Source organism: Collinsella aerofaciens (genome assembly GCF_018785265.1).
In the GTDB taxonomy this organism is placed as follows: domain Bacteria; phylum Actinomycetota; class Coriobacteriia; order Coriobacteriales; family Coriobacteriaceae; genus Collinsella; species Collinsella aerofaciens_AI.
On the sequence record NZ_WQPK01000036.1, the window covers coordinates 57,672 to 114,257 of the forward strand.

Sequence of the window (56,586 nt, forward strand, 5' to 3'; positions counted from 1 at the left end):
TAACTCACGTCGACGATACCCGCGTTATAGAGCTCGCTCTCGGGCTCGAGCAGTGTGCAGAGCACCGCGTACTCACAGCCTTTTTGGCGACGATCGTGATCGAGTTTCTTAAAGAAGTCCTCGTTTTTATGCTTGGTCGCGGTCTCATCGTTCTCGTTTTTCATCTCGAACATAATCGAAATGACCTCGTTGCCGCTCGCGTCGCACTCGCGGAAGATAAAGTCGCCCTTGGTGCCCTCGGACGCATCGTTATCTTTCTCGAAGTACGCATTAGGAAACGCCGTCATGCGCAGACGGTTAAACTCGGTCTCGCAGTGCTGCTCGAGCGACTCGCCCACCATCTTGGTGGACAGGCGGACCTTCATATCCTTAAGGCGCTCAATCTCTTCGTCCTTGTAGCGAATCAACTCGTCGCTCACGCGCTTGGCCTGCGCAAGCTCGAGCTCGTGCGCTGCTCTGGCCTGTTCCTCGCGCGAATCGCGCACCGCCAGCTCGCTCGTCAGTTTGGCACGTGCCTCGTCACGCTCACGCTCTGCCGCGGCGACCGCCTCCGATAGGTTCATTTTGGCCGTCAGCTCCTGTTCGCGCAGCTGCGCACGCAGGCCCTCGGCCTCCTGCTCAGACTGAGCCTTTGCGGCGGAAAACTTCTCTTGTATCTTCGCGCGATAGTCAGCAAGCGTGCGCTCAGCCTCGCCGCGAGCAGCATCGATCTCACGCTGCGACTCGGCCGCAGCGGCGGCAAGCGCCATCTCCTGGGCCTTGTCCGCCGCGGCAAGCCTGGCCTGCAGCTCGGCAATCTGGGCATCACGTGCAGCCAAATCGTTTTGAGCAGCATTGCGCGCCGAAGCCTCGGCAAGCTTGGCTTCGTCATCCTTGCGTCCCAGCTGCGCACGCAAATTGTCAATCTCGCGCTGAAGCTCAGCATTCTCCTTTTGAGCATCGGCACGGGCCTCAACCGCTGCACGCTGGCTTGCACCCTCACGCTCTGCGGCAGCGCCCTCGAGCTTGGCACGCAGCTCAGCAAGCTCAGCATCGCGCTTGGCAACCTCTTGTGCCAACTGCCGAGCTGCAGCATTCTTCTGCTCGACAAGCTGAGCATTGCGCTGAGACTCTGCCTTTTGCAAGGCGGCCGTCGAACGCGAGCGCTCAAGTTCTAGCGCCTGCTCGCCCTCGCGCTGGACTGCCTTCACACGCTCATCCAGGTCGCGCGAGAACTCGGCATCGCGCACTTGCTTGACGATATCCGCATAGCCGGACGCATCGACCTTGAAAACTTCGCCACAATGCGGGCACTTGATCTCATTCATAGCAGCTCCTCGATGGACGCAAATTTCAACCGCCTACACTCTACCGCGCCGCGCGGACAAAAAAGACGCCGCCGCCATAATGGCAACGGCGCCAGAACCACCACAAAGGTGCCTGTCCCCTTTTGTGGCGGTTTGTGTGACGGTTCGAGAATTACAGTCCAAAGAAGCCGAGGATTTGGTCTCGGCTTACGGGCTTGCACTCGTTGGCGTCGAGGCCGACATCGTAGCGAAAGATAGGACGTTCGCGGTCGCGGTTGCGCACGTTGGTCCGGTCTCCCCTGCTGTGGATATGCCCGTGCAGCATGATGGCGCCACGTGCCTTGCCATTCCAGCTAAGCATGGGGTAGTGGCTCATAACCAGACGATGGCCCTTGGCATAGCCGGGGGCAATCTCCAGATAATCACGCACGTCTTCCCAAATTTGCGGTGCATCGGGATCTTCCCAATCGACGTCATGGTTGCCCCGTATGAGCGTCACATTCTTGCATTCGATACGCTCGCGCAGGCGCACAGCATCCGCCAGGGGCAAACGATAGGTAAAGTCACCCAGAATATAGAGGCGGTCATCCGCAGCCACGCACTCATTGATGGCATCGATGACCTTGCGGTTCATCTCCTCGACCGAGCCAAACGGTCGATCCATATCGTGCAGGATATTCGTATCGCCCAGGTGCAGGTCGGCGGTAAACCACATCATCGTCTATACCCTCATTTCGCAACGCGTCTAAGACCTGTTTAGTATACAGACGCAGCGATGCGACGGTTACCCAAAGAGACCACCAAACAGTCCGCGGCGGCGTTTGTCTTTCTTTTTCGAAGCGTCACCCTGAGCGTTCTTATCCTGCCGCTTCTTACGATCCCGCTCCAACTCATTGTCATCGAGTAGCATATCCCACTCAAACGGATCGTCTGTCAAATCGAACTGGTCGTCGTCATCAAACATGGCAGTCTCCCTAACCGATTAGCGAGCATCCACCACGTAGAGTCCAACACGCACCTGATGCCACGGGCTGTGCTCGGGGGCAACCTGCTGCACGCGCGCCTCAAATACACCCTCGTGTCCGTAATACATCATCACGGATAGCGGGCCGACCTCGTTTCCCGGAACATAGCCGAGCTTGGTGTTGCCGTAGTAGATTGCAACCGCCTCGGAATCATGGGGATTATCGCGCTCGGCACGCAGCGTCAGCTTATCGCCCACTTTAAGATCGCCTAGGACCAAAGCGCCGTCGGCATATTGAAATCCTGCGATATGAAATGACAGAAGAACACGTGAAGGCTCGTACATGGCAACTCCTCTAACGGCCGGATAAACCGGCGCTTAACCTTACTGAGAAGTTTACGGGCCCGTGCGGACACGAATTCACCCGCTCGTGCCTTTCACCCAGTTGCCGCAACGCTTGCGCGACGGAACGCTTGCAGATAAGATAGGAGCACGGATGGCACCCGTTGCCGCGGGTCTTGCCAACTCCGATACACGTTTTCATCGTGAGAAGTGGCCGTCTTCGCTTACGCGGGGGCGGCTATTTCATTCGGCCGATAAACAGGCCGAGTTCGATAGCCGCGATTAACAACGCCAATAACGAAATAACATCGCTTACGTTCATACCAAATCCCTTCTAAAGGGAGTTGGCCCATCCGTGCTCCATAGCAGTAGTCTAACGCAAAATGCGGGTAATAGGAACACTTGTTCGTATTACCCGCGCTCTTTTCTAGTGTACAAACATGCGCACGAACTTGTGCTTCCAGCTTGCGTAGGGGGCATAGCGGAATGGCACGTCCAGCCAGGTTGCCTTGTTCACGATGCTCTTCTTGTGGCTAAACGTACCGAAGCTCTCGCGGCCATGGTACTGACCCATACCGCTCGCGCCCATGCCGCCAAAGCCCATATGGCTCGTAGCTAAGTGCATGATCGTGTCGTTAACGCAGCCGCCGCCAAAAGGCACGTAGCGCACAAAGCGCTGCTGAACCGCACGGTCCTGGCTAAAGATATACAGGGCCAGCGGCGTCGGACGATCCGTAATAAACGCTTCGGCCTCGTCTAGGCTCTCAAACGTCAGCACCGGCAAGATGGGGCCGAAAATCTCCTCCTGCATCACGGCGTCCTCAGGCGCCACGCCGTCTAGGATCGTCGGCTCAATCTTGAGCGACGACTCGCGCGCCGTTCCTCCCAGCACAACCTTATCGGGGTCGATCAGCCCGCGTACGCGCGCGAAATGCTTGGCGTTGACAATTTGACCGTAGTCCTCGTTGTCGAGCGGGTGCTCGCCAAACATGCGACGGACCTCCTCCTTGATGAGGCCCAACAGCTCATCGTGCACGCGCGTATCGACCAGCAGGTAGTCGGGCGCCACGCAGGTCTGCCCCACGTTGAGCCATTTACCAAAGGCGATACGTCGTGCCGCGACCTTCAAGTTTGCCGTCGCATCCACGATGCAGGGACTCTTTCCGCCCAGCTCAAGCGTCACGGGCGTGAGGTTTTTGCTCGCGCGCTCCATGACGAGCTTGCCGACCGGAACACTACCGGTAAAGAAGATCTTGTCCCAGCATTCATCGAGCAACGCTTCGTTCTCGGCACGCCCGCCTTCGACGACCGTCACCAGGCGCGGATCAAATGCTTCCTCGCAAATCTGCCTGAGCACCGCGCTCGAAGCCGGCGCATAGGCACTCGGCTTGATGACCACGGTGTTACCCGCGGCAAGGGCGCCGGCGAGCGGCTCGAGTGTTAGCAAAAACGGGTAGTTCCACGGAGCCATAATGAGCGTGACGCCATAGGGCACGGCTTGCGTTTTGCACACACTCACGGCGTTGGCAAGGTCACACGGACGCAGGCGCGGACGACTCCATCGAGCCACATGCGCAATCTGATGTCGAATCTCGGAAAGCGACGTGCCGATCTCGCACATATATGCCTCGTCATGCGACTTTCCCAAATCGGTCTTGAGCGCATGGGCAATATCGGCCTCGTGCGCCCGCACCGCATCGCGCAGGCGCACGAGGGCGCGACGTCGAGCATCGACATCAAACGTGGCGTGCGTCTTAAAATAGGCGCGCTGCTCGCCGACAATGCGCGCGATTTCCTCGGTATTCATGGGCCCTCCTAGTTCTCGCCCTCAAACATACCACCCGCAATGACCTCGTACATACGCTCGAGTTCCAAACGGTCCATCAAAAGTGGAACAGGGTATAGCGGATTGGCCTCGGCATCGGCATGGGCCGCCATTTGCGGAATATCGGAGCGGCGAATACCCGAGACATATTTGGGGATTCCCAGGGCCTCGTTCATGCGGTCGACCCAATCGATAAAGGCCTCGGCCGCAAGACTGTCCTGCGCGGTAGCCGGCGCGATACCGGCCATGCGGGCGAGATCGGCGAGCTTGGGAACAGCAGCTTCGCCATAGGCGCGAAGCATATGCGGCAGGATGATGGCGTTGGCCAAGCCATGCGGAATCCCGTAACGCCCGCCCAAGCTGTGTGCGATGGCATGAACGTATCCAACATAGGAGCGCGTAAAGGCAACACCCGCCTTATACGCCGCCGAAAGCATATTGCGGCGCGCACGCATGTCGTCGCCATGCTCATAGGCCTCGAGCAAATTGTCGCGGATGAGCTGGACCGCCTGACGCGCCATCTTGCGCGTGTAGGGCGTGGTGCTACGGCCGATAAAGGCCTCGACAGCATGCGTCAGGGCATCCATACCCGTCTGCCCCGTAATGGACGCCGGCAACCCGCGCGTAAACTCGGGGTCGTGGACCGCAAAACGCGGAATAAGCACAAAGTCGTTAATGGGGTACTTGTAGTGCGTCTCGTCATCGGTAATTACCGCCGCGAGCGTGACTTCGCTTCCCGTACCGGCGGTAGTGGGAACCGCAATAAGCAGCGGCAGGAGACGGTGGACGCGCAACAGGCCGCGCATCTTGTTGATGGGCTTGTTTGGCTGCGCAATGCGTGCCCCCAAACCCTTGGCGCAGTCCATGGCCGAACCGCCACCAAAGCCGATAATGGCCCGGCAGTCGTTCTCGCGATACAGCGCCGCCGCTTCCTCCACGTTTGAGACCGTGGGGTTCGCACGCGTTTCGGCATAGACCGTAACGCCAATCCCCTGAGCCGTAAGCGCACGCTCGAGTGATGCCGTGAGCCCCAAACGTGCAATACCAGGGTCTGTCACGATAAGGATCTTCTGGATCGAGCGCTTTTGAAGCACCGCGGGCACATCCTCGGCATGCTCCAAAATACGCGACTCGGTATAGGGCAGGATCGGCAATGCAATGCGAAAAACCGTCTGATATGTTCGGCACCAGGCACGACGGGCTAGATGCATAAAGGAAACTCCTTTATTTGTTGATAGGTCAACATTTGCTCGACCGATTGTACTCAGCGGCGGTCAAAGACGGCCTGTCAATCGTTAATCAATCAACATCTTCATATCTCATAATTATTTTATTAAAAATCATTCCTAATAGGCTTCACATTTGGTTGCATTTATGGATAATAGAACTCGTCAAGACGCACGTCCGAAGAGGGCCCTTACGGGACCGGACGAGCGCACAATCGCCATCGATCGAAAGGATCGAATCATGAAGTTTGTTTGCCCCGTTTGCGGTTATGTGGAAGAGTTCGACGGCGACCAGCTGCCCGAGGACTTCAAGTGCCCCCAGTGCGGCGTTCCCGGTTCTCGTTTCCTGAAGCAGGAGGAGGGCCAGCTCGAGTGGGCTGCCGAGCACGTCGTGGGCGTCGCCAAGATGGAGGGCGTCTCCGAGGACATCGTTGCCGACCTGCGCGCCAACTTTGAGGGCGAGTGCTCCGAGGTCGGTATGTACCTGGCCATGGCTCGCGTCGCTCATCGCGAGGGCTACCCCGAGATCGGCCTGTACTGGGAGAAGGCTGCCCACGAGGAGGCCGAGCACGCCGCCAAGTTCGCCGAGCTCCTGGGTGAGGTCGTGACCGACTCCACCAAGAAGAACCTCGAGATGCGTGTTGAGGCCGAGAACGGCGCCACCGCCGGCAAGACCGATCTTGCCAAGCGCGCCAAGGCCGCTGGTCTCGATGCCATCCACGACACCGTGCATGAGATGGCTCGCGACGAGGCTCGCCACGGCAAGGCTTTCGCCGGCCTGCTCAAGCGCTACTTTGGCTAAGCCAGCCGCCTGAGACATAACCTCTAGCTCGATAAGGCCCGGACCGCATGGTTCGGGCCTTTTTGTGTCTCGAGGACTCGTTAACGCCCTGAAATACTCCCTGAAATAGGACCGCCTTCGGCATCGGTTGCTCGTCAAAAACTAAGTGAGTAGACTTTTTGGAACTTGCCGAGCACACCATCCATATTGCTTTATAAAGCCGCAGGTAAATGACTTGTTACCAAACGGCCTGGTCGCCAAAGTGCCAAAAGTCTACTCACTTAGAACCGCAGCCGTCCACGATCGAGCTGTTTTGCGTCTAACGGTCATCTTTCCGTCGATTACTCCCAATTTTGTCCAGTCAACGAATAGTTCAGACCGGAGTAATGTCTCAGCCCTTTGCTCATCTGAGCTTTTATCACGATATTCAGCATCGAGCATTCTGCATACGGCCTTAACGATCGCGCGGAATCTATCCTCATCGGATATCTGCCTGTGTGTCAGGAGAAGTACATCGTAGCCCATGGCCTGAAGGGCTGTCATGCGGTCGGCGTCACGCAAGCCATCCCCTGCGCGTCCGTGCGAGGCCTTTCCCTGACATTCAATGGCCACCTGCCGCTTTCCGTCCGACGAAGAAAGAAGTAGGTCGATATATACACGGGACTTTCCCACAATCGCTCGAGCACTTGTGCTTAGCACCACTTCGACATTGAGCTCTATGTCGCAAAACCCTTCGCCTCCCAGGGCTCGCGGCAGCGCAAGCAACAAATACGCCTCGACCTCAAAAGGCGACGCGGCGCCCAATGGAACAAGTTGCGATACCGCCATAAATCTATTGCCGTAGCGCATCCCGCAAACATCTGAACAAAAACGGTCAAGGTCTCTGCCTAAAACCAAAGCGCCTCGACGCCATAAATTTGAGGCGGTGCCGTCCTCGGACGGGCAGCGCACCCAACCGAACGTTGTCGAAATCGCGCCCGAATCAATTGCACGCGAAAGCTCCGCCTCAAGTGCCGCCGGCAGAGCGCACACCGCAAACAAGCCACACATCTCCGCCAATACCAAAAGAAGCTGGAGATCCGTCAGGTGCCGCGACATGATGAATGCCGTCAGTAGAGGAGACGTAATCAAAAACCCATGCTCCGTTTCCAGCACGGATTCCCTGGGAAGCTCACCAAGAAACAGCCGCTGCCTAATGCTGGCTGGACAAGTCCGTTTGTTTCTCGTCCGAACCAATGTATACAACGGAAAACCGAGTGCGACCGCAGCCGTTGGGTTGCGGGCGAGATCATATCGCTGCCGGTCTTCTTCCGGTCGTGGAAGCGGCGGACACAAAGCGCGGACTTGAGGAGGCAAACGCCAGTACCTAAAAGCCGATATGTCACAAAGAAGATCCTTCATAGGCACAGGAGAACACGAATTTCAACCCAGTCAGTCACGCATTGGCGCGAACGCACCAAAAATGGCGCCGAACGGACTGCCAAGTTTTCAACAGCCCTCCCCAACTGGCCAAAAGCTTGTCGAGAGCTGGACGAAACCCTGTTGAAAACCCCATTTTTTTCTCATGCAGAAGCTTTACGCGGCAAGTGAGTAGACTTTTTTGAACATTCCGAGCAGGCCGGTCTTCCTGCTTTTCAAAACCGCAGGTAGATAACTTGTTACAAAACTGCCTGGTCGCCAAAGTGCTAAAAGTCTACTCACTTAGGTTGCAGAGCACCCCCCATTAGCTGCAATTCCAAGGTATTAAGCATTTTTGGACTCAAATCGTCATACTGGACAAGAATTTGAGTTGAGTTTTTAGGGACAGATGCGCCATCGGCACACCAATAACAGTCACTGATATCGACAAAAGGGATACTCGAGCGCGTGAGGGCCCGCACAAAAGAGCTTCCGCCCGCTCCACGCTCCGCAACCACGATACAGTAAAGGCCCGCGTCTGCATGCTCGATCGAGACCTCTCCTGCCGGAAATACCTTCCGCACAAGCGCCATCAGGCCATCACGCGCCTCGCGAGCACGAACGCGCACGCGGTTCACATGTCGCTCGTAATCACCCGATTCCAGCAAACGCGCCAAAGCGACCTGATCAACAGAGCTCACCGACGAGGCGTAGAAACCAAGGTTGCGCCTAAACCGCTCCATTAACTCATCGGGCAACACCATGTACGCCAAACGCAACGCCGATGAAAGGCTCTTCGAAAACGTGTTGGTGTAGATAACCGACTGGGCGGCATCGATCGACGCGAGCGCGGGAATCGGCTTCCCGGCAAGGCGAAACTCACAATCAAAGTCATCTTCGATGAGGTACCGACCTGGTCGCTCGGCGGCCCAGCTCAGCAGCGCATAGCGACGCGCAATGCTCGTCACAAGACCGGTGGGATACTGATGGGACGGCATAAGGTGAAGGACATCGGTCCCAGTTTTCTGCAGAGCGCTCAGGTCCACGCCGTCGTCATCCAACGGGATATGTCGTACTTGGCAGCCCATAGCCTGATAGATGCGCGTCAGACGCAAATAGCCCGGGTCCTCAACGGCATACACCTTGTCAGCGCCAAGCAACTGAACCAACATGGTATCGAGCAGCTGGGCGCCTGCACCGATAACAATGTTGTTGGGGTCGACATTCATGCCCCTTGTCCCACGCAGATGGTGAGCAATTGCGCGTCGCAGCCGAGCGGTGCCCTGCGCCGGTGCGGGCGAAAAGATTTCGCGCTCATCTTCGGATGCCAACGTCGCCCGTAGTGCGCTTTGCCAAAGCCGCGCCGCCTCCAAAGCGGAAGGAGAAAGTGCATCGAACAGCTCGACCTGTCCGTTGACATCATGCGCGCTGAGGCCCACAGAGACGGTATCTCGGTCGATGCCCTGCGAAGCCAAAGGCAAAACCGGTGCATCCGGAAGCTTGCAAGCGTAGTAGCCACGACGCGGCATTGAGCAAATATAGCCCTCGGCAAGTAACTGGCTATATGCATTCTCGATGGTAATGACACTGATTCCCAGATGACTGGCAAAGGCGCGCTTAGACGGAAGATGCTCCCCCGCCGCAATACGTCCAGCTACGATATCATCTCGAATTTGCTGGTAAACATACTCATAGAGCGATGCTTCGCCGCGTTTTTCCAAATCGTAGTCAAGCATGAGCCTATCACCTGACCTTATTAAGTCATTCAATCTGGTATTAGTCTGACCTTGTAATTATCTCGAAAACTGAGTATTTTGTCATACCCAGCTCCCCGATAGGATGTTCCGTCAAGCAATGCACATGCCAACCAAGGGAGCAACCATGGCAGAACAGAACAGCAAGGCCGACCGCGTCAAACTCAATCGCGAGCTCGCGCAGATGCTCAAGGGCGGCGTCATCATGGACGTTACCACGCCCGAGCAGGCACGCATCGCCGAGGAGGCAGGCGCCTGCGCCGTCATGGCCCTCGAGCGCATCCCGGCCGACATCCGTGCCGCAGGCGGCGTCTCGCGCATGAGCGACCCCAAGATGATCAAGGGCATCCAGGAGGCCGTCTCCATCCCCGTCATGGCCAAGTGCCGCATCGGTCACATCGTCGAGGCGCAGGTCCTGCAGGCCATCGAGATCGACTACATCGATGAGTCCGAGGTTCTCTCCCCTGCCGATGACGTCTATCACATCGACAAGACCCAGTTTGACGTGCCGTTTGTCTGCGGCGCCCGTGATCTGGGCGAGGCGCTGCGCCGTGTTGCCGAAGGCGCCACGATGATTCGCACCAAGGGTGAGCCGGGTACGGGCGACGTCGTTCAGGCCGTGCGTCACATGCGCAAGATCCAAAAGCAGATCCGCGACGTTGTTGCCCTGCGCGACGACGAGCTCTTTGAGGCAGCCAAGCAACTGCAGGTTCCGGTCGAGCTGGTACGCGAGGTCCATGCCACGGGCAAGCTTCCCGTCGTGAACTTTGCCGCCGGCGGCGTAGCGACCCCGGCCGATGCCGCGCTGATGATGCAGCTGGGTGCCGAGGGCGTCTTTGTCGGCTCGGGCATCTTTAAGAGCGGCGACCCCGCCAAGCGCGCCGCTGCCATCGTCAAGGCCGTGGCAAACTTCACCGATGCCAGGCTCATCGCCGAGCTTTCGGAGGACCTGGGCGAGGCCATGGCGGGCATCAACGCCGACGAGATCGAGATCATCATGGAGGAGCGCGGGCGCTAGTCCGATAGAAAGGATCGCACATGAGCGATTACGCAGACCAGACGGTCGCCGTGCTGGCGGTCCAAGGTGCTTTTGCCGAGCACGAGGCGAGGCTATCCGAGCTGGGCGCACGCTGTATTGAGCTGAGGCAGGCGGCTGATTTGAAGCAAGACTTTGACCGTCTGGTACTTCCCGGCGGCGAGTCTACCGTTCAAGGGAAGCTGCTTGATGAGTTGGGCATGCTCGAGGAGCTTCGTGCCCGTATCGTTGAAGGCATGCCCGTCCTGGGCACCTGCGCCGGCCTGATTCTGCTAGCTCACGACCTTGCCGCCCATGACGATAAGGGCACGCCGCGTTTGGCAACCATGGACGTACTTGTCGAGCGCAATGCCTACGGCAGGCAGCTCGGCAGCTTTCGCACTAAGGGGCAGGTCGCCGGCATCGACGGTGAAGTGCCACTGACGTTTATCCGCGCGCCCCGCATCGTCGAGGTCTACGGCGACGCCGAGGCCCTAGCCGAAGTCGACGGCCGTATCGTCGCCGCCCGCCAAGGCAACCAGCTCGGTGTTACCTTCCACCCCGAGCTCGACGACGACACGCGCCTCCACGAACTCTTCCTCCAAATGTAGGCGGAGTAGAAACGAGCGTGGATTTTCGGACACATAACAAATGAGAGTGGATAATCTCCCACTTTGAGCTTGAATGCAGACTCAAACCGGGAGATTATCCACTCTCATGCTATGCAGTCGTTGGGGACGTTCTTAAACGACTAGTCAAACAAGAACGTCCCCAACGACTACATTGCGATAGACGACCACGTTTGCCCAGATAAAACCGACCAAAATAAACCTGTCCCTTTTTGGCAGGTTTGAATCAAGACAACGCCGATGTTTTGGTACCGACAGCGAAAACCCGCCAGAGCGAGGGAGGCCCTTTTGGGGCGAGATGACGTCATAGGTTGAGCATAAGTCAGCGAGCGGGTCGCATTTGAGGCAAGGTGACGTGAAACGAAAGGGCGCTGACCTTCTGGTCGCGCCCTTGAAGTTGAACGTCAGATTGTCCAAATGCGGCCCGCGCAGCGTCGGCCCGTTACGGCGTTTGGTAAAACGCCGTAACTAAAAACGGTTGCCGCGGAAGCCGCCACCGTTGCGGCCGCCACGATCGCCACCGCGACCGCCGCGGTCGTTACCACGGTTGCCGCCGAAGCCGCCACGGTTGCCACCGCGATCGCCATAGCCACCACGGTTGCCGCCAAAGCCGCCGCGACCGCCACGGTCGCCGCCACGGTCACCAAAGCCGCCACGGCCACCGCGATCGCCACCGCGACCGCCACGGTCGCCGCCACGGCCACCGCGATCACCAAAGCCGCCGCGACCGCCACGGTCGCCGCCACGGCCACCGCGATCGTCACGGCCGCCGCGAGGACCGCGGTCCTCGTCCAGGCCCATGGCGACGAGCGGAGCGATAACCTTATCGAGAGCGGCCATCAGCTCGGTGGCCTCCTCGTAAGAAAGCTCGGGCAGGAGCTTCTCCTTCTTGTTGGCAAGCTCGACCAGGCCCTCGGCGGCATCCTCGGCAGCGAAGACGACAATCTTGCGCATATCGCCCTCGGCGTCGTCGATGCGGCCGACCAGATCGGCAGCCTCGGCCTCGGCCATCAGGCCATCGAGCTCACGAAGGCGCATGCCCAGCAGGTCGGACATTTCCTTCTGCTCCATCTTGGGCTTGAGGTCAAGAAGCTTGATGGCGCGCTCGATGTTCGCCATGCGCTCGGCCTTGGCCTCCTCCTCCTTGGAAATAGCAAAGCGACGGCTACGCAGCAGGCGGGCGGCCTTCTGCATTTTGTCCATCAGCTCTTCGTCATCGTAATCAACGGCGGCCTCGACAACCTCGGCCTCCTCCTCGGCGGAAACCTCGTCAGCAGCCTCAACCTCGGCAGCTTCGGTCTCCACGGTCTCGACTGCCTCAACCTCGGCAGCCATGGTCTCGTTCTCGGTCTCGTTCATGATCTCTTCGTTCTCAGACATGAGACTCCTTCTTGGCCCTCTCGGGCATCATCGCCCCATTCGCGGGGCCCGTCGCGCACTCTTTGCGCTTTAAACATTCATGCCTCTCGGCAAAACGTCCATTAGTTTATGGTGTCGCCCGCTAATCTAGCTGCAGAATCTATGTGCACACATTAATGAGACATGTCGCGGTATCATGACCTGAACCAAACGTGTCCACCTTAAGGAGCCCGCCATGATTAAGCCCATCATGAAATCCGAGTTCTTTTTGCGCCTGCCTTCCGAAGACGCGGGACCCGACGATGCCGCGACCGGGCAGGACCTCCTGGATACACTCCACGAGCATGAGCGCGAGTGCGTGGGCGTCGCCGCCAACATGATCGGCGTGCGCAAACGCATCATCTGCGTAAAGGACAGCAACAGGACACTCCTGATGTACAACCCTCAAATTCTTGAGCAGGTCAATGCCTATCAGACGAGCGAAGGATGTCTCTCGCTGATCGGCGAGCGTCCCTGTACCCGCTATCGCCGCATTAAGGTTGAGTATTTGGACGAGAACTTCGTCCACCGCATCAAAAACTTCTCGGGCTACACCGCCGAGATCATCCAGCACGAAATCGACCACTGCAACGGGATCGTTATTTAGTTCCGCCGATTCAAGAAAGCTCCCTGCAGCAAAGCAACTGCAGGGAGCTTTTCATAGTGCGGAACTTCTATCCCACTAGCTCTGGCGGTAATGGTCAAAGAAGTCGGCGAGGTCTTCGAGCGACTCTTTGAGCACTTCCATGCGCGGCAGGTACACGATGCGGAAGTGATCGGGCTCAGCCCAGTTGAAGCCGCCGCCGCGCGTAATCAGGATCTTCTTCTCGTGCAGCAGGTCAAGGGCGAATTGCTCGTCATCGGTGATGTTGAACTTCTTCACATCCATCTTGGGGAAGATGTAGAACGCCGCACGCGGCTTAACCACCGAGATGCCGTCAATCTTGTTGAGCGCCTCATACACAAAGTTGCGCTGCTCGTAGACACGGCCGCCGGGACGGATGTAGTCGTTGACCGACTGATGGCCACCGAGTGCCGTCTGAACGATTGACTGAGCCGGCACGTTGGAGCACAGGCGCATGTTAGAGAGCATGTTGACGCCCATGATGAAGTCGCTCATGCAGCGCTGGTTGCCCGAAAGCACCATCCAGCCAATACGATAGCCCGCAATCATGTGCGACTTGGACAGACCGCTAAAGGTAACGCAGGGCAGGTCGGGGGCGAGCGAGGCAATCGAGACGTGCTCGTAGCCGTCCATGCACAGGCGGTCGTAAATCTCATCGGCAAAGATCATCAGCTGATGCCTGCGTGCAATCTCGACGATGCCCTCGAGCACCTCGCGCGGATAGACAGAACCCGTGGGGTTGTTGGGGTTGATGATGACGAGGGCTTTGGTCGCGCTCGTGATCTTGGACTCCATATCCTCCAGGTCGGGATACCAATCCGCCTGTTCATCGCACAGATAATGTACGGGATGACCGCCAGCAAGGGTTGCGCACGCCGTCCAGAGCGGATAGTCGGGGCTGGGGATCAGAATCTCGTCGCCATTGTCGAGCAGCGCGTTCATCGAAAGCTGAATGAGCTCGGACACGCCGTTGCCCGTGTAGATATGCTCCATCTGAACATTGGGCAGGCCCTTGATCTGCGAATACTGCATGATCGCCTTGCGCGCGGAGAACAGGCCGCGCGAATTGGAATAGCCTTCGCAGTCGGGCAGCTGCTGGCGCATGTCCTTGATGACCTCATCGGGCGTGCGGAAACCGAAGGGCGCCGGGTTACCGATATTGAGCTTGAGGATGCGCTCGCCCTCGTCCTCCATACGGGCGGCCTCGTCGACGACGGGACCGCGCACGTCATACAGGACGTTATCGAGCTTGGTGGATTTAGAAAAAGTACGCATGGTGGTGCTCCTTGCAATTTGAGCTGAGGGATGGGGTTCGGGCTTGGAATCGTTACGGGGTGATGATGCCTCGCCTTGATCGGCGTCGCCGGCAAGCAGCCAGGTAACATCGACCTCCAAAATACGGGCGAGCAGCTCAGCCACATCGCGCCGCGGGATCGTCTTGCCGCTCACATATTGGCTCATCTGACTCTTGCCGAGTTTTTTGCCGAGCATCTCCGATGCGCGGATCACGTCCGACTGGCGAACGTCGCGATTGGACATAGTCTGTCGCAGGCGATCGCAAAACGTCTCTTGGGCCACAGGAACCTCCTTGCTGGCAAAGTTCAATTTATAGAACACGAATTGAACCAAGGTTCAATTTAGCAAGCAGTATAGCGCCGTACCTCATTCGTAAGTTCAATTTCATAAGAAAACGTACCGAACTCCGAGATTTGCCCAAAGCGGACAATGACGTGCACACGTTTAGAGGTATTCAAGGAATCGAGCAGCGGCAAGAGAAACGTCAGCCGTGCGATATATCGCATTGATCTGCCGATGGGGATGTCCCTCGAGTGGTCGCACGGCAACATCGAACTGACAGCGGCGCAAGATGAGCGCGGGAAGAATGCTCACGCCCAGGCCGTCCTCGACCATAGCCATAATCGCATAATCATCCCAGGTCGACAGCTTGGAGCACACCGTCAGCCCCGCCCGACGGAACAGCGGCGTAATCTCGTCATCGGTGCCGCGTTCTAGCAGAATAAACTGCTCGTTGGCTAAATCGGCAAGAGAAACGACCTCCGCCGTGGCAAGCAAAGAATCTGCCGGCACTACCGCCATCAACTCGTCGCGCACCAAAGACCGCGATGCCATGCCGTTTTCTCGTGGCTCACGCGGGATAAAGCCCAGGTCGCAGCGGCCTTCCGCCACCCATTGCTCAATCTCGGAGTAATCACCCATCAGCAGCTCGTAATCGACATCCGGATGATCGGCGCGAAAGCGCGCAATCACCGGCGGCAGCACGTGGGTCGCCACACTCGAAAACGTACCGATGCAGATTTTGCCGCGCATGAGCCCGCGCATCTCATCCACCCGTCGCTGCAAGCGAGTGAATTCCTCGCAGAGCGCCTCGACAGCCGGCATGACCTGCCGCCCGTCGGCAGAAAGCACTACGCCCTCGCGACTGCGGTCGAGCACCTTAAAGCCCCAATCGGCCTCAAGATCGGCCACCATGCGGCTCACGCCCGACTGCGAATAGCTCAGGCGCTCGGCAGCACGCGTAAAGCTTCCGGCGCGCACCGTCTCCAGCAGCGCCTGCATCTTTTGAATATTCGTTTCCACGGCGCCCCTCCACCTTTGCATGAGTTTTTGTCATGTTATCTATGCATTATATTCGCTTTTCTTCTAAAACCAGTTCACCCATAGTGAAGATGCTCAGATATAGAAGGGATGTCAGCGCATGAACAACGGGTTGTTTACGTACTTAGCAGCATTGCTATTGTTTGGCTCCAACGGCATCATCGCCGCTGCCATCGCGCTGCCGAGCTCGGATATCGTGCTACTACGCACGTTTTTGGGCGCACTCTCGCTTGTCACCATTCTCGCCGTCACCCAACGCCATAAGTTGCAGGCGCCATCTCGCCCCCGCGAAGCCGCAGCCCTCCTCCTCTCGGGAGCCGCGCTAGGCGCCAGCTGGATTTTTCTGTTCCGCGCCTACCAGACGATCGGCGTCGGCGTATCCTCGCTGCTGTACTACTGCGGCCCCATCATTGTCATGGCGCTCTCCCCGCTCATCTTTGGCGAAAAGCTGACCGGCGGCAAAATCGCCGGCTTTGTCGCCGTTGCTTGTGGTGCTTTTCTCATTGCAGCGCAAGGTCTAGGCGGCAATATGCCCATTGCGGGTATCGTCTGCGGTATCGCCTCGGCATTTTGCTATGCGCTGATGGTCATCGCTAGCAAGGGTGCGCCACACATCGAAGGCCTCGAGAACTCCACGCTCCAGGTGAGCGCCGCCTTTGCGACCGCGCTGGTCCTCACGCTCATCACGCAGGGCGCTCCCTCATTCCTGTCCGCCGGTGTCGCCGCCAGTATTGATTGGCGCGCCGTCATCATGCTCGGCGTCGTCAACACCGGCATCGGTTGCCTGCTCTATTTTAGTGCTGTCGCCAAGCTGCCCGTTCAGACCGTCGCGGTCGTCGGCTACCTCGAGCCGCTTTCGGCGGTCGTGTTCTCGGCCGTCCTTTTAGGCGAAGCCATAACACCGATCCGCCTGACGGGCGCCGCACTTATCATCGGCGGCGCGATTTTTTGCGAACTCGCCGGCAAACGCGCAAACGCCAAGGCTGGCATCGCCCAGACAGTGCGTGCTTAAAAGCCCCTGCTTTGAATGCTACCTGCGTAGATAAATAATCCCCAGCTGAAGATTATTGTCTAAAATAACCCGATGTGCCAAACTGCTCTTGTATATATAAAGACGGCATAAAGATTATCTGTCCTAGACAGATAACCAGATGTCCAAGGGAGTCCACGTGGCACACAACAAACTGGAGGCAAGCCCCCAAGACCAGCATGGTCAAGGCGGGCACGGAGCCATTCCCCTCTCCGCTGGCATGCTGCTCGTAACGCTCGGCGTCGTCTATGGTGACATCGGCACGAGCCCCATGTACACCATGAAATCAATCGTCGCCAACAACGGCGGCATCGGCACCGTCAGCGAGGACATGATTCTGGGCGCGCTTTCGCTCGTCATCTGGACCATGACGCTCGTGACCACGGTCAAGTACGTGGTAATCGCCATGAAGGCCGATAACCACAACGAAGGCGGCATCTTCGCCCTGTTTAGCCTGGTGCGAAAAGTAGCACCATGGCTGATCCTACCTGCCATGATCGGCGGCGCGGCGCTGCTCGCCGACGGCATCCTCACCCCCGCCGTCACGGTTACCACGGCCATCGAGGGCTTGCGCACTATCGAGTGGGGCCATGCGCTTTTGGGTGACGGCCAGACCAATGTAATCATCATCACCATCATCATTATCTGCGGCCTGTTTGCCATGCAACGCGCCGGTACCTCGTCGATCGGCAAGCTGTTCGGCCCGCTCATGACGCTGTGGTTCCTGTTCTTGGCTGGCGCCGGTCTGTTCAACATGCTCGGCAACCCGTCCATCCTGCGCGCGCTCAACCCCATCCGCGGCATCATGTTCCTGTTCTCGCCCATCAACCACTCGGGCATCATGGTGCTCGGCTTTGTCTTTCTGTCGACAACCGGTGCCGAGGCGCTCTACTCGGACATGGGCCACGTGGGCAAGGCAAACATCTATGCATCCTGGCCGTTTGTTAAAGCGGCCCTCATCCTCAACTATCTGGGTCAAGGCGCTTGGCTGCTCGCCAATAACTCCAACCCCCAGATGCTCGCAATGGATATCGTCAACCCGTTCTATATGATGCTCCCCGAGCCCCTGCGCCCCTTTGCCATCGTGCTTTCGGCCGTGGCGGCCATCATCGCCTCGCAGGCGCTCATCACCGGCTCGTTCTCGCTGGTATCCGAGGCAACGCGCCTCAACCTTATGCCGCACCTGCGCATCCACTACCCCAGCGACACCAAGGGCCAGCTCTATATTCCGCTCGTCAACAACATCATGTGGGTCGGCTGCATCTTCATCGTGCTGCTATTCCAAAACTCTGAGCGCATGGAAAGCGCCTATGGCCTCGCCATCACCGTGACCATGCTCATGACCACCACACTGCTGACGAGCTATATCGCCGGCATCCTCAAGCACAAGCTGGGTGCCTGCGTCTTCGCCCTGCTCTTTGGTGCCATTGAGCTGTGCTTCTTCGCCTCGTGCCTCACTATGTTCTTTGACGGCGGCTACGTCATGATCTTCCTGGCCGCGCTGCTGTTCGGCCTTATGTATGTGTGGCGCCGCGGCACCGCCATCGAGCGCACGCAAACGATCCTGCTGCCCGTCTCCAAGTACATCGATCAGCTCAACCGCCTGCGCAACGACGAGACCTACCCCGTGCTCGCCGACAATCTGGTGTTCCTCACCAACAGCCCCGACCCGCTCACGCTCGACCGCGACGTGCTCTATTCCATCCTGGACAAGCACCCCAAGCGCGCCAAGGCATATTGGTTCATCAACGTACACGTTACCGACGAGCCCTATACGCACGAGTATTCCGTTGAGACCTTTGGCACAGACTTCCTGTTCCGCGTACGCTTGGACCTGGGCTTTAAGGTCAATCAGCGCATCAACGCCTACCTGCGCCAGATCGTTGGCGACCTGATGGCATCGGGTGAGTTGCCGCCGCAACATCACACCTACTCCATCTACGAGACACGCGGCAACGTGGGCGACTTCCGTTTTTGCATGCTGCGCAAGATGCTTGCCCCCGAAACGGACATCAACCGCAATGACCACCGCGTGATGGCCATCAAGTACGCCGTCCGCCGCGCTTGCGGAAGCCCGGCGCGCTGGTACGGTCTCGAGAACTCTGCCATCATCATCGAGTACGTGCCGTTGTTTGCCCGCATGCGCCCGGCCGTTAAGCTCGTGCGCACCCAGGTGCCGCTCGAGGTTCAGATTGAAGAGGCCGAGGAAATGGAAGTCGACATCTTCTCGGACGACCTGGTCAACGGCAACGAGGCCGGCAAGAGCATGAACGTCGATCCCACCGAGCTGCTCGAGAGCGTCGCCGATACGCCCGAGCAACAGCAACTCGACGGACTCGAGAGCACCCAGCTCAACGACGCCAACTTCTAGCGACGTCATAAATCAACGACAGCGGCCCTGCACCTCACGAGAGACGCAGGGCCGCTTTGCATTGCAGTAAAGCTAACGGCTACGAACGACGCGGCTCGGGAACCACGAGCCTATCGGGGCTTGCGCCCTCGGCATCCATCAGGCTCACGTAGCGAATCGACGGATCCCCATACATCGCGTAGTAATAATTGCCCGTGCGCGCGCTAAAGCATCCGGTGTAGATAGTCTTCTCGAACTTGCCATCGCCCATCCTGGACGCTCCCTCGATCATCACCACGCCCTCGAGCGAGCGGAACATGCGAACGACGTTTTCGGTCTCGCTCTCCTTTTGCGGATAATTGGCATTGAGGTACGCCGCCTTTACAAAACGGCTCGGCGAATAGCAGTCACCCGGAATACCGCGCATGCCGGCACCCGCGCCATAGGGCTTGAGCTCGGCGCCACGCCATGTCGCCGTCTGCGGAAAATCGCTTGTGGCGGTGATATAGGTGCGGAGGTTTTCCATGTGCCACGGGAAGGTCGGCTGGTTGGCAAGGGTGTCGACCGGATCGTCGTACACATACAGGCCGTCAGCCATCATCTCGACCACGATGCTGCGCTGGCTGTCGCCGATAATCCAATGGAGCAGCGACACGCCCAGTCCCTCTCCGGCAGATTTGGCAACAATCACCGTGTCGCGCAGCGCGGCCTCGACCTCATCGACCGTCGAGAACGTCGCTGCCACCCACAGGGGAAACTCATAGGCCGCGATATTGGTCTTTCCATCAACCGGCCCCTCGGCATACTCGGCATAACCCGGGAAATTGAGGCCCGCTACGGCGAGACCCGCATCGTTACCGCAATCGAAAAACATGGGATAGTTCTTGTAATCGATGCACATACCGATCACCGCGTGTGCCGCTGTCGCGTCGTCGATAAACGAATACGGAATGTGAAACCCGCGCGGCATCACGCGAACCTGTTGGCCGTAGTCAAAGCTCCAGTCGAGATTGCGGCCCAGATACATGTGGCCAGAATTATCGGTAAATCGAATACTCGTACACATAGCGCCTCCTAGCTTTACGTTCTTGCTAATTTCATTGTCTCCAAACAAAAAGGCGCTAAACACAAAAGCCCGGACATGACAACAATGTCACGCCCGGACTATTCAAGCTGGATAAACTCAACCAAGTTAACCCCGCAGGTCGTCTAAGGGGTCAAAGTGCCGCAGATTGCCACGAAAGAGGAGCGCCGCGTACTAACGGTACGCAAGCGACGATTGAGCGGCAAGGTGCGGTGCTTTGATCCCCTTAGACCAACTTTCCTAGACAGTGGTCGATCATATGCTGGACCATTTGTGCCTCAAAGCCCGCATAGTCGCGGCGGCACTCCTTCATCTTGCCGTCGACGATCTGGTCAAAGGCAACCTTGCACTTGATGTAGCGCGTGGACTTGGTGACCTCCTCGTGCGTCAGGCAGCTCTCCTCCATCTTGCTGGCGCCCAGGCCAAACACCAGACGGGGGTTGTAGAGCACGTGGGGCTCGCCGGCATCGTCCAGGTAGACGCAAACCTTCTTGGTGACGCCAATCTGGTTAGCGGCAAGGCAGCCGGCATCGTCGAGCGACTTGATGGTATCGATCAGATCCTGAGCAACCGACTCGTCCTCGACGGTCGCAACCTCGCAACGCTGGGACAGGATAGCCTCGTCGTGGCAGAGCTCTTTAATCATACATTCCTCCATAGGGGTCGTTGTAACCGCTTAAGTATACGGTACCCACACATTTTCATACGGAAAATACCGCCCGTCCGTTACAAAGCGCCGAACATCAACATGCGAGGAACAACAGCGTCGTAAAGGGGCTATAGTAGTTGAGTTCGTGTCAATCGGCCTAAACTCGGGGCCGAACAAGGAAAGGGTATGCATGGACGAACTTTTTCACGTCAGTGAGCGCAAGTCCACAATCGGGACCGAACTCCGCGCTGGACTGACAACATTCCTGGCGATGGCCTACATCATCGCCGTCAACCCCGCGGTGCTCTCGGGCGCTGGCATCGATGCGGGAGCGCTCGCCTGCGCCACCTGCCTGGGCGCCGGCATCATGACCATCTGCATGGGCATCTTCGCCAACCGCCCGCTCGCCTGCGCGTCGGGCTTAGGCGTCAACGCGATGATCGCCGGAATCACCACCACCGTCTGCGGCGGTGACTGGCACGTGGCCATGAGCGTCATCTTCCTCGAGGGCGTCGTCATCTTGCTGCTCGTGCTTTGTGGCCTGCGCGAGGCCATCATGGACGCCATCCCGGTTGTCCTGCGTCATGCCATCTCGGTGGGTCTGGGCCTGTTTATCGCCATGATCGGCCTGTGCGACGCTGGCATCATCACCGCTGGCGCCGGTACGCTCGTCGGCCTGGGCGACATCGCCTCCCCCACCTTTATCGTCGGCATCATCTCCATCGTCGTGACGGTTGCCCTGGCTTCCCGCAACGTGCCGGGCTCGCTGCTCATCGGCATCGTCGTCGCCGTCATCGCCGGTATCCCCCTAGGTGTGACCCAGGCTCCGACCGGTATCATCGCCCCGCTCGACTTCTCGAGCATCGGTGGCCCCATCGCCGACGCCGGCGGCATGCCCGCCATCGTCAAGGTCCTTACCGACCCCGCGCTCCTCGTCATCTCGTTCTCGCTGCTCATGAGTGACTTCTTCGACACCATGGGCACCGCGATGGCCGTGGCCAAGCAGGGCGAGTTCCTCACCGACGACGGCAACGTCGAGGATATCAAGGAGATCCTGATCGTCGACTCCGCCGCCGCTGCTGTGGGCGGTTTCATGGGTGTCTCCTCCATCACCACCTTCGTCGAGTCCACTTCCGGCGCCGCTGACGGTGGCCGCACGGGCCTCACCTCCGTCACCACCGGCGTGCTGTTCATTCTCGCCGCGTTCTTCTCCCCCATCGTCACCATCGTTTCCAGCGCCGCCACCTGCGGTGCTCTGGTCTACGTCGGCTACCTCATGATGAGCGAGGCCTCCGAGATCGACTGGTCCGACGTGTCGCAGGGTTTCCCGGCGTTCATGATTGTCGCCGGCGTGCCCTTCACCTACTCCATCTCTGCCGGCATTGGCCTGGGCTTTATCGCCTACGTGGTCGTCGCGCTCTTTAAGGGCGAGGCCTCCAAGATCAAGCCGCTCATGTGGATCGCAGCCCTCGCCTTCCTCGTCTACTTCTTCGTGGCGTAACGGCATAGTCTGCTAAAGCAAAACAACAAGGCGCGGAATCGCATCGAGCGGCTCCGCGCCTTTCTTTTAGCGTCTGCCCCCGTGTCAGCGTGCGACAATTGAGGCTGTCAATTATCACAACACTGAGAGAAGCCTGCCTTGGAAGCGCATCATAAGCAGATAACCGTTTATTCAGAGTGTGCGGAAGGCGCGCCCGTCATCTATCTCCCCGTGGTTATGGGCAACGGTAGTGAAGTCTACGAGCGCTGCCGAGAGCTCGACTGCCCGCCGTTCACCCTTGTCGCCATTGGAGGGCTCGATTGGAATCGCGAGCTGAGTCCCTGGGAATGCGACGGAACTATACGAGATGCCGAGCCCTTTGGCGGACAGGCTGCTGGTTTTCTTGACGAGTTGTTGAAGCAGATAATCCCCCAGGCCGAATCATCGCTCCCGCAACCGCCCGCCTGGCGCGGCGTTGCCGGCTACTCGTTGGCGGGTCTTTTTGCACTGTGGGCACTTTGGCAAACAGATGTCTTTGAGCGCGTGGCGAGTGCATCGGGGTCGCTGTGGTTCCCCGGCTTTATCGACTACGCGCGCGAGCGCACGATGACGGCTACGCCCGACGCCGCCTATCTGTCGCTCGGTAAAAAGGAAACCAAGACGCCCAACCGCATGATGCGGCACGTACTCGACGATACGCGCGCGATGGAAAAGCTGTTTATCGAGCGCGACATCCCAACAACGCTGGAGCTCAACCCCGGCAATCATTTTGCCCAAACTGACCTGCGCATGGCGCGCGGCATCCACTGGATACTGACGCATTAAAAATGGCGTCCACGCGCACATACGCATGGACGCCATTTTTAATTTGGCTGAACGCAGCTACTATTCAGTAGTCTCCTCAAGCTCGGAAGTATCGAACTCAAAGTCATTACCGGGCAGGATGGCGTTGAGCACAATGCCCACCAGCGAGCCCACGGCAAGGCCCGAAAGCGAAATCGTCACGCCGCCCAGCTCCAGCACGATGGCACCGGCGGTACTGTAGGCAATGCCGAGCGAAAGCACGAGCACCAAAGCCGCAACCAGCACATTGCGGTTGTTCTGGAAATCAACCTGGTTTTCGATAAGGTTGCGAACGCCCACGGCACTGATCATGCCGTAGAGCACGAGCGACACGCCGCCGATTACACACGCCGGCATGGCGGCGATCACGGCAGCAAACTTGGGGCAGAACGAAAGCACGATGGCGCAGCAGGCGGCAATGCGAATCACGCGCGGGTCGAACACGCGCGTCAGGGCAAGCACGCCAGTGTTCTCGCCATACGTCGTATTGGCGGGGGCGCCAAAGAGCGATGCCAAGATGGTCGCCAGGCCATCGACGAGCAGGGTACGGTGCAGACCGGGATCGGCAATGTAATTGCGTTCGCAGGTAGAGCCAATGGCGGAGATATCGCCAATGTGCTCAATCATGGTCGCAAAGGCCAGCGGCATGATGGTGATGATGGCCGTCGTGGCAAGACCGCTATCGAGCTGCGGTCCAAAGAGCGCAAACACGGTGTTGTCCCACACGACGGGCAAGCCAACCCAGGGGGCAGCTGCGACGCCAGAGAAGTCGACCTCACCCAACGCAGCCGCAACGGCATAGCTCACCACCACGCCCAGCAGAATCGGCACGATCTTGACCATGCCGCGGCCCCAGATGTTGCAGATGATGATCACGGCCACAGCGATAACGGCGACAAGCCAGTTGGTCTGACAGTTGGCAATGGCAGAGCTCGCTAGGATCAGGCCGATGGAAATGACGATGGGGCCGGTCACCACCGGCGGAAAGAAGCGCATGACACGTTTGGCGCCAAATGCGCGGAACAGCGCCGCCAGCACCGGATAGAGCAGGCCGGCGCAGGCAACGCCCAGGCAAGCGTAGGGCAAAAGCTCGGCCTCGCCGTTGGATGCAATGGCGGCATAACCCGCGATAAAGGCAAACGACGAGCCCAGAAACGCGGGCACCTTACCACGCGATAGAAAATGAAACAGCAGCGTGCCGATGCCGGCGAACAGAAGCGTCGCCGAAACGGAAAGGCCGGTGAGCACGGGCACGAGCACCGTGGCTCCGAACATCGCAAACATGTGTTGCAAACCCAACACGAACATGCGCGGGCGGCCGAGCGATGATGCATCGTAGATGGCATCGGTGACGGCGGGCGTCGAGGATTGGGACATGGAAGTCCTTTCATGATGGAAGGGCGATCAGGCATATCGGATAACCTGCCCGAACGATACGATCCGGACCATTGTACGTGATACGTCATGTCTCGCGCGCGCCGTCACCTGCAAGCGGTAGCGTTACTTCCAAACGCGCTCGGCAATGCGCTTGACCAGCGCGATCTTTGCCCACTGTTCGTCCTCGGTCAGCTTGTTGCCAATCTCGCAGCTGGCAAAGCCGCACTGGGGCGACAGGTACAGGTTCTCGAGCGGCACATACTTTGCGGCCTCGTGGATACGTTCGACGATAACGTCCTCGTCCTCAAGCTCAGCCGCCTTGGTGGTCACCAGACCCAGCACGACCTTCTTGCCGGGAGCAACGTACTTGAGCGGCTCAAAGCCACCGGCGCGTGGCGTATCGAACTCAAGGTAGAACGCGTCAACGTTCTCATGTACGAACAGGTACGGCGCAATGGGATCGTAACCACCCTCGAAGGCATACGTGGAGTGATAGTTGCCGCGGCACACGTGCGTGTTGATAACCAGATCGTCGGGCTTGCCCGCGATGGCGGCATTGTTGAGCGCCACGCCCAGCTCGCTCACCTTTTGCAGGTCAACCGGGCTCATGCCGGTCTTGGACACAAAGTCGGTATCGCAATAGATGCCCCAGGTGCAGTCATCAAATTGGATGTTGCGGCAGCCTGCTGCGTACAGGTCGGCGATCACCGTGCGATAAGCGGCCGCAATGGCGTCGGCAAGTTCCTCATCGGTCTTATAGACAGCGCGCAGGCTCTCCTGCTGGCCGTCGCAGCGATCGAGCGTGACCTCAGAGAACGTCTGGATCGGCGCCGGAATGGTCTGGCGTGCGACCTGGCCCTCCCCCTCAAGCGCCTTGACGAACTTAAAATGCTCGACGAACGGGTGGTTCTCGCCGCTAATGGGACCAGTAACCACGGCGGTGTCGGCCGTCGTCTCCTCATCATGGAACATATAACCCGTGCGTGAGGTGCGGCGCTCAATGCCGTTAAGGCCCCACATAAAATCGAGGTGCCAGTAGCTGCGGCGGAACTCGCCATCGGTGATCACCTGCAGGCCGGCGGCCTTCTGCTTGGCCACCAAATCGCGAATGGCATCGTCCTCGACGGCCTTAAGGCCGGAAGCGTCGAGTTTACCCGCGACATAGGCGGCACGGGCGTCCTTTACAGCCTGCGGACGAAGAAAGCTGCCGACGATATCGGCGCGAAACGGCGCGTTCGGTTGAATCGAAGTGCTCATAGATATCTCCCTTTGCATTGGTTGCTTTACTGGGACAGAGTATGAGCGCTCATATGACCATCGTAAAATATACGTTTATAACAGTTTGATATAGATGTTTCCTATATCAGTCTGGACTGTCATAAAGAGACTTGAACCGTGCGGAGCACAGCAGCCTAGATATGCTGACGAATCGCGTCGATATAGGCCCGACCGTAGCGCGTAAGCGTCGTGTTCTTGCGCGTGATGATGCCAATCTCCATGTACTCGTCCACGTCGAGCGGAATCGAGATAATGCCGGGGCCGTTGAGCTCGTGGCTGATCACGCCCGAGCATACCGTGTAGCCGTTGAGGCCCATGGCCAAATTGAACAACGTCGCACGGTCGCGCACGCGGATATTTTTGCGACGCTCGAACGTCGAGGTCAGCTCCTCGGAATAGTAAAACGAGTTGTAGCTGCCCTGCTCGTAGGACAGGAACGGGTAGTCTTCCAGATCCTCGAGCGTCACGCTGGAGCGGTCCGCCAGCGGATGGTCGGCGCAGACGAAGACATGCGGCGTGGCGCAGAAGAGTCCTTCGAACACGAGCTCGTTGGCCACCAGCATGCGCTCGATGACCTCGCGGTTGTGCTCGGACAGATATAGGATGCCCAGCTCGCTTTTCATGTGCGCGACATCCTCGATAATCTCGTGGGTCTGTTCCTCGCGCAGGGTAAAGTCGTAGCGCGCGGCATCGAACTCGCGGATCACGTCGACAAACGCGTTGACGGCAAAGGAATAATGCTGGCAGCTCACACTAAAGTGCGGCACCTGCTCGGATGCGCCCTTGTACTTGCCCTCGAGCAGGTCGGCCTGGTCGAGTACCTGGCGCGCATAGCCCAAGAAGGTCTCGCCTTCCTCGGACACAATGACGCCCTTGTTGGTGCGCTCAAAGATGTGCACACCCATCTCGTTTTCGAGATCGCGAATCGACGCGGTAATCGAAGGCTGCGACACAAAGAGCCGGCGCGAGGCCTCGGTAATGCTGCCGCATTCGGCAACTTTGACGACATATCTGAGCTGCTGGAGCTTCATGGCTGTCTCCTTAGCTGTTAGTGAGATTCGCGTCGGCAGTACCCGGCAGGCGCATAAACGGCGGCATCTCCCCCGTCGCGGCGCAGGCGGCAATCTGATGCAGGACTCCGGCGACCGCATCATCCACCGCGGCGCCGATATGCCAGCGCGCGGCAGCCGTGACGGCCTCGTTGGCATTGGCGACTGCAACGGAGTTGGGAACGGCATCGATCATGGGCAGATCGTTATCGGAATCGCCAAATACGGCCACCTCGTCGGGCGTCAGGCTCAAGGCGCGCGCCAGCTCCAGCGCAGCGCAGCCCTTGTCCCAACCATCCGGAAGGATGTCGAACAGGCGCACTCGGTTGTTGGGAAACACAAGCGAGAGTTCCGGCACCTCAACGGCAACGCGCTCGCGTAGCTCCGCGAGCTCCTCACGCGAACGGGCACTCCAGATATTCGCCTTAAACACCGGCGCGCCATCGACGACGGGACGACACGGGGCCTCTTCGCCTTTGAGCCACGCATTGCCGCCCGACTCCATAGCGCGACGCACACGCTCGGGATTGCTCGTCACGCAATAGGCATCGTTGCCCCAAAAGTCATCGCCCAGGCTGTAGACTTTTAGAAATGTATCGTCGGTCTCTTGCTCCAGATAGTCAGCCAAACGCATCAGAGCATCGTTGTCGATTGCGCGCGAAGCGACTACTTCGCCGTCGACAAACATCACCTGGCCGTTACAGAACGCACCGGTCGAAAAACACTCGGAACGGTTTTTGAACATCCAGCCCATCGCGGACGGCTGACGACCCGAAACCGGCCCAAAGTGCAGACCCGCCGCCTGCATGGCATGAATACCCTCAATGGCGTAGTCGCTGGCGCCGTCATGCCCGGCTGGAATCAGCGTATCGTCCATATCGGTCAGCACAAGTTTAATCATAAGGCCCCCATTCGTATCGGTCCTACCTATTGTAACGACCTGCCAAAATAAACCTGTCCCCTTTTGGCAGGTGCGCTAGTATAGGGAACAACAGATTCGATGCGGGAGTGCCGGCGGTGCAAACCACAAGGCTGAGAGGGCATGGGGCCCAATCCTTTGAACCTGTCAGTTAATGCTGGCGTAGGGAGCATGCCGCCTTTACAGGGGCGCTGTCTATGCACAGCGCCCCTTTTCTATGCCAAGGAGGCATGTGCAGTGATTGATTCGGAACAGCTTAAGCAACATATGGTCAAGGCCGTAGAGGAAATTCGCGCCACCAATCCGATGGCCGGCTCCATCACCAACACGGTGACGATCGACTTTGTCGCCAACGCACAGCTCGCCGTGGGCGGATCGGCCGCCATGGTCTATCTGCCCGACGAGGGCGAAGCGCTCGTTGCCGGCGGCGGCGCCATCTATCTCAACATGGGCACGCTCTTCCCCATCTACGAGCAGACAATTCCCCGCGCGGCCAAGGCGGCACACGACGCCGGCAAGCCCTGGGTGCTCGATCCGGTGGGCCTGGGCATCGGTAGCCTGCGCACCCAGTTGGTAAACGAACTCAAGCAGTACAAGCCCGCCATCGTGCGCGGCAACGCCTCCGAGATCATCGCGCTCGCCGGCCTGTGGGGTCTTGAGGGCGAGGCGGCCGATCTGAGCCGCGTGCGCGGTGTCGATACCACCGACACGGTAGACGCTGCCCGCGATGCCGCCGTGGCGCTCGCCCGCTACACCGGCGGCGCCGTTGTGGTCTCGGGCGAAGTCGACCTGATTACCGATGGCACAACCGTGGCCAAGTCCCACGGCGGCAGCCCGCTCATGTCCAAGATCACCGGTTGCGGCTGCTCGCAGGGCGGCGTGCTGGCCGTGTATGCCTGCGCCGCCGACCCGTTTACGGCAGCCATCTGCGGCACCGCGGTCTACAACGTTGCCGGCACGCGTGCCGCCGCTGTCGCCGACGCCCCGGCAAGCTTTAAGGTCGCCTTTATCGACGAGCTCTACCGCGCGAGCGCCCAGGACATCGCCAACAACCAGCTCGAGCTCGAGGAGGCGTAAGCCATGTCCGAGCCCGCAACCAATGCCGGAATGAACACGCTCATCGCCGTGGCCATCGCCCCGTGCGGCACCGGCGACGAGCTGTCCGCCGAGGTCGCCGAGGTCGTACGCGTCATACGCGAGAGCGGCCTTCCCAACCGCACCACCTCGATGTTCACCGAGATCGAGGGCGACTGGGACGAGGTCATGCAGGTCGTGCGCGACGCAACCTTTGTGTTGGCGAGCAAGGGAATCCGCACCGAAGTCGTGCTCAAAGCCGATATTCGACCCGGATTTACCGACACCATGACCGGCAAGCTCGAGCGCATGGAAGCACAGATCAAGAAGCAGGAGGAAGCACGATGAGCATCCGCGACAACCTTGATATCTCGGCCTATCTGGTACTCGGCCCCGAAAACACCCTCGGGCGCCCCGTGGGCGATGTGGTGGCCCAGGCGCTCGACGCAGGCTTTACCTGTATCCAGGTGCGCTCCAAGGTGGCAAGCGCCCGCGAGATCATTGCACTGACCGGCGACGCCGCGCAGGCAATCGCACAGGCTGGCAAGACCGGTCAGGTCGCCCTGTTAATCGACGACCGTCTGGACTGTGTACTCGCCGCGCGCGAGCAGGGCATTGCCGTCGACGGCGTGCACGTAGGCCAGAGCGACATTCCCGTCGAGGTCTGCCGCAAGCTGCTGGGCCCCGATGCCATTGTGGGCCTTTCGGCCCGTTGCGAGGAGATGCTCGAGTACGTCAAGACCGCCGACATGAGCCTGGTCGACTACCTGGGCATCGGCCCGCTCCACGAGACCGAGACCAAGCGCGACTGCGGACGCGCGGCCGACGGCTCTATCATCACCAAGAGCTTTGAGGACCTGGCCGCACTCCACGCGGCAAGCCCCGTGCCCATCGTGGTGGGCGGCGGCGTCAAGACGGCCGACCTGCCGCAGCTCAAGGCCACCGGCGTCGACGGCTTCTTTGTGGTGAGTGCCGTCTGCAGCGCCGATGACCCCTACGCCGCGGCCAAGGAGCTCGTCGACACTTGGCAGCAGGCATAGGCATAAGCCGAGCAGCTGATCCGCAGCCTCACATCTTCAGCAATGGAAAGCGCATCCCAGTTTGGACCTCCATTCCGGGATGCGCTTTCCGCCGAGATGGCGGCAGCGGCCTCTACCCTGCCAGATATGTCTCCAGTGCCGGCAAGGTCGCCTCAGCATCGCGACGACCAATCTGATAGATGCGCTCGAGCTCATCGGGCTCGCGGCACAGCGACGGCACTTTCACCGATTCGCTCGGACGCACCACAAAGATATCGCCGGCGGCCTCACGACGTGCCAAATCATCGAGCGTGGCATTGTAGACCTCATGCCGATGCTCAAGCGCTGCGACAAACTCCGGATAGTGACGGAACACGCGACGCAGCATAGGCATCACGCTGTTGGGCCGCTTCACAAAGCCCGCCGGCTGCGTGAGCACCACGATATTGCGGTCATACCCCTGAGCAAACAGCCATGCACTGGGAATAGAATCAGCCACGCCGCCATCCAGGTACTTGCGGCCCTCAATGGCGACAGGACGCGTCGCCACGGGAATTGCCGACGACGCCCGGATCCACTCGATATCGCGCTCGTCGCCATACGGCAGGTCGTGGTAGACGGCCTTGCCCGTCTCGATATCGGTACACACGCACGTAAATCGCATGGGGCAGGCGCGATACGCCTCCAAGTCGATGGGATCGCGCTCGATAGGCACCTCGTGATAAGCAAAGTCGGCATTGAACATATCGCCGGTTCGCAGCCAGCTGGTCACGCTCGCATAGCGCTTGTCGGCGCAATAGGCCTTGTTATAGCGAATGGCGCGGCCGATCTGGCGCGATTTAAAGTTGTAGCCAAATGCCGCGCCCGCCGAGACGCCCACCATATGGTCGCAGGTCAAACCGTGCTCCATCCAAACGTCGAGCACGCCCGCCGTATACATACCGCGGTAGCCGCCTCCCTCGAGCGCCAGCCCCACCGTGCGCGTCATATTTGACTGTGCCATGCGACCATCTCCGTTCCTGCGTTTTAAACCGGGACAAGTATACCCGTCAACATATATCGTCCCAGTCGCATTTTTATCGAACATCGCATCGTCGCGCTACCGCCTGTCGAATAATAGCCGCCCACAGCATGTGCACCCATATCCCCGCACTCGAGGAAAGCGGCTTTATGGTGACGCTCGACAAGCACATTTGGCAGATTGTGCCCACCGACGGCGATCATGGCCGCAGCACGCAAATCATTTCATCGATGCTCGAAATGGCGCAGTCGCTCCATCTGCCCGTCGTGGTTGAAGGCGTCGAGACAAATGAGCAGGCGAACATGCTACGACAAATGGGCGCCCGCTACGCTCAGGGCTTCCTCTACTACCGCCCCATGCCGGCGAAGAATTTTGAGGCATTGCTCGATGGCGGCAATAACAACTGATACGCTCGCGCGCAAAACGCCGCCGCCGAAGGGGGCATTTGTCCCCATTGGCTAACTTATATCCCCACTTCAAACCAAATTGGGGATATGATACAAACCGTTGTTCCGCCCAAGGAGGTTATCCATCATGAACGAGTCATATCGCCTGGGCGAGCAATCGATTATTGCCTATCTTCAGCGACTTGCGAACGGCGTCTCGACCGCCGAACTCGATGTTGCCGCGCTGCCTGCTGAGCTACGCGCCGTTGGTGAGCAACTGCAAAAGACGCATGCCATCCTGCAACAAGAGCGCCAGCTGCTTGAGCGCAACGCCTATATCGATCCGCTCACCAACTTGGGCAACCGCAACGGATTCGACCGTCACGTCGAGCAACTCTGGCGCAAAGGCGATCCCTTCACCTGCGCCTATATTGACATCGACCATCTCAAGCATTGCAATGATAGGTTTGGCCACGCCGAAGGCAATCGCTATATTCTGGGCATCTGCCGCACGCTCTCCGAAACCATGGAGCACGATGAGATGCTGTTCCGTATCGGTGGAGACGAGTTTGTGCTTATCTCGCTCTCCGCAAACGAGACTGAACTCGAGCAGCGCTTGGAGCAGGTACGTGCCGGGCTGATCGAGGCGAGCTCAGGTGGCAAGGCGCCCATGATCGGCAGCTTTAGCTTTGGCTGCTCGCGCGTCGATCCACTTGCTGGCGACACGCGTCGCCAGATGACGATGGATGCCGATCGCAAGATGTATCGCTATAAGCTTATGCATCGTGTACAGCAACCGAAAGACGATGACGCGCCGCAACGCCCAATCGTCGAACAGCTTCCCTGCAACGACCGGGTGTTCCAAGCGATCTCCATGAGCTCCGAGACGCGCTATCCCTTTATCCTCAATCTCGATACGAGCGAATCGCAATGGTCGGTTAACGCCGTGCGCGATTTTGACCTGCCCTCCCAGCACCCTTTTAACTCACTCGACATGTGGCTCGCCCGCGTTCATCCCGAGGACCGCGACAACGTACGCGCCGAGCTCGACATGGTGATAAACAGCACGTGGCACTTCCACTACATGCAGTATCGCGTAATGGATGCCACCGGAACGTACGTGCTTTGCGACTGCACGGGCTACCGCTTGGACGGCACCGATACCGAGCCCAGCATGTATGTGGGCATTATCGTCAACCGAAGCCTAGCGGATACGACCGACTCGGTAACGGGCCTGGGCGATGTCCACGCACTGGTCAACGCTATTGGAGAGATGCGCCACGTGCCGCACGAGGCAGGCTTTATTGCCATTAAGGTCGACGATATCGCCGAGGTCAATGCTCGCTTTGGATTCGATGCAGGCGACCGCGTGCTCGCCGAAAGCGCCGCCTGCCTCATGGATTGTTCGCGCGGCAAGGGCCGCCTGTTCCGCTCGACGGGGCCGATGTTCGTGGCACTCTTCGATGAGCTCGGCCCCGAGGCGATCGACGAGATCGCAAGCGACATCGAACGGTTCCTGGGTTCTCCCGTGCTCATCGGCTCGCTTGAATATCAGCCGCCCATTCGCGTGGCCACGCTCCATCTGGACGGCGTCGACCGTCAGCCCGTTTCCATTTTGAACGAGCTCAAAGCGTTGCTTAAAGAGGCACCGCAAGTACCGGGCACCAAGCTGGACTAGCGTTGTGGGGCGCGATGTGAAACACAAGCCGTTTCACATCGCGCCCCACGTCATCTACCCTCTCGTGCGATAATCCTCCGCAGAAGTCACCGACAGCAGAGGGAGTTTGTGATGAAGGTTCTTTTGGTCAATGGCAGCCCCAAGGCAAACGGCAACACTGCCCGCGCACTCGCCGAGATCGCAGAGCAACTTGATGCCGAAGGCATTGATACCGAGGTGTTTCAGCTGGGCGCCAAGCCCATTCGCGACTGCATCGGTTGCGGTCAGTGCGGCAAGCTTGGCGGACGCTGCACCTTTGACGACGACGTGGTGAACGAGCTCATCGCTGCAGCCGAGCAGGCAGATGGCTTTGTCTTTGGCTCGCCTGTCTACTACGCGCACCCCAGCGGCCGCATTCTCTCGGCACTCGATCGCGCATTCTATGCCGGCAGCAAAGCCTTTGCACACAAGCCGGGCGCTGCCGTCGCCGTTGCCCGTCGCGGCGGCACGTCGACCACCTTCGACGTGCTCAATAAGTACTTCACCATCAACCAGATGCCCGTGGTTGCTTCCACGTACTGGAACAACGTGTTTGGCGCCATGCCGGGCGAGGCCGCCCAGGACGCCGAGGGCCTGGCCACCATGCGCAACATCGGCAAGAACATGGCCTGGCTCCTGCATTGTATCGAGGCAGGACAGGCCGTCGGCATCGAAGCACCCGAAGCCGATCGCGAGCGCACCAACTTCATCAGGTAGAACGGCGGAACAAATACATGAACGTGCAAATTTTTGGCACCAAGAAGTCCTTCGACACCAAGAAGGCACAGCGTTATTTTAAGGAGCGCCGCATTAAGGTGCAGTTTATCGACCTTAAGGAAAAGGAGATGAGCAAGGGCGAGCTCACGAGCGTGATGCAGGCGGTCGGCGGTATCGACAAGCTGCTCAACCCCAAAGCCAAGGACGAGGAAACGCTCGCACTCATCCAGCACCTCACCTCTAGCCAGCGCTTCGACAAGCTACTCGAGAATCAGCAGGTCTTGGCCGAGCCCATCGTGCGCAACGGCAAAAAGGCCACCGTCGGTTATTGCCCCGATGTATGGGGAGCCTGGGAGTAGCCTGTGTTATTTGCCAGCGCGTGGGTATAAGAGCAGGCGTTTGGCATATGATTCAACTGTAAGCCATGTCTAACAAAGGAGGGCACATGCCCAACAAACCCGTAAAGATCATCATGCTTACCGGCTACCTCGGTGCCGGCAAGACCACATTGCTCAACCACATCCTCGCCAACGACGGCGGCATCCGCGCCGCCGTGATCGTCAACGATATCGGCGAGATCAATGTGGACGCCAGCCTTATCGCCGACGGCGGCCTTTCCGAGACCGACGACCTCATCCCGCTCACCAACGGCTGCATCTGCTGCACGCTTTCGGATGACCTGGCCAACCAGCTGCAGGGCATCGCCGATTCGGGCAACTTCGATTACATCATCATCGAGGCCTCGGGCATTTGCGAGCCCATCCCCATCGCCTACACCATCTCGAGCTTCTGCGACGAGGCCAAGGTGGGCGGCGAGCCTAAGCTCGCGCTCGACAACATCGTGGCCGTGGTCGACTGCGCCCGCATGTACGACGAGTTCAACGGCGGTCGCGACCTACTGGCCGAGGATATCGACGAGGACGACATCGAGAGCCTGCTCATCCAGCAGATCGAGTTCTGCTCCACGCTCATCCTCAACAAGACCGATACCGTGACGCCCGAGCAGATCGCCGAGCTTAAGGCCATCGTGCGCAGCCTGCAGAAGGACGCTGTGATTGTCGAGGCTCAAAACGGCGAGGTCCCCATGGAGGAGCTGCTCGACACCGACCGCTTCGACTTTATGCGCGCCTACAACTCCGCCGCCTGGATCGATGCCATGGAACATCCCGAGGAGCACGACGACCCCGAGGTGCTCGAGTACGACATCGAGACCTTTGTGTACTCGCGCCGCAAGCCGTTTGACCTGCAGAAGTTCACCGATTTTGTTGAGCAGGAGTGGCCCGACGAGGTCATTCGCGTCAAGGGTCCGCTGTGGCAGACCGGCGATCCGGACATGTGCTACATGTTTGAGCAGGCCGGCCACCAGATGCGCCTGATGGAGAACGGCCTGTTTGTCGACTCGGCGCCCGAAGGCGAGAAGCAGAAGATCATCGACGAGAACCCCGAGATCATGCAGATTTGGGACGACGAGACGGGCGACCGTATGACGAGTCTGTGCATCATCGGCCGTCACATGGACAAGGATGCGCTCATCGCTTCCCTCGATGCCTGCCTGACCGACTGGCACCGCGCCTAGGTTTATCCAAGCGGGCATTTTTCTGTCTACGTAACCGCCAAACCACCACGAAGGTGCCTGTCCCCTTCGTGGTGGTTTTTCGTTCTGAGCCAAGGAGATTCATGTTCAACATTGTGCTGTATGCGCCCGAAATCCCGGCCAATACGGGCAATATCGGCCGTACCTGCGTGGTCACCGGCGCCCGTCTACATCTGGTGGAGCCACTGGGCTTTTCGCTCGACGACAAGACAGTACGTCGCGCCGGCCTGGGCTACTGGCAAAACTTGGACGTGACCACCTATGCCGGCTGGGAGGATTTCCTTGCACGCAATGGTCTCTCCCCTGCCGACGAACGCCTGCATCTGCTGACCAAAAAGGCACGCCGCACCTATGCGCAGAGTGCCTACCGCGATGGCGACTACTTGGTCTTTGGCAGCGAGAGCTCGGGCATTCCCGAGCCACTGCTTGCCGCGGCGCCCGAGCGTTGCGAGCGCATCCCGATGCTGCGCGATTGCGACTCACTCGATAACGCCGAAGCTTGGGAAGCTCACGAGGAATCGCTGGGGCATACCGAGGACAGCCACGAGGCCATCCTTCAACAGGACATCTGCGGCAACTTCGTCAACCCTGACGACTACCGCATCAGCGCACTCAACCTCTCCAACAGCGCTGCCATCGTCCTCTACGAAGCTCTCCGCCAGACCGGCTTTGCCGGCATGTGACAAAGGGACAGTCCCTTTGTCACATTCGACCGCCATAGCGTTAAACGTAATTAATCACTTTTAATTTAAATTAACTAGAATAAAATGAAGTTAACCCGAGACGCTAAAGGAGGGCATTGTGGAATACCTCGAAAACCCGTTTACCCCCAGTTTTGGCGAGGTTCCTGCCCATCTCGCTGGCAGACAACAGATTATTCGGGATTTGGACCGCGCCTTCTTGAGCCAGCGTAGGCGCCCAGAATTGACCTCGATCTTCTCAGGCGCGCGTGGAACCGGTAAAACCGCTCTCATGTCGTCGCTCGCGACAAGGGCGGAATCCCACGGCTGGATTGCCGTAAAGACGACCGCGCTCCCGGGAATGCTTGAGGAAATCGAGTTCGGGGCGAAACGTGCTGCCGGCCATCTTATCGACCCGTCTAAGAACTTCGAAGTCACCGGTCTCGGAATTGCACCGCTCGGCAGCATCGAAGTCAATCGCGTTCACGATGCCTCAACCTGGCGTTATCGCATGAGCGACATCATCGACCAGCTCAACGAGGCTGGCACCGGTCTGCTCGTCACAGTTGACGAGGTGGACCCGACACTCGACGAGATGATTCAGCTTGCAGCGACGTATCAGCACTTTGTGACCGATGGGAAACGCGTCGCCCTGCTCATGGCGGGACTTCCCAACAACGTCTCGACGTTGCTGAACCACAAGACGGTCTCGTTCCTTCGCCGCGCCCAACAATATCATCTGGGTCGCATTGCCGACTATGACGTACGCGAGGCCTTGATTCGCACGATCCAGGAAAACGATCGCCTGGCAGATGCTGAGGGAATCGATAGAGCCGTTCGCTCGATCTCTGGTTTTCCCTTCCTATTGCAACTCGTAGGCTACCGTGCCTGGGATCTCACAAGCGATTCGAAGGAAATCTCGTCACGCGACTTTGACCTGGGAATCAAAATCGCGCGCGACGAGATGGACGACCGAATCCTCGCGGCAACCTATAGGGAACTCACTGCAGAGGACAAGCGATTCCTCATCGCCATGCTCGATGACGAGAAAGAGTCCACCACCGCTGACCTTATCGAGCGCCTTAAGCGTTCGCCGCAGCAGGTCTCCCGCTACCGACGCCGCATGATAGATGCCGGCATCATCGGGGAACGAGGACGAGGGCTCGTCGCATTTGAATTGCCATTCTTCCGCGACTATCTCGCGGCTCAATGCGTGAAATAGGCATCAATAAGGCAAAGGGACAGTCCCTTTGTCGCATCGCCTATAGGTAGCGACCGGTGATGCTTACGGGGCAGGCCGCGATGTCACCCGGCGTACCGGCGCAGACGATTTGCCCGCCGGCGTCGCCACCGCCCGGGCCCATGTCGATCACGTAATCGGCGTTGCGGATAAGGTCGAGATCGTGTTCAATCACGATAACCGTGGCGCCTTTGGCAACAAGGCCGTCGAACACACTCAGCAACACCTGAACATCGAGCGGATGTAGTCCGATTGTGGGCTCATCGAACACGAATACGGCGTCGTCCTGCACGCGGCCCATCTCGCTCGCAAGCTTAAGACGCTGCGCCTCGCCGCCCGAGAGCGCCGGCGTGGGCTCACCAAGCGTGAGATAGCCCAAGCCCAGGCCGTGCAAGGTCTGCAAACGCGTCTGAACTTTCTTGAGCCCCACCGTGGCGTCGAGGGCCTCATCCACACTCATGTCCATGAGCTGCGGCAACGTAAGCAGACTCCCGTCCTTGCCCTCGCGATGGATATGCGAAGCCGCGTCTGCATAACGAGAACCGCGACATGCCGGACAGACGATCTCGACGTCGGGCAAAAACTGCACGTCGAGCGATATCGAGCCCGTGCCATCGCACGTAGGGCAGCGCAAGGCGCCGGTGTTGTAGCTAAAGGCGCCCGCCTTGTAACCGGCTGCCTTGGCCTCGGGCGTACGGGCGAAGGCGCGGCGCAGCTCATCATGGATGTCGGCATAGGTCGCCACCGTCGAGCGCACGTTGGCACCGATGGGCGTGGCGTCAATCAGGTTGGCACGCGCAATGCCCTCGGCATCGACCCAACGCACGTGCCCCGGCAGACGCTCGCCAGCTGCCTGCGCCTTAAGTGCCGGGATGAGCGTCTCGAGCACGAGCGTCGTCTTACCCGAACCCGAAACACCCGTAACCGCGACCAAGCGACCGCGCGGGATATCGACTTCGAGCGGCTTGACGGTATGGATGGCATCGGTCGCCACACGGATATGGCCCTGGTCGAACATTTCGTCGTCAGTCACCTGTGGGCGCAAGCGCTTGGACTCTGCGCGCAAAAACGGGGCGATGCGGCTGCTTTGCGATTGTTCGACCTCGTCTACCGTACCAGCGGCGATCACATTGCCGCCGCCTGCTCCGGCAACGGGGCCCATCTCGACCAGATAGTCGGCTTCCGCCAGTACGCGCGTGTCGTGGTCGACAACAACCACGGTGTTGCCGTCATCCACCAGATCGCGCATCACGCCCACCAAGCCGTCGACATTGGCAGGATGCAGGCCGATCGAAGGCTCGTCCAGCACATAAAGCACGCCCGTCGACCGGTTGCGCACCACGCGGGCAAGCTGCACGCGCTGGCGCTCACCCGTGGAGAGTGTGGCACCAGCGCGGTCGAGTGAAAGGTAATCGAGACCCAGGTCGACCAGACGACGGGCCACGCTCAAAAACGAATCGCAGATATCCGTCGCCATGGGCCGCATCTCGGGCGGCAAGGATGCGGGCACCCCGCGCATCCACTCAATCGCCTCACCCAGCGTCATGGCCGCGGCCTGCGCCAGATTGATACCGCGCACCTGGGGCTGGCGTGCAGCCTCGGAGAGACGCGTGCCACCGCAATCGCGGCATGCTCCCTCGCGCAAAAAGCGTGCAACGCGTTTGAGACCCTTATCGTCTTTGACCTTTGCGAGTGCGTTCTCGACGGTATAGACGGCGTTGTAATAGGTGAAGTCGAGCGGCGTGGCGCCCTCGCCGTTTTTGGGAACGTAGAGAATGTGCTTCTTAACCGCCGGACCATGAAACACGATGTCGCGCTCTTGAGGCGTGAGCTGGTTAAACGGCACGTCGGTGCGCACGCCCATCTCGCCAGCCACCTGCTTCATCAGATCCCACATGAGCGTACCCCAGGGAAGCACCGCACCCTCGTTGATAGTCTTTGACTCGTCGGGCACCAGACTCGCCTCGTCCACCTCGCGCATGACACCGGTGCCGCCACAGGTGGGGCACGCACCGCCGCTATTGAAAGCCAAATCCTCGGCACTCGGCGCGTAGAACTCGCGACCGCACGCAGGGCACGTGAGCGACAGGCCCGCAGCCACGTTAAGGCTCGGCTCCACACGCGCCCCGCAGTGCGGGCACACGTGATGGGCACAGCGGCTAAAGAGCAGGCGCAGGCTGTTGTTGAGCTCGGTCATGGTGCCAAAGGTGGAACGCACGCCCGGCACGCTGGGGCGCTGATGCAATGCGAGCGCCGCCGGTACGTGCAGCACCTCGTCCACCTGGGCGTGCTCGGCCTGTGTCAGACGACGGCGGGTATAGGTGCTGAGCGCCTCCAGGTAACGGCGCGAGCCCTCGGCATAAAGAACCCCCAGCGCCAGCGAGCTCTTGCCCGAACCCGACACGCCGGCAATACCCACGAGCTTTCCCAGCGGAATATCGATATCGATGTCTTTGAGGTTATGGACACGCGCGCCACGCACCTCGATAGCCTGCGGGCTCATCTTCTGTTCCGTCACCTTTATCACCCTACTCATGCCATAAAACTCGATTGCGAATGTACTCGCCCAGCATGGGCACGGTAAGCCGGACGAGGCCGTATCCAGCAGCCTCGATGACGCGCTCGCGAATCAGGCTTGCGCGATATTTGCTCGCCCAGCTCTGGGTACGATCACAACGCTCAATGATGTCCGCCATGCGCGTCGGTTTGTTCTCGTCAACCGCCATAGCCTCGATAAAAAGGCGCTGTGGACTGCGCAGCCCGTAATACAAGGGAGAGTCCACTGCTTCATAGAACTCGGAGACGGCATCCGCATGGCCATCCTCGACATCACGCCTTTCAATGGCCTGCGAGCCACGTCGGACAGCAGAGCGCCACATGTAATAGCCCACCAGCTGAACCATATAGGGATGCCCCATGCTCTTGCGTGCCGCAAGGTCCGCCGTCTCCGCGTCAACGTAAAGACCAGCGTCTTTGACCGTCTGGATATATGAATCGCGCACCTTGGGCAAAGAAATCGCCCCCAGCGTACGCTGCTGGGCACGGCGCAAAAACGTCACGCTCGGCTCTTCGAGCAAGTCATCAACCATACTGGGCAATCCAGCGAACACCAGCGCAAGACCGCGCTGGTCGCTATCGGGCAATCCCGTAGCATCCTGATCTCCGAGCACTTGCTGATAGAGAACGGCAAGAGCCGCCAGCTCCTCGATAGACGCAGACTGCGCCTCGTCAATCGCAAACAGTATGCCCTTGCCTGGACCGAGCTTCTTGAGGCGCTCGTTGACCAGCCCTCGTAACGTCTCGCCCTTTGCTCGCGCCGCCTCGACCGACATCCGGCCAAACGACGGCCCGAACTCCATTGACGTCACAACGGGTTTATTCGAGCGAAGCGCGTCGGCTAAGCGGTCGCATAAGCCAAGCGAAGCGGAATCAGAGATAACCGACCATCCGCGCTCGCTGGCTAGACGTTGCAGCTCCCGCAGGAGAACCGTTTTGCCGCAGCCGCGGTTTCCCGTAATGAGCATGAGCCTACCCGGCGCTCCGGCGCCGTTATCGAGCCCTTCCTCAAAATCTTCGACGACCGACTCTCGACCGATGAGCATCGGAGGCCGCTTGCCTGCCGTTGGCTTAAAGGGATTTGGATTCATGTCGGCCTCCTCGGATCGGTAAACCCTGGTAACAGTTATACCAACTTATACCGAGTTATACCAATTAAATGCGGTAAAGAGTCTGGCCCTCTATCACCTATGGCCGAAAAACTCGGCGTCTGCTGCTCGCCAGGGGCGGAAGGTGGCGGGATCGACCTTTACGTGAGCTGCGGCGGGTACGTCGTACCATTTGACCGTGTAGCCGGCGCCGTGAGAGCAAAAGACCGAGTCGGGCGTGTTGGGCAGATCGGCCTCGGGCTCATAGGCGGCCGTCTCGATGACGCGCTCGGCATCATGACAAGCCGCATAGCCGGCAAACTCTAGGTACAGATGACCGCGGCCGCTTGTGTAGGCAGCTACCTCCAGGGCATAGTCCTGCACCTCGGATGCCGGCACGCGACCCACAAGCTTCGCCCGGTCCCCCGCCATCGCCGGCGGCTCGTACTCAGCGCCCATGCGCGTGGCATCCGAGAGCGCCCGGCCCACGCACTCCCCCGGCACCTCGAGCTCAAAGCGATACCACGGCTCCAGCAGCACCGCCGCGCCGGCCTCACGCGCCTGCATCAAACCCTGGCGAATCGCGCGGTACGTGGCCTGGCGAAAGTCGCCGCCCTCGGTGTGTTTGGCATGCGCACGGCCACCTGTGAGCGTAATGCGTACATCGGTGATGGGCGAGCCGGTCAGCACGCCCAGGTGATCGCGCTCCATTGCGTTAGTAAGTGCCAGACGCTGCCAGTTAAGATCGAGCTCGTCGGTCGAGGTCACGGTGCCAAACTGCACGCCCGAACCCGCTGGCAACGGCTCCAGGCTCAGATGCACCTCGGCATAATGGCGCAGTGGCTCAAAGTGCCCCACGCCCTCGACCGGCTGCGAAATAGTCTCCTTATAGAGAATGCCGCCAGACTCAAAATCAATCGAAAGGCCAAAGCGATCTGCCAACACCCGCTGCACGACCTCGAGCTGCACGGCGCCCATCAGCTGCAGGTGAATCTGCTCCAGATGCGTATTCCAGCTTACGCCGAGCATGGGATCTTCGTCCGCCAACTCAGTCAGCGCTTTGAACACCGCATGGACATCGTGTTCGCCCGGAAGCACCGTATAGGTGAGGACCGGCGCAATGACAGGCGCATCGCCCGCAGGCTCCGCGCCCAGGGCATCCCCCGGGCGAACGTGCGCAAGACCCGTCACGGCACAAATACCGCCAGCAGCAACTTCTTGGGCAAGCTCATACTTCTCCCCGTTATAGATGCGTACCTGATCGACCTTCTGCTCCCATGCCTCGGCACCGGAACGTCCGCCAATCATCTGCTTGGCATGCAGCGTGCCGCCGGTCACTTTAACCCATGCCAAGCGCTCGCCGCGATCCCCGCGGCTGACACGATAGACGCGCGCGGCAAACTCCGGGAGCCACGCCTGTTCACGCATCAGCGCGCATATACCATCCAGCAGCTCGTCCACGCCCCGGTCCTTGAGCGCCGAGCCGGCAAAGCAGGGAAAGAGCTTGCGCTCGGCAACCATGCGCGACAGCGTTGCGACGGAAAGCTCACCCGCTTCAAGAAACTCCTCGAGCGCCGCCTCGTCCAACGCAGCAGCGTCCTCCTGAACGGCACCGCCCGCCAACAGTTCGCTGGCATCCAGGCAGCCTTCGGAAAGACGCTGCCCAAGCTGTGCCAGCAAAACATCGCGGCCGGGATTCTCCAAATCGATCTTGTTGATAAAGATGAACGTCGGGATGTCATAGCGCGCAAGCAGGCGCCACAGGGTTTCGGTGTGCCCCTGTACGCCATCGTTGGCGCCTACCACCAGAATCGCGTAGTCCAGGGCACGCAGCGTGCGCTCCGCCTCGGCAGAAAAATCGACATGGCCGGGAGCGTCCACGAGCATAACGTGGGTGTCACCATGGTCGAGCACAGCCTGCGACGAGAAGATCGTGATACCGCGCTCACGCTCAATCTCGTTCGTATCCAGATGCGAGTCGCCATCGTCAACGCGGCCGCGCTTGCGAATGCGGCCCGCGTTAAACAGCATGGCCTCGGCCAACGTGGTCTTGCCGGCATCGACATGCGCCAAGATTCCAACGACCGCTTGCTTCGACATGGCTCTCCTTTTATTACAAGCCCATCGCACGCGGCAACGGGCGTTCACGCTCCACACTGGATGATACAATTTACGGGCCGGCGGGCGAAGCGGGCCCTATCCCCCGACCGAGCTCATCGCCCTGCGTTGCCGCGCGGCGATTTTCGTAGGTTCGTGCCTTGCGAAAGCCGGCTTGCAAAACAGTGCAGCGAACGAAAATGGCCCCACCCGAGGCCATTTTCGTTCGCACGAATTATTGACATGAGCCCTCGCTCTTATGCCTCGCGCAGCCAGTCAAACGCGACACGCGCCGTGCCGTCGGACACATAGACGATACCGGCGCGCTCAAAGCCGGCCTTTATGATGGCACCCTGCATGGGCAGGTTGTCCTGATGCGTGTCGATGCGCAGGTGATCGGCACGCTCCTTGGCAAAGGCAAACATCGCAGCCGTGATACCGTGCACGGTGCCATCGGATGCTACACGGTGCAGCACGGCGTACGGAGCGTCGCTACGCCATTGACCGTCCTCAATTACGTCATAGCACTCGTCCGGGCCCTGTAAAAATGCAAACGTCGCCACCACGCGACCGTCGACTTCACACACATAGCTGCCACCGGCAGCGATATCGGCAGCCAGCTGCTCGGCAGAAGGCGTGCCCTCGGGCCACTGCGTGGCGTTGCCATGCGCGCGCATAAAGGCGCGGGCGGCGTCATAGATGGCCATGACGGCGGGAATGTCAGTATCGAGGGTTTTTCTGATCATCACGCGGCGACCTCACGTTTATTGGTATCACTTTGGTTGAGCAATGATACCAGCGTTTGGAGAGAGGCGCGAAGCAGATGGGAAGCAAAAAGCGAGCCGCCTGGTCAAAGGCCAAAAGCGAGTTTTTGGGCGCTGCTACCGGCGGCGATATGAGCGACCTGTTTGCGCGCGAGGACGAGCGCCGCGACGCCCTGGACGCCGAGCGCGATGAAGCCTGGCGTTACAAGTCGTGCGAACGCAAAAACCGTTACGACACACGCGCCGAGGCCGAGGCAGTTATGGCCGACTGCGAAAACCGCGGGCGGCGTGGTTTGGCCTGCTACAAATGCGAATACTGCGGCGGCTGGCACCTGACGTCGCACCCTTGGAATTAGGCGCCACATCGGCACGGCACTGACGGAGCGCCAGCCATCGCACGCAAGCTACGGGCGCGGCGGCACCAAAACATCGTAACGAACGGCCTTGCCCGCAAGTTGATAGCTCGGCTTTATGCCGGCGAGCAACGGGCCCTTCACCGGCCGTTTGATAACGACTTTGCGCGGATGCACCGCAAGCGCTGCCTGGACCAGCGCCTCCTCATCGGCGCACGGCTGCTCCAAGTGATGCAGCAGCTGGAACTTCTTTTTCACCGCCGCGCTCTTGGTGCGCTCGGGAAACATGGGATCCAGATACACCACGTCGGGAGCTGCAAGCTCGTCCCGCTCGATCAGCCCAGCTGTATGGCGAAGGCCGGCAATGCTGTCCTCGCCCGCATGTAAGCGCATGCGCGCCACGGCTGTCGCAAGCGCCGGATCATCTACCGCGCGATCCAAGGCATCCTTGAGGAGCGCCGCGATCACGCAATCCTGCTCATACAGATCGACGGTAAAGCCCGCGGCCGCCAGCAGCAGCGAATCCTCGCCAAAGCCTGCCGTAGCGTCAATCGCCCATGGTCGCTCGATGCCCTTTGTGCGCGCAGCCTTCACCAACAGCTCTTGCTGCAGACGGCCCTGCTTGAGTCGCGGCAGCATGCGGCCAAAATCGGCACGCAGCTCCATCGTGCCGTCGGTGAGCGTGAGGCCCTCGGGCTTCCCGGTCAGCTCAAGCCCCGCGGCCCGAGCAACAGAAAAGGGATCGACGACGCCCATGGGTACTCCTTAGCAAGCAAAACGAATACGTGGGCGCCGTTCATGACGACACCCAACCGTCCGCTATTGTCCCACATGTGACATGGCCCACAGCATCCCAATGCAAAGCACCGCCATCAATCCCGTGCACACGGCAGCGATCACGGAATCACTCATGCGCCTTCCCAACGACCGCGGCTCACGCACTTGCCCTGCTCCGTACATCATGGCTCCTCCTTGAGACCAGCTCTTACCATGGACCCATCATCGCAGCGCCGCGCATACGCTGCCATCGATTTGACTTACGCCCAGCTTTCTTTTTTGAAAGGTTGGACCGTGCGGGCAAGAGACGCTTTCAAACGCATGCATCGCCGCGTTGAACTACAATGTGCTTCACCATATGTGCAGTACATTGGGTGCGCCAAGTTGGCGTACTCGTATCGAAAGGACCAGCCATGAGCTTCACTCGCAAGACTCTCAAAATCCTTGCTCTCATCTACTTTGTTTTGGGCATCGCCAGCCTCGTCACCGCCGGCGTCGGTATCGCCACGGGCGGTCTCGATTCCACGTACGGTTCGTACGCCACGCTCGCAGCGGTCGTGCTTATCGCCAAGGGTCTCGTCGACCTTGCCGCAGGCGTCGCCGGTATCAAGGGCGCCAACAAGCCTTCGCAGGTGGACGGCGCGTTTAAGCTCGGTATTGTTGCCGCGGTCGCCACGCTTGCCCAAGCGGTGCTCACGCTTCCCGCGTTTGGCGGCGACGCCATCAACTTTGGCGCCTTTGTCATCGTGGTGTACGACCTGTTCTTTGTTCAGCAGGCACACGCCGTTAAGGCCGAGAACAAGGACCGCCTATAAGCGCTCGCTTCTCATAACCTCTGCAGCCAAGCAACTAAAAAGGGCCGATCGCGCATCTCCGCGGTCGGCCCTTTACGTTTGCCCAGATAAAACCTACCAAAATAAACCTGTCCCTTTTTGGCAGGTTGTTAGCTGTGGCGGTACTCGGCGATGATGAAGTCGATGTCGGTCTGAAGGGTATCCAAATTTGCCAGGCGCTCTTTGTCGGCGGGGCGCGTGCGGTAGTAGTACGGCGTCATCTGGAACACCGCCTCGATGTCCGCCTGGGTCTGAAGCGTAATATTCGCAGACACCCGCTGCGTTCCGACCAACTCGAGCTCGGTGGTCTTCGGCAGCTTCTCATCGTTAAGGTACGGCGTGTCGTAGAGTACCTCCTTGAGCCCAAAGAGGTGACGAGCACCCGGCACCACGGTGTAGAGCGAACCCTCCGGCGCCAGCACGCGGGCAAACTCGCGCTCGTTAAAGGGGGCAAAGAGCTCGGTCACCATATCGAAGGCGCCATCGGCCACGGGGATGTCCTTCATGTTGGCCACGAAGTAGGTCGCATCGCCGCGCTTGGCGGCCAGGCGCACCATCTCCTTGCCCAGGTCAAAACCGTAAGCATCTACGCCCGGCACCGCGCCCATGGCACTGGTGTAATAGCCCTCGCCACAGCAAATATCGAGCAGCGTCATGGGGCCGTCCGCAGACGTGGCGCGCCCAGACACCTGCTTGCGCACCAGCTCGACCATCGCATCGCGCAACGGCGCGTAGTATCCACGGTTCAAAAAGTCACGACGGCTGCGCGCCTGCGACTTGGGATCGCCCATGGAGTCGCCGCTCTTGGACGAGCGCAGTAGATATAGATAACCCTCGCGCGCACGGTCAAACCGGTGTCCGCCCGCGCATGCGGCCCCACGCTCATCGTCCACCAACGGTTCATGGCAAACGGGACACAACAACATGGCAACTCCTTAGCGCGAACAACACAACGCCCACCATTGTCGCACGCCTTCCCCACCTAGTCATTGGGGACGTTCTTGAATGACTAGTTAGAAGAGATAAGGAGTGTCCCCAGCTGCCGACAGAAAAGGAACGTCCCTAAGTGCCGACTGGTTGCATTAGGAGTATCATCATCTGCGCAAATAAGCACGAAAGAGCATGTTAGAGATTGAGAGCGTATGGCTGACACCGTATCTAAGCACATTGACATGACCACCGGCTCGCTGTGGCGCAATATTCCCCTGTTCGCCTTCCCCGTGGCCGCCACGAGCATCTTGGAGCAGCTGTCGAACCTCATCGCCACGGTCATTATCGGTAACTTCTCGGGCGACCAGGGAACCCTCGCCATGGCGGCGGTCGGCTCCAATGTTCCGCTTACCAGTCTTATGCTCAACCTGTTTATTGGCATGTCGCTTGGCTCCAACGTGGTCATCGCCAACGCTATCGGCCGCAACGATCAGAACATGGTCAAACGCGCCGTCCGTACCTCGATTTTAATGGCACTCGTGGGCTTTGTCGTCATCGCTCTGGGCGAGATCTTTGCCGAGCCCATGCTCGCCGCGCTCAACGTTCCCGCCGAGACCATGCCGCTCGCCTCACTCTATCTACGCGTCTTTTTGCTGAGCATGCCCTCGATTTTGCTCTACAACTTTGAGGCCGCGATCTTCCGCTCCGTCGGCATCACCCGCATGCCGCTGCAGGCGCTTGCCGTGTCCACCGTCCTCAACATTGGCCTGGACCTCATCTTTGTCCCTGTACTCCACTGGGGCGTCGCGGGCGTCGCCATCGCCACCGCCATCGCTTACACCGTCAGCGCCGCTACGCTCTTTATCCGCCTGCTCAAGACCGACTCCGTCGTCCGCGTCACCCCACGCGACCTGGCTATCGACCCCGTCGCCCTCAAGCGCATCGTCAAGATTGGCCTGCCCGCCGGCATCCAAAGCGCTGTCTTTGCCGTCGCCAACATCATCATCCAGTCTGCCATCAACAGCCTGGGCACCGAAGTCATGGCCGCATCGAGCGCCGCCATGAGTCTGGAGTACGTGTGCTACAACCTGCTCAACAGCTTTAGCCAGGCGTGCACCACCTTTGTGGGACAAAACCACGGTGCCCGCCAGATCGATCGCTGCACCAAAACGCTTAAGGTCTGCCTGGTCGAAGGCGGTATCGTCGCGCTCACCACGATCATCGTTATTGTCGGCCTGGGACGCGAGATCTTGTCGCTCTTTAACAGCGACCCCAACATCGTCTCGATCGGCTATATCCGCGTGTGTTCGATCTTCCCGGCGTACGCCTTTAGCATGTTCTACGAAAACATGTCAGGCTACCTGCGCGGCTTTGGTATCTCGCTCATGCCCGCCCTCATCACCATGATTTGCGTCTGCGGCATTCGCTTCTACTGGGTGTTCTGCGTGTTCCCGCACTTCCGCACCTTTGCGAACATCATGATGGTCTACCCCATCAGCCTGGGCACCACGGCGTTCTTTATGGTCGTGGCGGTATTACTCTGCCACCCGGCACGCACCTATCGCGCCACCAAAGCCAAAGCGACAGCCCGCTAAACGCCGCACTCAACGCCACGCCAGTCATTAATTGACAATATGCGAGCTCATATAGTCGATAAAGCGCCTCGTGGCGATGGGCATGGTGTCCCAGCTGCGCCAGGCGGCCACCACATCGCGCGAGGGGGCATGCACGATGGGACGTACGCGAATATCGGCCCGCATGCCTTCGACGGTACGGCGATACAGCATACTCACACCTAGGCCCTCCTCCACCATCGCCATGATGGTGTAGTCGTCGGTCACCTCGCTCGTCACGTGCGGCGACAGCCCATGCGCCGCGAATGCATCGAGCACCAGGCTCTGTTCGCCCTCATCCAGCAGCACAAACGGCTCGGTCGCCAGATCGGCGAGCGTCACCTTTTCCTTTGCCGCCAGCGGATGCGCAGCCGGTAACAGTGCCACCAACTCATCGTGATAGACCACGCGTTTCTCGAGCCCAGCGGTAAATCCGCGCGCCGTAAAGCAAAAATCAACCACGCCATCGTGCACCCACTGGGCGTTGCGCGTGTAATCACCCTGCTTGAGGGTAAAGTGCACGCCCGGGTGCAGGGCCCCAAAATCGCGGATCACACGTGGCAACACGGTTCGACTCACGTTGGTAAACGTCGCGATACGAATATCGGTCGAGGAGAGCCCCAGCAGCTCCTGGCGCTTGCCCTCGAGCTCGGCCTCGGCGGTCACAATCTGGCGCAGGTACGGCAGATATTGTTTACCGTCGCGCGTAAGTGAGACACCCTGCTTGCCGCGCTCGATAAGCGTGGTGCCCAGCTCGCGCTCGAGCGCCTTGACGGCCTGGCTCACCGCACTTTGCGTATAGCCCAGCTCGTCAGCCGCACGTTTCAGACTGCCGCAATCGACCACCATACAAACAATCTGATACCGCGATGCCATCGTGCCTCCGCATCAATGCAGCCGTAAAACGTTTTGCCAGCGCTTTTCGTGCCTACTTTAGCATTTCTTAATCATACTGAAGATACATTCGCTTTACTACATCCACATCTGGGAGCAGAATCCTTTGTGCGAAACCGTTCTGTAACAAAAGGAGTCCCATGGATCGCAAAAAAGCAATCGCGCTCTCATTTTCCGTTCCCGTCGCATGGGGCTTTTCGTACCCCCTCATGAAAATCGGCATGGACAGCATGAACGCCACGAGTATCGTCGCGCTACGCTGCATCATCGCCTTTGTGGCCTGTCTGCTGCTCTTCCACAAGTGTGTTTTCCGTATCAACCGCGACCTTATGGTTCGCGCCGCCATCATCGGCGCCATCATGGCAACCGAGCTCACCTGCATGTGCCTGGGCTCCAGCCTCACCTCCGCCTCCACCGCCGGCTTTTTGCAGAGCCTGACGGTCGTGATCGTACCGTTTGCCAACGCCGCCCTGCTGCGTCGCGCCCCCGAGCGCAAAGTGCTCGTCGGCACCGCCATCGTCACCTGCGGTATGTTGCTGCTCTCGGGCGCCGACTTCACCAGCCTGAACCCGGGCGCACTCATCATGCTGCTCTCCGCCTTTGTCTACGTCGGACACATCATTGTCGCCAAGCGATTTGTCGAAGAAGTCGATCCGCTTGCTCTGGGCGTTTGGCAGCTGGGCTTCGGCGGCTTGTTCTCGGGCATCGCTGCATTCACCTTTGGCGGCTTTACGCTTCCCGGCACGCCCAGCGAGATCGTCGTTGTCGTCGCGCTCGCACTCATCTGCTCTGCCTATGGCTTTATCACCCAGACGCTCGTGCAGCCCCACGTGCCCGCCGAGACCACCGGCTTCGCCTTCTCGCTCGAGCCGGTCTGCTCCGCCGTCTTCTCGTTCTTCCTGGTCGGCGAGGTCCTGAGCCCCATCGCCTTCTTTGGCGCCGCTCTCATCCTCACCGGCGTCATGGTGGCAACCGTCGAGCTTCCGCGCCTTCGCGCACATGGACAGGCTCGCATGGCAGGAGCGCCCGAGCGCGTCTCGTAGACCCCACTCCTTATACAGCCGCGGCATAAAGGCAACCGGTGCGCCTTTACAATAGATGCAAACAGAGCATCTGACGCAAAGGAGCCCCATGGACGCCGCGACCCGCGACCGCAACATAGCAACTTGGTTGGGCGATGCGCCGCAGCCGGTACGTGACACTACGAACCAGCTGCTCGAGCGCATCGCCCTTTTGCGTGCCGAGCAGACCATCTATCCGGCACAAGACGACATCCTCAATGCCCTCGCCTACACGCCAGCCGACCAGGTCAAGGTTGTCATCTTGGGTCAAGACCCCTATCACGGACCCAACCAGGCCATGGGGCTGTCGTTCTCGGTCCCCGCGACGCAAACCAAGTTGCCGCCGAGCCTGCGCAATATCTATAAGGAACTCAAAGCCGATCTGGGTTGCCCCATTCCCGCCACGGGAGACCTAACACCATGGGCACGGCAGGGCGTCCTGCTCCTCAACACTACGCTCACCGTGCGCGAGCATGCCGCCAACTCGCACGCCAAACTGGGCTGGAGCACGCTCACCGACTACGTTATCGAACGCTGCTGCCAGCTGCCCCAGCCGGTAGTCTTTTTGGCATGGGGTCGCTTTGCCCAGCAGATGGTCGAAGGCAAGCTCGTCGCAACTGGTGCGGGCAAGGCAACCGGCAAGTTCTGCCTGGCATCCACGCACCCCTCGCCGCTTTCGGCCAACCGTGCCACGGCAGAACTCCCCGCCTTTATGGGGTCGCGCCCCTTCTCCGCTGCCAATCGGCTACTCGAACAGCACGGCTCGACCCCCGTCAACTGGACTTGCATCGGCTAAAAATCGATACATCAAAAACGCGCCCGATGGCTTTCCATCGGGCGCGTTTCCTACTCGGGCCAAATAAACTGCGTGCGGCCGGCCTCGCCGCCATCGATCAACAGGCTCTGCCCGGTCATAAACCGGTTGGTCACGCCCACAAAGTAGATCCACTCGGCGATCTCTTGGGCGGTGGCCCAGCGTTTAAGCGGCGTGAGCTCCATAATCTGGCTCCACAGGTGTTCGTCTTCCATCACGCAACGGTTGAGCGGCGTGATAACGCCGCCCGGGTCCACACTGTTGGCAATGGCCTGCGGCGCCAGGCGGTTTGCAAGGTTCTTGGTGTAGGCGATAACGCCGCCCTTGCTGGCGGCATAGGCGGGAAACTCCGATCCCGTATGCCCGCTCGCCGACCCCACATTGACCACGGATTTGATAGCCGGCGCCGGCTTGGCGGCAAGCCCCTCCCCCACAAAGGCGTAGCGCTCGGTCACGTTGATGGTGCCACACAGGTTGGCGGCGATATCGTCGGCCGAATCCTGCGTACCGGCAACGTTCACGATTACCTGAGGTTCAAGGTCGCCTGGAAACGAATCCGACTCGCGGACATCAACAATCAGATGGCGGTAGCGCTCGTGCTCGATCGCCGCCGGCAAAAGATCAAAGCCCACGACCTCGTGGCCCTCGTCCAAAAAACGCTGCACGCATGCGGCTCCGATACCGCCCGATGCGCCCGTGATCAAAACCCGCATACTTGCTCCTTAGGCGGTTGCGTGGCGCTCGAGGTACTCGGAGCCCACGTTCTCGCGCTCCCAGCCGCGCACGACCTTGTAGCCCACGGGGCTCAGGAAGACCTCGCACAGCAGCTCGGCGACAGCGCCGGTCAGCGAGCACATAAGGACCTGCACCCAGGTCCAACCAAAGAACGTGTGGCTCACCACAATGGCAAAGACCAAGTTGTCGATAAACTGGCCAACACCCGTAGACACATAGGAGCGGAAGGCAAAGCTCGCAAAGTTATTCTTTTTGAGCATACGGCCAAGCGACTGGTTAAGCGTGGAGTTAACCACGGCAGAAACGAGCATGGCAAGCGAAGAGCCCAGCACCACGTACCAGGTGCCGCCGATGGTGGCGTTAAGGGCGGTGTTGACCTCGATCATGCCCGTGTCGTAGTAGGCGCCCCACATGCCGGGCGTGAGCGAGCATGCCCAAAAGCACAGGCTCACGGCCAGGTTGACCGCCAGCGCGAGGATAGAGATTTTGATGGATGCCCTGGCGCCAAAGCGCTTGCAGATCATGTCCTGGCACAAAAACGAAACCCAGCTCACCACAAAGCCACAGTCGAGCGCCAGATACGGCAGGCTGATAAGTTCTTTGTTGGCCAGCAGGTTCATCATGATGACGCTCACGAAAAACAGCGAAACCGTTGCCGCGGGAATGCTCCGCAACAGGACCTTGTAGTCCTCCATGACCTTCTTGATCATTATGTACTCCTTTGGTTTTAGGTTTAACGAGCAGGATATCGGACCCGAACTGCTCGGACGCCCCGGTCTTGAGACGACGGTGGGTATGATAGCCGCTCACACGGCATCAGGCAAGCAAGCGCGCGGCAGCCCCGCAGGGCCACCGCGCCGATGCGTTAAAACGCTACGTTGCCAAACTCCGACAGGATAAGGTCGGGGTTGTGGTCAGTTGCCCAATCCACGTTCCACGGGCTCGTGAACAGCAGCAGCTTGCCGCCGCGCATGTCCTCGACGCGCAGCGTGTCGCGCGTGAGCGAAAGGCCCGGGATATCGATGGTGTCGGGGTCGTTCTGGATCCAGCGGATGTCTGTATAGGGCAGCGGCTGGCGACGAACCTCAACACGGTACTCGGCCTTGAGACGGCGCTCGAGCACCTCAAACTGCAGCACGCCGACCACGCCCACGATGACGCTCTCCATGCCGGCACCCAGCTCGCGGAAGATTTGGATGGCGCCCTCCTGGGCAAGTTCCTCCATACCCTTGACGAACTGCTTGCGCTTGAGCGTGTCGACCTGCGTAATGCGAGCAAACATCTCGGGGGCGAACGTCGGAATCTGCGGATACTGCACGTGGCGCTTGCCGGAGCACACGGTGTCGCCGATGCTAAAGATACCCGGATCGAACAGGCCCACGATATCGCCCGCGTACGCCTCGTCCACGATGGCGCGATCGTCGGCCATCATCGACGTGCCCGTGGCAAGCTTGAGCTTGCGGTTGCCCTGCACGTGGAAGGCATCCATGCCGCGCTCGAACTTGCCCGAGCAAATGCGCACAAAGGCGATGCGGTCGCGGTGGTTCTTGTCCATGTTGGCCTGGATCTTAAACACAAAGCCGCTAAAGTCGTCGCGGCAGGGATCGACCGGCTCGCTGGTGAGCGTATCGGTATAGGCGCGCGGCGTCGGGGCCAGACGCAGGAACTCCTTGAGGAAGGGCTCCACGCCAAAGTTGGTGAGCGCCGAGCCAAAGAACGCCGGGCTCAGCTTGCCGCAGGCCACAGCATCCAAGTCGAGCTCGTCGCCAGCGCCATCGAGCAGCTCGATGTCGTCCATCAGGTTCTTATGGTTCTCCTCGCCGATGAGCTCGTCCATGGAAGGATCGCCCAGCTCGGCCTCGACCTCGGCGACCTTCTTGGTGGCGTTGGCGTGACCGTCGCCCTCGAAGGCGATAACGCGACGGGTCTGACGGTCGAACACGCCGCGGAAGTTGCGGCCGCTGCCGATCGGCCAGTTCATGGGATAGGTGTTGATGCCCAGAACATTCTCGATCTCTTCCATGAGCTCAAACGGATCGCGAGCCTCGTGGTCGAGCTTGTTCACAAAGGTGAAGATGGGAATGTGACGCAGCGTACAGACCTTAAAGAGCTTTTTGGTCTGGGCCTCGACGCCCTTGGCGCCGTCGATGACCATGACCGCGGCGTCGGCGGCCATAAGGGTACGGTAGGTATCCTCCGAGAAGTCCTGGTGGCCGGGGGTATCGAGGATGTTGACGCAGGCGCCGTTATAGGTGAACTGCAGCACCGAGGAGGTGACGGAAATACCGCGCTCCTTCTCGATGTCCATCCAGTCCGAGACGGCATGCTTGGCCGAACTCTTGCCCTTGACCGAACCGGCGGTCTGAATGCTGCCGGTATAGAGCAGCAGCTTCTCGGTAAGCGTGGTCTTACCGGCGTCCGGGTGGCTGATGATCGCGAATGTGCGGCGCGACGAGATTTCATCCGACAGGCTTGCCATGCGGATCCTTTCTTGCATTGAGTGCATTACGTCGTTGTAACCGCATTATTGTAGCCGCGAAATCCCGCTCTAGGGCGCCTATCAGGACAAATTCATCAGTTGGGGCCTGGGTAGCCGGGCCAATCGGTATTTACCTCTTGCGTAACTGTGCATAGTGTATATATACTGTGCTTACCGGTTATATACACGTGTAGCCCAACAGCTAAGGAGCCGCTGTGGACATCATCCTATCCAATTCGAGCGATAAGCCCATCTACGAGCAGATAACCTCGCAGGTCAAAGCTCAGATCTTATCGGGCGCACTTACTGCGGGAGCCAAACTCCCCAGCATCCGTACACTCGCGAGCGACCTGGGCGTGAGCGTCATCACCACCAAGCGCGCCTATGCCGATCTGGAGCAGCTCGGCTTTATCTGCACCGTGCAGGGCAAGGGCTGTTTTGTCGCCGAGGGCAACCAGGAGCTCTTGCGCGAAAACCAGCTCTGCCATATCGAAGAGCTGCTTGCGAAAGCGGCAAGCCAAGCCGAAACCCTGGGTGTCACGCGCGACAAGCTGCACGAGATGCTCGACCTGGTAGCCCCCGAAACCATGCAGTAGCCATCTGCAAGAAAGGCTATACCATGCAAAACTTGCTAGAACTCAAAGGTGTTTCACGCCGCGTGAGCGGCCGTTTTTCGTTGCGCGACGTCACACTTGCCGTGGAGCCCGGCCAGATCGTCGGCTTTGTGGGCGCAAACGGCGCCGGCAAGACAACGACCATTCGAGCCGCTCTCGGGCTAATAAAGCTTGATGCCGGCGAAGTGCACCTGTTTGGGCAGCACTGTGGCGCCGACGCGCCCGATGAGTTGCAACGCCATCTACGCTCCCGCGTCGGTCTTGTCCTGGACACGTGCCCCTTCCCCTCCACGCTCAAAGTGGGCCAGATCGAGGCGCTCGTAGGCTCGGCGTACCCCACGTGGGACCGCGAAACGTTCGCCGGATTCATCAACCGATTTGGCCTCGATCCCAAGACAAAGGTCAAGGACCTCTCCCGCGGCATGGGTATGAAGCTGCAGCTCGCCTGCGCGCTCAGCCACAATGCCAAGCTGCTCGTTTTGGACGAAGCCACCGCGGGCCTCGATCCCATGGCACGCGAGGAACTGCTCGATGAGCTGCTCGCCTTTGTCGCCGACGGCCAGCGCAGCGTGCTGCTCTCGAGCCACATTACGTCTGATCTCGATCGTGCTGCCGACCGCGTCATCTGCATCGATAACGGCTCGATTGTGTTTGACCTGCCACGCGAGGACATTACCGACCGCGCCGGCATCGCCCACTGCACCCAGGCACAGGCCGCCGAGCTCATGGCTTGCGTCGAAGGCACCCGCGCCGCCCGCCACGCCTACAGCGTGGACGTGCTCGTGCCCAACCACCGCGAAGTGCTCGAGGCCTTCCCCGAGATTCCCTGCGATCGGGCAACCATTGATGACTATCTTCGCTTCATGCTGAAAGGGGCTTTGAAATGAAACGCGCCATTATGTCCGAGCTTGCCATCGTTCGCACGCTCGTCCCGAGCATCGCAGGTGTCGGCCTGTTCATCTTCGTCGTGCTGACCGCCGTCAGGGCATCGAATGGTGATTCCGATATGAGCGCCGCCGGCGCCTTCGCGATCAGTGCCATGTCGCCTATCATGGCCATGACGTCGCTGGCCGGGCTCGACAACCAAAACGGATGGGAGCGCTATCGGGCAATGCTGCCCATCTCACGCAAAGACATCGTCAGCGCACGCTACCTGTGCATCACTATTTTCTCGGTCATCATGGCGTGCGCGGGCGCGCTGTTGAGTATCGTCGCCATCCCGATCTTAAACAGCGTGGGTATCCTCTCCACGGGAGAGACCGTCTTTGAGACCGCAGTCGCCTCGGCAATATCGATGCTTTTCTCCCTCATGGCGGTGTTTTTGGTACTGCCTCTGTTCTTTCGATTTGAACACATGAAGGCGCAACGCCTATCCGTTGGTCTGTACGCCCTATACATGTGCCTTATCATGGTCACGCTAAACTCATTCAACCCCATCAGCAACCAGCTCATGTCGATTGCAGGGACGAATCCCGATCCTTCCGTTCTTGGCTTCCTGTGCGCAGGAATTGCCGCGCTGGCAACGGTCGTCCTTGGCGCTGTCAGCTGCGCCATCAGCACCAAGGTTTATCGAGTACGCGATCTGTAGCCACGCGAGTCTCAATCCACGAAGGGCGCGATCGCCCCCCCCCCC

55 protein-coding genes and 1 riboswitch (1 of these 56 cut by a window edge) are annotated in these 56,586 nt (G+C 59.5%); of the genes, 27 read left to right on the forward strand and 28 right to left on the reverse strand.

Annotated elements, in window-relative coordinates; genetic code table 11:
• The 4 genes from GPK42_RS06120 to GPK42_RS06135 all read right to left on the reverse strand — a co-directional run.
• Window positions 1-1,307: the 5' portion of a DUF2130 domain-containing protein gene (locus GPK42_RS06120; protein WP_215694223.1), read on the reverse strand. The gene continues 451 nt to the left of window position 1, outside the view; 1,307 of the gene's 1,758 nt are visible here — the first part of the coding sequence; it begins with the start codon at window positions 1,305-1,307; its stop codon lies beyond the left edge, outside the window.
• 151 nt (window positions 1,308-1,458) lie between these two features.
• Window positions 1,459-2,004, reverse strand: a complete 546-nt coding sequence (locus GPK42_RS06125) for a metallophosphoesterase (RefSeq protein WP_215694224.1) — start codon at window positions 2,002-2,004, stop codon at window positions 1,459-1,461.
• A gap of 66 nt (window positions 2,005-2,070) precedes the next feature.
• Window positions 2,071-2,250 carry a hypothetical protein gene (locus GPK42_RS06130; RefSeq protein ID WP_215694226.1) on the reverse strand — a complete coding sequence of 60 codons (180 nt, stop codon included), beginning with the start codon at window positions 2,248-2,250 and terminating at the stop codon, window positions 2,071-2,073.
• A gap of 18 nt (window positions 2,251-2,268) precedes the next feature.
• Window positions 2,269-2,595: an HIRAN domain-containing protein gene (locus tag GPK42_RS06135; protein ID WP_215694228.1), complete on the reverse strand. Its 327-nt coding sequence runs from the start codon at window positions 2,593-2,595 to the stop codon at window positions 2,269-2,271.
• Between the two features lie 151 nt (window positions 2,596-2,746).
• On the opposite strand from GPK42_RS06135, the gene GPK42_RS10120 reads away from it, so the two are divergent.
• Window positions 2,747-2,878, forward strand: coding sequence for a hypothetical protein (locus GPK42_RS10120; protein ID WP_275950430.1), 132 nt, complete (start codon window positions 2,747-2,749; stop codon window positions 2,876-2,878).
• Window positions 2,879-3,019: 141 nt separating this feature from the next.
• Here the strand turns inward: GPK42_RS10120 and GPK42_RS06140 are convergent, their stop codons facing one another.
• Window positions 3,020-4,399, reverse strand: coding sequence for an aldehyde dehydrogenase (locus GPK42_RS06140; protein WP_215694230.1), 1,380 nt, complete (start codon window positions 4,397-4,399; stop codon window positions 3,020-3,022).
• 8 nt (window positions 4,400-4,407) lie between these two features.
• A complete protein-coding gene (locus tag GPK42_RS06145) occupies window positions 4,408-5,628 on the reverse strand; it encodes an iron-containing alcohol dehydrogenase (protein WP_215694232.1) in 1,221 nt (406 codons plus the stop codon).
• Window positions 5,629-5,884: 256 nt separating this feature from the next.
• On the opposite strand from GPK42_RS06145, the gene GPK42_RS06150 reads away from it, so the two are divergent.
• Window positions 5,885-6,445 carry a ferritin family protein gene (locus GPK42_RS06150; protein ID WP_022094328.1) on the forward strand — a complete coding sequence of 187 codons (561 nt, stop codon included), beginning with the start codon at window positions 5,885-5,887 and terminating at the stop codon, window positions 6,443-6,445.
• Window positions 6,446-6,697: 252 nt separating this feature from the next.
• Here GPK42_RS06150 and GPK42_RS06155 read toward each other — a convergent pair whose 3' ends face one another.
• Both GPK42_RS06155 and pdxR read right to left on the reverse strand, forming a co-directional pair.
• Window positions 6,698-7,579, reverse strand: coding sequence for a hypothetical protein (locus GPK42_RS06155; protein WP_215694234.1), 882 nt, complete (start codon window positions 7,577-7,579; stop codon window positions 6,698-6,700).
• A 542-nt stretch (window positions 7,580-8,121) separates the two neighbouring features.
• Window positions 8,122-9,558, reverse strand: a complete 1,437-nt coding sequence (gene pdxR / locus GPK42_RS06160; RefSeq protein ID WP_215694236.1) for a MocR-like pyridoxine biosynthesis transcription factor PdxR — start codon at window positions 9,556-9,558, stop codon at window positions 8,122-8,124.
• A 145-nt stretch (window positions 9,559-9,703) separates the two neighbouring features.
• On the opposite strand from pdxR, the gene pdxS reads away from it, so the two are divergent.
• Together pdxS and pdxT are read left to right on the forward strand one after the other, a co-directional pair.
• Window positions 9,704-10,594, forward strand: a complete 891-nt coding sequence (gene pdxS / locus GPK42_RS06165) for a pyridoxal 5'-phosphate synthase lyase subunit PdxS (protein WP_215694238.1) — start codon at window positions 9,704-9,706, stop codon at window positions 10,592-10,594.
• A gap of 20 nt (window positions 10,595-10,614) precedes the next feature.
• Complete coding sequence (gene pdxT, locus GPK42_RS06170) at window positions 10,615-11,202, forward strand: pyridoxal 5'-phosphate synthase glutaminase subunit PdxT (protein ID WP_215694240.1); 588 nt, start codon at window positions 10,615-10,617, stop codon at window positions 11,200-11,202.
• Between the two features lie 486 nt (window positions 11,203-11,688).
• Here pdxT and GPK42_RS06175 read toward each other — a convergent pair whose 3' ends face one another.
• Entirely contained in the window at window positions 11,689-12,600 is a 912-nt protein-coding gene (locus GPK42_RS06175; protein WP_035137032.1) for a hypothetical protein, read from the reverse strand.
• A gap of 214 nt (window positions 12,601-12,814) precedes the next feature.
• On the opposite strand from GPK42_RS06175, the gene GPK42_RS06180 reads away from it, so the two are divergent.
• Window positions 12,815-13,225: a peptide deformylase gene (locus GPK42_RS06180; RefSeq protein WP_215694242.1), complete on the forward strand. Its 411-nt coding sequence runs from the start codon at window positions 12,815-12,817 to the stop codon at window positions 13,223-13,225.
• 75 nt (window positions 13,226-13,300) lie between these two features.
• On the opposite strand, the gene GPK42_RS06185 is transcribed toward GPK42_RS06180, so the two are convergent.
• Window positions 13,301-14,782 carry an aminotransferase class I/II-fold pyridoxal phosphate-dependent enzyme gene (locus GPK42_RS06185; protein WP_275950433.1) on the reverse strand — a complete coding sequence of 494 codons (1,482 nt, stop codon included), beginning with the start codon at window positions 14,780-14,782 and terminating at the stop codon, window positions 13,301-13,303.
• A 201-nt stretch (window positions 14,783-14,983) separates the two neighbouring features.
• Window positions 14,984-15,841, reverse strand: coding sequence for a LysR family transcriptional regulator (locus GPK42_RS06190; protein WP_338404340.1), 858 nt, complete (start codon window positions 15,839-15,841; stop codon window positions 14,984-14,986).
• Between the two features lie 118 nt (window positions 15,842-15,959).
• Here GPK42_RS06190 and GPK42_RS06195 point away from each other — a divergent pair, with 118 nt between their 5' ends.
• Together GPK42_RS06195 and GPK42_RS06200 are read left to right on the forward strand one after the other, a co-directional pair.
• Complete coding sequence (locus tag GPK42_RS06195; protein ID WP_215694246.1) at window positions 15,960-16,871, forward strand: DMT family transporter; 912 nt, start codon at window positions 15,960-15,962, stop codon at window positions 16,869-16,871.
• Window positions 16,872-17,010: 139 nt separating this feature from the next.
• Complete coding sequence (locus GPK42_RS06200; RefSeq protein ID WP_215694248.1) at window positions 17,011-19,260, forward strand: KUP/HAK/KT family potassium transporter; 2,250 nt, start codon at window positions 17,011-17,013, stop codon at window positions 19,258-19,260.
• Window positions 19,261-19,339: 79 nt separating this feature from the next.
• On the opposite strand, the gene bsh is transcribed toward GPK42_RS06200, so the two are convergent.
• On the reverse strand, window positions 19,340-20,305 hold the full coding sequence (bsh, locus tag GPK42_RS06205) for a choloylglycine hydrolase (protein WP_195919494.1): 966 nt from the start codon (window positions 20,303-20,305) through the stop codon (window positions 19,340-19,342).
• A gap of 244 nt (window positions 20,306-20,549) precedes the next feature.
• On the reverse strand, window positions 20,550-20,969 hold the full coding sequence (locus tag GPK42_RS06210) for a peptide deformylase (RefSeq protein ID WP_195919495.1): 420 nt from the start codon (window positions 20,967-20,969) through the stop codon (window positions 20,550-20,552).
• Between the two features lie 193 nt (window positions 20,970-21,162).
• On the opposite strand from GPK42_RS06210, the gene GPK42_RS06215 reads away from it, so the two are divergent.
• Window positions 21,163-22,473, forward strand: a complete 1,311-nt coding sequence (locus GPK42_RS06215) for an NCS2 family permease (protein WP_215694253.1) — start codon at window positions 21,163-21,165, stop codon at window positions 22,471-22,473.
• 138 nt (window positions 22,474-22,611) lie between these two features.
• On the forward strand, window positions 22,612-23,277 hold the full coding sequence (locus GPK42_RS06220; RefSeq protein WP_195544252.1) for an alpha/beta hydrolase: 666 nt from the start codon (window positions 22,612-22,614) through the stop codon (window positions 23,275-23,277).
• A 60-nt stretch (window positions 23,278-23,337) separates the two neighbouring features.
• Here GPK42_RS06220 and GPK42_RS06225 read toward each other — a convergent pair whose 3' ends face one another.
• The 4 genes from GPK42_RS06225 to GPK42_RS06240 form a co-directional block, all read right to left on the reverse strand.
• A complete protein-coding gene (locus GPK42_RS06225; RefSeq protein ID WP_215694255.1) occupies window positions 23,338-24,672 on the reverse strand; it encodes a uracil-xanthine permease family protein in 1,335 nt (444 codons plus the stop codon).
• 123 nt (window positions 24,673-24,795) lie between these two features.
• Complete coding sequence (locus GPK42_RS06230; RefSeq protein WP_252200152.1) at window positions 24,796-25,929, reverse strand: 5-methyltetrahydropteroyltriglutamate--homocysteine S-methyltransferase; 1,134 nt, start codon at window positions 25,927-25,929, stop codon at window positions 24,796-24,798.
• A 155-nt stretch (window positions 25,930-26,084) separates the two neighbouring features.
• Window positions 26,085-26,981: a LysR family transcriptional regulator gene (locus tag GPK42_RS06235; protein ID WP_055286633.1), complete on the reverse strand. Its 897-nt coding sequence runs from the start codon at window positions 26,979-26,981 to the stop codon at window positions 26,085-26,087.
• A gap of 10 nt (window positions 26,982-26,991) precedes the next feature.
• Window positions 26,992-27,900, reverse strand: coding sequence for an HAD-IIB family hydrolase (locus GPK42_RS06240; RefSeq protein ID WP_055286635.1), 909 nt, complete (start codon window positions 27,898-27,900; stop codon window positions 26,992-26,994).
• Window positions 27,901-27,993: 93 nt separating this feature from the next.
• A riboswitch (TPP riboswitch) is annotated at window positions 27,994-28,104 on the forward strand.
• 51 nt (window positions 28,105-28,155) lie between these two features.
• On the opposite strand from GPK42_RS06240, the gene thiM reads away from it, so the two are divergent.
• The 3 genes from thiM to GPK42_RS06255 are packed head-to-tail and all read left to right on the forward strand — an operon-like array spanning window position 28,156 to window position 30,032.
• Window positions 28,156-28,995 (forward strand): hydroxyethylthiazole kinase, encoded by an 840-nt coding sequence (gene thiM / locus GPK42_RS06245; protein WP_271741844.1) that lies wholly within the window; start codon window positions 28,156-28,158, stop codon window positions 28,993-28,995.
• Window positions 28,996-28,998: 3 nt separating this feature from the next.
• On the forward strand, window positions 28,999-29,340 hold the full coding sequence (locus tag GPK42_RS06250; RefSeq protein WP_006234516.1) for a thiamine-binding protein: 342 nt from the start codon (window positions 28,999-29,001) through the stop codon (window positions 29,338-29,340).
• Window positions 29,337-30,032 (forward strand): thiamine phosphate synthase, encoded by a 696-nt coding sequence (locus GPK42_RS06255; RefSeq protein WP_006234517.1) that lies wholly within the window; start codon window positions 29,337-29,339, stop codon window positions 30,030-30,032. Before GPK42_RS06250 ends, GPK42_RS06255 begins: the two co-directional genes overlap by 4 nt.
• A 112-nt stretch (window positions 30,033-30,144) precedes the next feature.
• On the opposite strand, the gene GPK42_RS06260 is transcribed toward GPK42_RS06255, so the two are convergent.
• Entirely contained in the window at window positions 30,145-31,014 is an 870-nt protein-coding gene (locus GPK42_RS06260; protein ID WP_215694260.1) for a patatin-like phospholipase family protein, read from the reverse strand.
• A gap of 167 nt (window positions 31,015-31,181) precedes the next feature.
• On the opposite strand from GPK42_RS06260, the gene GPK42_RS06265 reads away from it, so the two are divergent.
• The 7 genes from GPK42_RS06265 (at window position 31,182) to GPK42_RS06295 (ending at window position 37,327) form a co-directional block, all read left to right on the forward strand.
• Entirely contained in the window at window positions 31,182-31,439 is a 258-nt protein-coding gene (locus tag GPK42_RS06265) for an EAL domain-containing protein (protein ID WP_215694262.1), read from the forward strand.
• 127 nt (window positions 31,440-31,566) lie between these two features.
• A complete protein-coding gene (locus GPK42_RS06270; RefSeq protein ID WP_215694264.1) occupies window positions 31,567-33,096 on the forward strand; it encodes a diguanylate cyclase domain-containing protein in 1,530 nt (509 codons plus the stop codon).
• Window positions 33,097-33,207: 111 nt separating this feature from the next.
• Window positions 33,208-33,831 (forward strand): flavodoxin family protein, encoded by a 624-nt coding sequence (locus GPK42_RS06275; protein WP_215694266.1) that lies wholly within the window; start codon window positions 33,208-33,210, stop codon window positions 33,829-33,831.
• A gap of 17 nt (window positions 33,832-33,848) precedes the next feature.
• On the forward strand, window positions 33,849-34,190 hold the full coding sequence (locus GPK42_RS06280) for an arsenate reductase family protein (RefSeq protein WP_161115304.1): 342 nt from the start codon (window positions 33,849-33,851) through the stop codon (window positions 34,188-34,190).
• Between the two features lie 86 nt (window positions 34,191-34,276).
• The gene (locus GPK42_RS06285) at window positions 34,277-35,407 is read left to right on the forward strand and encodes a GTP-binding protein (protein ID WP_215694268.1); all 1,131 of its coding nucleotides are present in this window, start codon (window positions 34,277-34,279) and stop codon (window positions 35,405-35,407) included.
• A gap of 101 nt (window positions 35,408-35,508) precedes the next feature.
• Window positions 35,509-36,108, forward strand: coding sequence for a tRNA (cytidine(34)-2'-O)-methyltransferase (locus GPK42_RS06290; protein ID WP_215694269.1), 600 nt, complete (start codon window positions 35,509-35,511; stop codon window positions 36,106-36,108).
• Between the two features lie 118 nt (window positions 36,109-36,226).
• Entirely contained in the window at window positions 36,227-37,327 is a 1,101-nt protein-coding gene (locus tag GPK42_RS06295; RefSeq protein ID WP_338404341.1) for an ATP-binding protein, read from the forward strand.
• Between the two features lie 40 nt (window positions 37,328-37,367).
• Here GPK42_RS06295 and GPK42_RS06300 read toward each other — a convergent pair whose 3' ends face one another.
• The 4 genes from GPK42_RS06300 to GPK42_RS06315 all read right to left on the reverse strand — a co-directional run bounded on the left by GPK42_RS06300 (window position 37,368) and on the right by GPK42_RS06315 (window position 43,832).
• The gene (locus tag GPK42_RS06300) at window positions 37,368-39,881 is read right to left on the reverse strand and encodes an excinuclease ABC subunit UvrA (RefSeq protein WP_215694271.1); all 2,514 of its coding nucleotides are present in this window, start codon (window positions 39,879-39,881) and stop codon (window positions 37,368-37,370) included.
• Window positions 39,874-40,992, reverse strand: a complete 1,119-nt coding sequence (locus GPK42_RS06305; RefSeq protein ID WP_215694273.1) for an AAA family ATPase — start codon at window positions 40,990-40,992, stop codon at window positions 39,874-39,876. Before GPK42_RS06305 ends, GPK42_RS06300 begins: the two co-directional genes overlap by 8 nt.
• 93 nt (window positions 40,993-41,085) lie before the next feature.
• Window positions 41,086-43,089, reverse strand: coding sequence for a GTP-binding protein (locus GPK42_RS06310; RefSeq protein ID WP_215694275.1), 2,004 nt, complete (start codon window positions 43,087-43,089; stop codon window positions 41,086-41,088).
• A 254-nt stretch (window positions 43,090-43,343) separates the two neighbouring features.
• The gene (locus GPK42_RS06315; protein ID WP_215694277.1) at window positions 43,344-43,832 is read right to left on the reverse strand and encodes a GNAT family N-acetyltransferase; all 489 of its coding nucleotides are present in this window, start codon (window positions 43,830-43,832) and stop codon (window positions 43,344-43,346) included.
• A gap of 77 nt (window positions 43,833-43,909) precedes the next feature.
• Between GPK42_RS06315 and GPK42_RS06320 the strand changes: the two genes are divergently transcribed.
• Window positions 43,910-44,206 (forward strand): hypothetical protein, encoded by a 297-nt coding sequence (locus GPK42_RS06320; protein WP_215694279.1) that lies wholly within the window; start codon window positions 43,910-43,912, stop codon window positions 44,204-44,206.
• 48 nt (window positions 44,207-44,254) lie between these two features.
• Here GPK42_RS06320 and GPK42_RS06325 read toward each other — a convergent pair whose 3' ends face one another.
• On the reverse strand, window positions 44,255-44,959 hold the full coding sequence (locus tag GPK42_RS06325) for a class I SAM-dependent methyltransferase (RefSeq protein ID WP_215694281.1): 705 nt from the start codon (window positions 44,957-44,959) through the stop codon (window positions 44,255-44,257).
• Between the two features lie 434 nt (window positions 44,960-45,393).
• Between GPK42_RS06325 and GPK42_RS06330 the strand changes: the two genes are divergently transcribed.
• Window positions 45,394-45,795: a hypothetical protein gene (locus tag GPK42_RS06330; RefSeq protein ID WP_055286664.1), complete on the forward strand. Its 402-nt coding sequence runs from the start codon at window positions 45,394-45,396 to the stop codon at window positions 45,793-45,795.
• Window positions 45,796-45,923: 128 nt separating this feature from the next.
• On the opposite strand, the gene GPK42_RS06335 is transcribed toward GPK42_RS06330, so the two are convergent.
• Window positions 45,924-46,739, reverse strand: a complete 816-nt coding sequence (locus GPK42_RS06335) for a putative RNA methyltransferase (protein WP_215694283.1) — start codon at window positions 46,737-46,739, stop codon at window positions 45,924-45,926.
• A 216-nt stretch (window positions 46,740-46,955) separates the two neighbouring features.
• On the opposite strand from GPK42_RS06335, the gene GPK42_RS06340 reads away from it, so the two are divergent.
• Complete coding sequence (locus GPK42_RS06340) at window positions 46,956-48,338, forward strand: MATE family efflux transporter (protein WP_215694285.1); 1,383 nt, start codon at window positions 46,956-46,958, stop codon at window positions 48,336-48,338.
• 27 nt (window positions 48,339-48,365) lie between these two features.
• Here GPK42_RS06340 and GPK42_RS06345 read toward each other — a convergent pair whose 3' ends face one another.
• Window positions 48,366-49,232, reverse strand: coding sequence for a LysR family transcriptional regulator (locus GPK42_RS06345; RefSeq protein WP_215694287.1), 867 nt, complete (start codon window positions 49,230-49,232; stop codon window positions 48,366-48,368).
• 158 nt (window positions 49,233-49,390) lie between these two features.
• Between GPK42_RS06345 and GPK42_RS06350 the strand changes: the two genes are divergently transcribed.
• Together GPK42_RS06350 and GPK42_RS06355 are read left to right on the forward strand one after the other, a co-directional pair.
• Complete coding sequence (locus GPK42_RS06350; RefSeq protein ID WP_215694289.1) at window positions 49,391-50,293, forward strand: DMT family transporter; 903 nt, start codon at window positions 49,391-49,393, stop codon at window positions 50,291-50,293.
• Between the two features lie 88 nt (window positions 50,294-50,381).
• Window positions 50,382-51,107: a uracil-DNA glycosylase gene (locus GPK42_RS06355; RefSeq protein WP_215694291.1), complete on the forward strand. Its 726-nt coding sequence runs from the start codon at window positions 50,382-50,384 to the stop codon at window positions 51,105-51,107.
• Window positions 51,108-51,157: 50 nt separating this feature from the next.
• Here the strand turns inward: GPK42_RS06355 and GPK42_RS06360 are convergent, their stop codons facing one another.
• The 3 genes from GPK42_RS06360 to GPK42_RS06370 form a co-directional block, all read right to left on the reverse strand.
• Window positions 51,158-51,838 carry an SDR family NAD(P)-dependent oxidoreductase gene (locus GPK42_RS06360; RefSeq protein WP_215694292.1) on the reverse strand — a complete coding sequence of 227 codons (681 nt, stop codon included), beginning with the start codon at window positions 51,836-51,838 and terminating at the stop codon, window positions 51,158-51,160.
• A 9-nt stretch (window positions 51,839-51,847) separates the two neighbouring features.
• Window positions 51,848-52,570 (reverse strand): VUT family protein, encoded by a 723-nt coding sequence (locus GPK42_RS06365; RefSeq protein ID WP_252200153.1) that lies wholly within the window; start codon window positions 52,568-52,570, stop codon window positions 51,848-51,850.
• Window positions 52,571-52,725: 155 nt separating this feature from the next.
• Window positions 52,726-54,339 carry a peptide chain release factor 3 gene (locus tag GPK42_RS06370; protein WP_055286676.1) on the reverse strand — a complete coding sequence of 538 codons (1,614 nt, stop codon included), beginning with the start codon at window positions 54,337-54,339 and terminating at the stop codon, window positions 52,726-52,728.
• 215 nt (window positions 54,340-54,554) lie between these two features.
• Here GPK42_RS06370 and GPK42_RS06375 point away from each other — a divergent pair, with 215 nt between their 5' ends.
• Genes GPK42_RS06375 through GPK42_RS06385 form a run of 3 tightly spaced genes read left to right on the forward strand, consistent with a single transcriptional unit; the run spans window position 54,555 to window position 56,541 of the window.
• Entirely contained in the window at window positions 54,555-54,935 is a 381-nt protein-coding gene (locus GPK42_RS06375; RefSeq protein ID WP_215694294.1) for a GntR family transcriptional regulator, read from the forward strand.
• 23 nt (window positions 54,936-54,958) lie between these two features.
• Window positions 54,959-55,840 carry an ABC transporter ATP-binding protein gene (locus GPK42_RS06380; protein WP_215694296.1) on the forward strand — a complete coding sequence of 294 codons (882 nt, stop codon included), beginning with the start codon at window positions 54,959-54,961 and terminating at the stop codon, window positions 55,838-55,840.
• The gene (locus GPK42_RS06385; protein ID WP_215694298.1) at window positions 55,837-56,541 is read left to right on the forward strand and encodes an ABC-2 transporter permease; all 705 of its coding nucleotides are present in this window, start codon (window positions 55,837-55,839) and stop codon (window positions 56,539-56,541) included. Before GPK42_RS06380 ends, GPK42_RS06385 begins: the two co-directional genes overlap by 4 nt.
• Window positions 56,542-56,586: the final 45 nt, after the last annotated feature.

Coding starts and splice junctions, on each gene's coding strand:
- GPK42_RS06325 (WP_215694281.1), bottom strand. CDS start 44,959: ATGGGCGTCGTCGATCCCTTTTCTGTTGCTCGGGCCGCGGGGCTTGAG.
- GPK42_RS06135 (WP_215694228.1), bottom strand. CDS start 2,595: ATGTACGAGCCTTCACGTGTTCTTCTGTCATTTCATATCGCAGGATTT.
- GPK42_RS06350 (WP_215694289.1), top strand. CDS start 49,391: ATGGATCGCAAAAAAGCAATCGCGCTCTCATTTTCCGTTCCCGTCGCA.
- GPK42_RS06270 (WP_215694264.1), top strand. CDS start 31,567: ATGAACGAGTCATATCGCCTGGGCGAGCAATCGATTATTGCCTATCTT.
- GPK42_RS06235 (WP_055286633.1), bottom strand. CDS start 26,981: ATGAAGCTCCAGCAGCTCAGATATGTCGTCAAAGTTGCCGAATGCGGC.
- GPK42_RS06260 (WP_215694260.1), bottom strand. CDS start 31,014: ATGGCACAGTCAAATATGACGCGCACGGTGGGGCTGGCGCTCGAGGGA.
- GPK42_RS06240 (WP_055286635.1), bottom strand. CDS start 27,900: ATGATTAAACTTGTGCTGACCGATATGGACGATACGCTGATTCCAGCC.
- GPK42_RS06275 (WP_215694266.1), top strand. CDS start 33,208: ATGAAGGTTCTTTTGGTCAATGGCAGCCCCAAGGCAAACGGCAACACT.
- pdxT (WP_215694240.1), top strand. CDS start 10,615: ATGAGCGATTACGCAGACCAGACGGTCGCCGTGCTGGCGGTCCAAGGT.
- GPK42_RS06330 (WP_055286664.1), top strand. CDS start 45,394: ATGAGCTTCACTCGCAAGACTCTCAAAATCCTTGCTCTCATCTACTTT.
- GPK42_RS06310 (WP_215694275.1), bottom strand. CDS start 43,089: ATGTCGAAGCAAGCGGTCGTTGGAATCTTGGCGCATGTCGATGCCGGC.
- GPK42_RS06150 (WP_022094328.1), top strand. CDS start 5,885: ATGAAGTTTGTTTGCCCCGTTTGCGGTTATGTGGAAGAGTTCGACGGC.
- pdxR (WP_215694236.1), bottom strand. CDS start 9,558: ATGCTTGACTACGATTTGGAAAAACGCGGCGAAGCATCGCTCTATGAG.
- GPK42_RS06130 (WP_215694226.1), bottom strand. CDS start 2,250: ATGTTTGATGACGACGACCAGTTCGATTTGACAGACGATCCGTTTGAG.
- GPK42_RS06125 (WP_215694224.1), bottom strand. CDS start 2,004: ATGATGTGGTTTACCGCCGACCTGCACCTGGGCGATACGAATATCCTG.
- pdxS (WP_215694238.1), top strand. CDS start 9,704: ATGGCAGAACAGAACAGCAAGGCCGACCGCGTCAAACTCAATCGCGAG.
- GPK42_RS06280 (WP_161115304.1), top strand. CDS start 33,849: ATGAACGTGCAAATTTTTGGCACCAAGAAGTCCTTCGACACCAAGAAG.
- GPK42_RS06230 (WP_252200152.1), bottom strand. CDS start 25,929: ATGAGCACTTCGATTCAACCGAACGCGCCGTTTCGCGCCGATATCGTC.
- bsh (WP_195919494.1), bottom strand. CDS start 20,305: ATGTGTACGAGTATTCGATTTACCGATAATTCTGGCCACATGTATCTG.
- GPK42_RS06255 (WP_006234517.1), top strand. CDS start 29,337: ATGAGCATCCGCGACAACCTTGATATCTCGGCCTATCTGGTACTCGGC.
- GPK42_RS06265 (WP_215694262.1), top strand. CDS start 31,182: ATGGTGACGCTCGACAAGCACATTTGGCAGATTGTGCCCACCGACGGC.
- GPK42_RS06305 (WP_215694273.1), bottom strand. CDS start 40,992: ATGAATCCAAATCCCTTTAAGCCAACGGCAGGCAAGCGGCCTCCGATG.
- GPK42_RS10120 (WP_275950430.1), top strand. CDS start 2,747: ATGGCACCCGTTGCCGCGGGTCTTGCCAACTCCGATACACGTTTTCAT.
- GPK42_RS06360 (WP_215694292.1), bottom strand. CDS start 51,838: ATGCGGGTTTTGATCACGGGCGCATCGGGCGGTATCGGAGCCGCATGC.
- GPK42_RS06335 (WP_215694283.1), bottom strand. CDS start 46,739: ATGTTGTTGTGTCCCGTTTGCCATGAACCGTTGGTGGACGATGAGCGT.
- GPK42_RS06300 (WP_215694271.1), bottom strand. CDS start 39,881: ATGAGTAGGGTGATAAAGGTGACGGAACAGAAGATGAGCCCGCAGGCT.
- GPK42_RS06225 (WP_215694255.1), bottom strand. CDS start 24,672: ATGTCCCAATCCTCGACGCCCGCCGTCACCGATGCCATCTACGATGCA.
- GPK42_RS06365 (WP_252200153.1), bottom strand. CDS start 52,570: ATGATCAAGAAGGTCATGGAGGACTACAAGGTCCTGTTGCGGAGCATT.
- GPK42_RS06290 (WP_215694269.1), top strand. CDS start 35,509: ATGTTCAACATTGTGCTGTATGCGCCCGAAATCCCGGCCAATACGGGC.
- GPK42_RS06370 (WP_055286676.1), bottom strand. CDS start 54,339: ATGGCAAGCCTGTCGGATGAAATCTCGTCGCGCCGCACATTCGCGATC.
- GPK42_RS06345 (WP_215694287.1), bottom strand. CDS start 49,232: ATGGCATCGCGGTATCAGATTGTTTGTATGGTGGTCGATTGCGGCAGT.
- GPK42_RS06355 (WP_215694291.1), top strand. CDS start 50,382: ATGGACGCCGCGACCCGCGACCGCAACATAGCAACTTGGTTGGGCGAT.
- GPK42_RS06285 (WP_215694268.1), top strand. CDS start 34,277: ATGCCCAACAAACCCGTAAAGATCATCATGCTTACCGGCTACCTCGGT.
- GPK42_RS06175 (WP_035137032.1), bottom strand. CDS start 12,600: ATGTCTGAGAACGAAGAGATCATGAACGAGACCGAGAACGAGACCATG.
- GPK42_RS06195 (WP_215694246.1), top strand. CDS start 15,960: ATGAACAACGGGTTGTTTACGTACTTAGCAGCATTGCTATTGTTTGGC.
- GPK42_RS06385 (WP_215694298.1), top strand. CDS start 55,837: ATGAAACGCGCCATTATGTCCGAGCTTGCCATCGTTCGCACGCTCGTC.
- GPK42_RS06215 (WP_215694253.1), top strand. CDS start 21,163: ATGGACGAACTTTTTCACGTCAGTGAGCGCAAGTCCACAATCGGGACC.
- GPK42_RS06380 (WP_215694296.1), top strand. CDS start 54,959: ATGCAAAACTTGCTAGAACTCAAAGGTGTTTCACGCCGCGTGAGCGGC.
- GPK42_RS06180 (WP_215694242.1), top strand. CDS start 12,815: ATGATTAAGCCCATCATGAAATCCGAGTTCTTTTTGCGCCTGCCTTCC.
- GPK42_RS06340 (WP_215694285.1), top strand. CDS start 46,956: ATGGCTGACACCGTATCTAAGCACATTGACATGACCACCGGCTCGCTG.
- GPK42_RS06200 (WP_215694248.1), top strand. CDS start 17,011: ATGTCCAAGGGAGTCCACGTGGCACACAACAAACTGGAGGCAAGCCCC.
- GPK42_RS06250 (WP_006234516.1), top strand. CDS start 28,999: ATGTCCGAGCCCGCAACCAATGCCGGAATGAACACGCTCATCGCCGTG.
- GPK42_RS06320 (WP_215694279.1), top strand. CDS start 43,910: ATGGGAAGCAAAAAGCGAGCCGCCTGGTCAAAGGCCAAAAGCGAGTTT.
- GPK42_RS06210 (WP_195919495.1), bottom strand. CDS start 20,969: ATGATTAAAGAGCTCTGCCACGACGAGGCTATCCTGTCCCAGCGTTGC.
- GPK42_RS06140 (WP_215694230.1), bottom strand. CDS start 4,399: ATGAATACCGAGGAAATCGCGCGCATTGTCGGCGAGCAGCGCGCCTAT.
- GPK42_RS06145 (WP_215694232.1), bottom strand. CDS start 5,628: ATGCATCTAGCCCGTCGTGCCTGGTGCCGAACATATCAGACGGTTTTT.
- GPK42_RS06185 (WP_275950433.1), bottom strand. CDS start 14,782: ATGTCCAATCGCGACGTTCGCCAGTCGGACGTGATCCGCGCATCGGAG.
- GPK42_RS06315 (WP_215694277.1), bottom strand. CDS start 43,832: ATGATCAGAAAAACCCTCGATACTGACATTCCCGCCGTCATGGCCATC.